The sequence below is a fragment of the Vogesella sp. EB genome (assembly GCF_001037925.1).
Taxonomy (GTDB): domain Bacteria; phylum Pseudomonadota; class Gammaproteobacteria; order Burkholderiales; family Chromobacteriaceae; genus Vogesella; species Vogesella indigofera.
In genome coordinates this window covers 1-57,671 of sequence record NZ_LFDT01000020.1, presented here as the reverse complement: position 1 = coordinate 57,671, position 57,671 = coordinate 1, and the positions used below count along the sequence as shown (strand labels likewise).

Sequence of the window (57,671 nt, the reverse complement as noted above, 5' to 3'; positions counted from 1 at the left end):
TTGGGAAGTGCGCGGTCGCGTTCCAGCCATTCGGTTAGTTGCGCCTGAAAGGCGCCGAGTTGGGGTTGGGCTTGTTTCTGGCGCAGGTAGACCGGTGCATCCTTGGCCTTGATGTATTTCTTGACGGTATTGCGGGAGAGGTTGAGCGAGCGGGCAATCGCACTGATGCTCTCGCCGCCGACTAGATGACGACGGCGGATCTTGCCAATGGTTTCCATGAAAAGCACTCCAGGTTGACCTCCGCCCAAAGGGCAGAGTGTGACACCCCCGGGGTGGTCAAAATTCAACGCCGTTTACCCCGGGTAACCTGGTCACTTTTGCACGCTATTTAACACACTAGGTCGACGATCGACCTGGTGCGGCAGGCTGCTCTGTCTTCAAGAACTACTGGACGGCTGGCGCTGAATTTGAATTGAAAATGATCTACGCCCTACTTTAAAAAATCCTTCACCCCCAGAAATCTTTTGATTAAATACAAAATTACCATTTGATTCCCGCAGATAGCGTTCCGTCCCACACTGCTTACAATTAGTTCTAAAGCCTAAAGGTTTTTGGAATGCGAGCTTGACATTTTCATTACAGACCGGACATTTTTCAAAAGCACGTAGCATCAAATTACGCTGTTCCAGCCCAAAACTTAGCTGGGTTGCATTTTCTGCTATAAGCGCGTTTTTCAATTTATTTACCAACTCATCCGGAACAGCCTCCTGTAGCACCAGTGCATGTGCCTGATGGTCAACATGCACACCAGGTATACCGTCAGCCAAAGTCAAAACCTTTTCCGGTATTTTGGTGAGGGGCAGTCCGTAGGACAGAAGAGCCTTCCGGTAGAGCGCGTGATCAACAAGTTGCCCAAAGCGCTCCACGCAGTACATGTCAGATGGTGAAAGTAAAATCCAGCCCTGATGATAGCTAACCTGGTCAGGTGCCTGGCCACTGCCAGGCCAGGCGATGAACCTATTCTCAGGGCGTTGCTGCAGCGACTCAGGCAGCGATAGGCTGCTGAACCAAGGCACCACCGTCAGCAAGACTTCATCCACAGCGTGCTCACCAGTGGCCCGGCTTACCAACTGCCACTCCAATCCACTTTGTTGGAGTCGTATAGCCCTACCGGCCCACACATCCTCATTATTTCCATTCAGATAGGGAAGCAATGCATGCCGCAGTACAAGACCGGCATAGCGCGAATAAGCATCTGCCAAGTATTGATTATGCTTAAGCTGTTCTGCCGGAGAAGCTTTATTACTTAGCGCCGTCTTATTCAGCAGGTCCCACAGCGCAGCCACATGCCGATAATGAGGATCATGGCAAAGGATATTCGTCAGATGCAAGGAAACCGCTACCTGCGCTTGGCAGCTAACTAATAAATACAGGCCACTTTGCTTGAGACCCAGAACCGTCCTATGTAGACGCTGGAGCGTTTGAAGCGTTTGGGATAGCAGCTCCGACACCTTGGAGGTCGCATCCTGATCAAATGTCTTCCCCCACAGCCGGCAAATTTCGTGCGAAAGACGATAGTCAATATCTTCTGATTGGTAAAATTCCAGCGCCTGTGCCAAGGTTGTCTGCAAGCTCTCCAAAGTTGACAAACGATAGCGTAAGTAGCGCTCGATTTTATCCAGCAAGCGCGCATATACGCGGTTCTCGTATATGCCATAGTCATCATCACTAAAACGCGCAAGAACCTTTTTGGGAATCACACCACTCAGGGTTTGCCGCTGCCAGCACTCCGAGTGCGATGACAAATGCACCAGTGCCCCTTTTGCCAGTCGTCGCGCACGTGCGATATCAACAACTTCCTCTTCATAGTGCAGGTCACGGCGCGGTCGTTGCGATATGTGATGCAGGTGTCCTTGTTGCATCACATCCAGCAAACACGCTTCAAAGGGAAGAAGACGGCTCTGATCATCGATGATCGCGGCGGGCATCAACGGTGAAACTAACTCGGACTGCTGCATATCGGCGTCTATAGCCGCGACTGTTTTGGACAGTAACTCTGTACTGGCTGCCCGGGATGGCTGCGGCATAACAAACGCGTGAGCCCCACTACCCAGCAGACACCGGTCACTCCCATCACTGACCAGAACACCTGAAAAAGATGATGTATGACCATTAAAGACCACGCTGCTGGAAGCAAGCTGATAGCGCCCCGGCTCAATAGCCGTGGGTAGCTGATGACACTGCGCCCCTGTAAGTCTATCCAAGTACATTAGCTGCGGCCTTCCAATCGTCGAATATCGGCAGCCAATAACTCCAACGATTTTCCAGGCTCCCCAGCAAGGTTTGCCTTGATCCAGAAGGTCTCAAGGGCATCCTTCAGCCCTCTTACTGCATCAACACCTATATTGTAGCGGCCGGTAACCTTGCCCGAACGCATGACACGCGTAGACAGCAGATGATCCAGCGCCTCGCCAGTGGGGGCTCCGCTTGCCAGCATCACCGGGATGAAATCAAGCGCCTGCTTCTCAAAGCGGTTACCCCAGCCCAGCGCAAATTGACTAGCCAACTGTTCAGTGAAGGCATCCCCAGTCAAACTCTGCAACAATTCAACAACCTCTGCCTTTTTCTCTTTGCGGGCGCGGACAAATGCCTCGCGAAGGGAGCGATAGGAGTAGCTTGCCGGCGTCGTTTTTTTGATAGTGAAACGATGATCCTGCTTGGGCAGTGTCATTACATGAGCACGATCATAGGTCTTGTCAGCCAGCTCATTGGTGGTTTCGTCGTGGTTGGCCGTGCCAATGAACCAGACATTCTCTGGAACCAGAATCTTGCGCCCCTCTCGCAGCATGACAGGGGCATTTGACAGGGCCGTCTCGGACAAACTGATCAAGCGTTCATTCCGATTGTTCTTCTCCAACGCAGAGAGGAACTCGGCGAAATACTGCTCGGGGCGAGAAAGATTCATTTCATCCAGCAAGATGATGTTACAGGTATCCTGCCAACGCGGTGTCTGAGCCTGGTACAGCGCCTGTAAACAGTCCTTCTCATAAAAGCGCCGCTCGAAAGCGTTGTAATGCCCCAGTAGATCATCGCGATCTCGCCACCCGGCCTGCACCGCGATGTCAGTACAAAAGCCCCCCATTGCCTTGGCAAAAGCCTTAGCCAGACTGGTTTTGCCAGTGCCGCTAATACCTTGGAAGACATGTAGTTGGCTCATGGCCAGGCCACCAAGCAGTACACGAATATCTTCCAGTGGGTAAAACAGCTCTACATGCTTTTCAGCCCTGGCGATCCGGTGCTGTAGCTCCTCGGCAAACAGCTTGAGATCGGGCACTTCCTCCAGCTCCATGCTGGCTCGATACTGATGTTCCGAGTCCATAAGCGACATGGCCGGGAACGGCGTCTGGGTTTTCTGTGCATTGGTGAGCTGATCGATTCGGCTCTCAAGATCATCGATATGCACAGCCAGCGTATTTTTGTGCTGCTCCAGCACGCGCTTCTCGCGCGCCACAGCCTCCAGCTCAGTTGCGGCAACGCGCTTGAAGCTCTGTTCTCGCCGCAGCTCATTAAGTTCTGGCAGCAGCGTCGAAATATCGCGTTCCAGATCAGCCTTGCTACTGCGCAGATATTCAACTTCGTGCTGCAACTCAGCCGTGTCGGACTGATCCAGTTTGCGCTTAAGGTCTCGGTTTTCCTGCCGCAAGCGCTCAAGCTGCGCCAGAACCTCTGCAGCTGACTGCTCTCCCAGTTCTGTGCTCAGTTCCTGCAGCTCCACCAGTTGCTCTTTCAAGCCTGCAGATTTTTCCCAAGCCTTGTCACGCTGACGCTCCAAGCTGGCAATGGCTTGCTGATGACTCACGCGCTCGGCTTCCATTTCCGCAGCAATGCGCTGCTCCAGATCACGCTGCGCCAGCTTGATGTCATCCCATTCGCGGTCAAGCCTGCTACGCGCGCGATCAAGCTCCATTCTGCTCTGCGTTATTTCGTGCTCGCGCCGGTCCAACTGCTGAGTACGCTCAGCCTCCGCCTCAGTACAGTTGTGCTTTACCTCCGCCAGGCGCCTGGTGGTCTGCGTGAGTTCGCTTTCGAGCTGGCGTTTCTGTTCCTGCAACTGTTGCAGCTGGGCTTCATGCTGCTGAGCCAGTTGACGCTGACGATCCTCTAACTGGCGTAACGCCAGCTCGTTTTGCTCAACAAAACCCGCTTGCGCATTGGCTTCACGCAAGTTCAAAGAACGCTCACTGTCCAGCAGCGCTGACTTCTTGCTGGCAAACACTTGCTGCTCACTGGCCAGCTCAGCCTTGTCGCGCGCCAAAGTAGCGGCCGCTTGCTCAAGCGTCTGCTGTTGTTTCGTTACTGCTTGCTCCCGTTCTTCAACCGTTAAAGCAAAATTTCTCGCCTCGTCCCAATTTTCGGTAGCTTCTTCGAAAAGACGCTCCTTTAGCCGGACAAGTTCTTTGCACACATGGGCAAACTGCTCAATCCATCTGGCAAACTCAACGTCGCCGCCGGCGCGGAAGCGCTCACACACGCTCAGTAACCAAGCAGAATCAACCTGGATATCAAGCTTCATATCAAACGACTGGTAAACCTTGGAGGCATTCTCAAATGAAGCCGTCCAGACAGGGACATTTTTCTCCAGCGCGGAACGCTGCAATCCTGCTGCGACAGGTGCGGCTACGGGTATCTGCGGACTGCCATACTTGTTCGAATTCTTCTTCGCCATTACATCCATTCCTTAAAGTATGCAGTAAAGCCCAGCGCATACTGGATACTATCCAGCGCCACACGACTGGTGAGTTGAGTTGTTTCCCGCCCGGTAAAACGGCTTTGAGCGTGGCTGCTCTGATTACGCAGGTTCGCAAGCTCCATGAGTTTGTCCAATTGCAGTTCCCGATCACCCAGTAGCTTGAGCGGATGCTGCGGCGCTTTTAGCGTACCCATGGCAGCGGCAAACAGGAGTGCCTTGAGTGAGTCACTAGGCTTGGAGCAAGCCCGGATAACTTGATCGATCTTCTGCCTGGACAGCAGCCTGATGACATCCTCGGTAAACGCTGGCAGCTGTAATGCTGAGAGAATCTGCTGATTGTGCGTCGGGTCGAACCGTTGCTGTTTGGGTAGCTGCCCAACGTCAGCCGGGTACTTGCGAATCAGCCATTGCATGACAACCTCAAGCAGCTTTTGGCACTCCATCATCGCCGCATCCAACTCTTGGTCGCGGCTGTCGCCTTGCTGGAGTTTTTCTTGGCGCACCAGCAGTGCTACCAAATGGCGCTTGATATCTGGCTGACGCTCAACCCAGGGGAAAGCCATCAGTACTTGCAGCTCAGTCTGCTTATGCAATGCGTCCCGCCACTGCTCGAAAGTTTGATTATCGGCACGTGGCACCCCCACCAAGGGCTCAAGTCGCACCAGCAGCCTGGCATCCCCCTCAATAGCCTGAAGCAGTGTGTCCTGCAGCCACCAGGACTTTTCACGCAATTCAAATGGGTCCTTGGCCGACCACAGATCACTGCCATGGTCATCAGCAGTAAGCCAAACAAGAACCCTTGCCGATTGCGGTGCATCATCCAGTCGCTGCACCCCGTGCAGACTGATCTGCTTCGACTGCTGGCTACCATGCCCCAGCTGCTGGCTGGCGCGATAGTCTTCGCGATAATCCCGGTAGGCCAGTGTGAGGGACTCATGATCGAGTGGCTGCAGATCCAATTTCCCACTGGTTATCATGTACGGCCTGATGGTTTGACCGGTCTTCCTGTCCACCAGAAATTCCGGGAAGCGGGCCAGCGGATCCTGCGGCTCCAGTAGGTTTAGCTGAGGCACCAGGCGCGGCCAGAACTGCCCCGTCAAGGCGTCTTGCAGCAAATAGCCGGACTTCAGCTGGGCATCGTCTCTTTCCTCGTCATCCAGCAGGCGCTCCCCCTTAGCTGTCAGGCTCTGAGCATCTTCCAACAGCCAGCCATTACTCACTCCCTGGGCCAAAATCAGCTTGATCAGGTTCTGGTGCAGCCCTGTCAGTTCAGCGATTGCCTCAACCTGGACAGTGCGCGCACGAATCAAGCCCAGTACCGCACGCTGAAACAGATTCAACTGCGGTCGTCTGGCTTCAGGGTAAAGCACGCGATGCACCAGCACTGGCCAGAGTACCGGACATTTTTTGCCTCCCTGGAGAGAATCGAACCTGAGGTATAAACCGGTTTCAACGAATGCTGCCATGGACACCTCCACACATCTGGTAAAAGGCAGCCAATGCCGGTACAGCCTCTTTCGCTTCAGCGCAGCTAGCCAGTGCCGCATCCCCCACACAAATCAGCATTTGCCTTTGTCGACTCATGGCCACGTTCATTCGGTTTGGCAAGCGGAGGAATCCGAACTGGCGATTCAATTGTTTCTCACGATCTGTGTCAGTATTACCGCTCGCTTGCCTTGGTTTTACCTGCTCATAGGTACGGACGCAGGACAACAAGACCACATCAAACTCCTTGCCTTGGAAGGCGTCGACTGAACCCACACGCAGCCGCTCCTCCAGACTGACCGAGCCATCACCCCGCACCTTTCTGATCCATTTGAAATGCTCGTGCGGCTCATAGGTGCCGTTACGCTGCTCCATCAATGGCACACCGTCTATTCTGTGCTGAGCGAGCTTCTCCATGATCAAATCACGCTGCGCCGCATAAAAGGTGATGACACCTATTGAAAGGCCGTCACCGCCGGCCTGCATCAGCCTTACCACCTCTTCTGCAATGCGCTGCGCCTCACTATCGCGGATTCGGCTCGTCCCAGACTGAAGGCGCTGATCTTTACCCTGGGCAACAGGTACATCTATCCACTGGCAAACCCGGTCTCGATAGTGCGGCGCAAGTTTGCCCAGTGCGTTCAGCAAAGACTCAGAGAATGCAAAATCTTCCACTGTTCGGCCGGAGTGCACCTTGCCCATACCACCTTTCTCGTAGAACTGTTTGCTGACGAAACTGCCGAGGATAGGGTGCATGCGGAACTGGGTATCCAGCATCACGACCCGGGGATTGGTGTCCTGCCTCTCAAGGTCTTGCAATTTCAAGCGCATGCGTTCGAACAGGCTGGAGCGAAATGCAGTCAGCTGCCGCTCCGTCAGTTGATGCTCTTCCTGCAGTTGCCCTTCAATGTCAGGCTCAAGCATGTGCGGCAACTGCCGGTCGTCCCCCACCAGAATAATGCGCCGCTTGGCCATGGACATTGGCACAAACAGGTCCAGCGGATTGGCCCGTGCCGCCTCATCAATCACCACTGTATCGAACTCAATATCAGTGCTATCCAGCCCGGCTACTAACTTCAGACTGGCCATCTGCCGGCCAGCCGCTTGCTGGCAGGTTGCCCCCACCACCATGGAATACTCGTTGACCACCGCATGGGCCGCAGTGCGATCCATCGCCAGGCTATCGGCAAGCTGCTCCAGCACCCAGGCCACCCCCTGCTTGCGCTGGCGCAGTTTGCTCTCTAGATGCCTGTCGATTTCATCAAGCAGAGCCAGGCCTTCAGGGTCCGTCTGACGCTTCAATTCCGTAGGCCGGTAATCGGGCAAATACTGTTCGAGAAGTTGATCCTGGCATGCCGCAAGCGCTTGCAGCGTCGACTCTGTCGGCTGCGAGCTATCCGCGGCAGCTTGCAGCAATGCCATCAGCTCTGCACTGCAGCCTTGGCCATGACGCTTCAACCAGCTGAGCAAATCCCAGGCTCGATCGGCACCATCGTCAGCGAATGACCGAGCCTCAACGCGTAACGCGCGAATACGTTTCAAGGCCTCTGCATCCGGCCGGCTCCCGGCCGGGTTTGGCAGCTGCTTTTTTAGTTGCGCGATATAGTCTTCGAGCTGACTTTCCAGCTTGGGCGACAAGACTAGACCACTTTGCTCCAACGCTTGCAGACCATCCAGAATGCAACCGAATGCTTCCGCTTGTTGAACTGGTGATGCGCCAACAACTCGCGCCAGCGCCAGCTTGGTGGACAGCTCCCTGATACGTTCAAGCTCCGGGTACTTGTCGTACTCCTTGGCAATTTTTTCCTGCAAATGGGCCACGCGTTGCTCAAGCCAGGGGTCGATCAGTGACAGCTCATCGCCCGCCCCCCGCTTACCGCCGACGCGCGCGCCAGGCAAACCAAACACATCGCTTCTATCCAGCGCGTTATCTACTGCATCGTGCTGAAAGCTGCTGATCAGCACTTGCGCAGCAATTTTTCTTTCCTCTGCCTCCTCCGCCAGACGACGCTGCAAAGCAGCGATTACCTGCGTTTTGCCGGTACCGGGTGGGCCGATGATAATGGCCAGATCGGGTGTATTCAGCGCGGCATCCAGGGCCAGAATCTGCTTATCTGTTGGCTTCCCCCCCTTGAAAGCTTCCTGCGCATAAGGCGTCAGCCCTTTGATAGTCCGGCGCCGGGCAGAGGGCACCGCAACCCCTTCCAGCAGCCACTTCAATTGAGTCAAGCGCTTGCCCGAGTCAATGGACTGCTTGGCCGCAAGCCGTCGCTTGGCTACAGAGCGCTGGCCCGCCAGAGAAAGATAGAGCCAGCCTTCACCCTGTTTCGGGCGGACATCACGCCGACTTGAAGCAGTCCTGAACACGACACAGTCAGGCTCAAAAATGATGGTGCCACGCGGTATGCTCGCTGCCTTTTTCGACTCGTCAATGGCCAGCTCTTCCCCCCAGTCAGGCCGTTCGTCTCCCAGGTCGAACTGGGTGTCGCTTGGCAATCCAAGATTGCGCCATCGCTGACGAAACTCCCGATAGTCATCCTGTGATTTTGGCGTCAGACGCCAGATGTTTTCACGCCCCTCTTCCGCTCCCTCACATTGCACAAAACGCAGTGAGCGCAGGCTTTCCGCCCGCTGCAAAGCAGTCTGCCACTCCTTCTCGTTGTAGAGATTCCACAACTCCAAATAGCTGGCACTGTCACGCAACGTAGCGTCCAGCAACGCCTGCTGACTGGCGCTGTTGAGGGTTGCCGCAACGGAGGCGTCACGGAACGCAAACTGACCTATCAGCAAGGAGAAAGTACCGTCGCGACGCGAATGGCGAGTAAGGCGCTTGATAAGCAGTCCGCGGTCCTGCCGTTGCTCCACATCAGCGCGCCAACCTTTGCCCAGCAATTGAAAGCCTCCTTGTGAGGCGCTATTGCTGAAGCGTGCGACAGTGAGCCAGTCGCCCTCGGCCAACCCACGCACCAGAAACTGCGCCGACAACCATTGGCAGGCACGTTCGATGCTGTTATCGGAAATTTCCTGCTTGCCGTAGAGATCATCGGCAAGCAGCTCGTCGACCCCCAGTTCAAGATTCATAGCGGACACTTCGACCGGTGCGCAGTACTGCACCAGCAGTTTGCTACCTTGTTTACTGGTCAGCAGCCAGCGGCTCTGATCGCGCAGTACCAAACGACTAAAAAGTCCATGGTCGGCTGCTGTGCAGTTGACCCGGACACGCGAGTCCCCCTGAGTCGCCAGCCATTCATCCTGATAGCTCTGGAGAAAGATCGCCTGCCCGGCCATGAAACCATCGATAGGCTCATCGCTAGCGAGTGCCAGCACATCCTCGGACAGCATGGGAAAGTCTTTAAGTTCCATACTTCATCACCACCTGAACTGCCAAATGACATGGGCCTCATCCAGCTCTCCGATATGGATCCGGTAAGGCTCCTCATGCTGCCCTCGCAGACTTTCCTTGAGACCCTGATAACGCTCCAGTAGCTTTTTTGCCCCCCCTCGCTGCAGATGCAGTTTGCCCTGCGGTAACGGGTGGATACCAAGCCCCTGCTCGGTATACTCAATGCGGACATGGTCGGCAGGCCAACGGTCATAACTGAACGAGGGCATCAGGCGCTTGAGCTCCAGCTTGCCTCCAGGTTGTAACCAAACCTTGCGGCCGGTTGCCATCAGCGTATCCGGCTCCATAGCCTGGCCATCACCCTGCTGCGGCCAATCAATAAACTCCTCGAACAACACCAACCGCTGATCAGCAGGTTCGTCACAGAAAAAGCATGACACCTCATTCACAGAGGCAAGCTCGGCAGACAGCAGCGTACTGCAACCGCAATTGGCGCAGTCGCAAATGCGCTCATCAATTTCCGTCAATGCCTCCAGCCACTCCGCCATGCTTGGCCGTTCACAAGCGTGGTAGCGGCCTTGCTCAAAACAACGACTGAACAAGGCAGGCAGCCTGCTGTGCTCAATCAACTGGATAGGCAGGTTGGCAAAACACTGATTGGCATCATCCTGCTGGTCATAAATCCAGGGATGTTCACCACGCAGCGCCGCCTCCTCTTCCTCGGGCTCGCCATCAGAGACCAACTCGCCCTTGAAGGGGTGGTTATGGGTCAACAACAGATAGGCGATGACGGCAAAACTCCAGCAGTCGGTCAGGCTGGACAGCAACGCTTCACCGCGCACCACCTCGGGCGCACCATAATCCGCCGTGTGCAAGGTCAAGCCGCTATGTGCTTCCAGACTGATATTGTCGCAATCGATAAGCCAGGTTTCCGCATGGGCAGGGTCATCCGAGACAAAGATATTGCTTGGCGACAGGTCGCCATACAGCATGCCGCGTGCGTGTAACTGGTTCAGCGTTCTTGCCAACTGGCTTAAAATCCGGATACGGCGCCGCAATCCACCCTGGCGTAGATAATCGGCAAGCATCTCACCCTCGGCCTGAATGAAACTCTCCAGCAGGCTTTGCAAGGGCACCAGGCCATCCATCAGCTCCATCACATAGCCACAACGCGGCTCCGCCAGCAGCACCAGCGGTCTGGCCAGTTTCAGGTCACTCAAATCTTGCCGAATAAGCCAGGCAATATGGCGCGGCCAGCGTTGGCGGGCTTGTTCATCTTTGTTGGTAAAGCCTTTGATCAGCACCAGCGGATACTGGGTCTGGTAGACGATACCCTGCCCGCCCCGGCTCATTTCTGCCCCCAGCTCATAAACCGAGCCTTTGCTGTCCTGTACCACGCGCTTTTGCTGCGTTGTCGTCGTTGCAGTCATCTGCCTCAATCCGTTCTGAAAATTCCAGCGATGGTCTTATCATCCCCATGGCATGGCGTAGACCAGCCATGCAGCTCCGTTGTCAGCCACTGACGCATGCGACGTCTGCTGCAGCGCAATTGACGCCGGTAAATGGCATCGAAGAATGACGCCAACTGTTCCGCAACCAGGTCATCCGAAATGCCGTCTGTCATCAGCAACACACCATCGCCAGGCAGGCTCAACACAAGCTCGGTGCAACAGTATCCCCGTAGATCAGCTTGCGCCAGGGTCGTGGTCTGGTTGCCAAAACCTTGGCGTTGAGCTGTCAGCACTTTGAACTCCCCCTGACTTCTGACGAGTAACAGGCCATCACCAACCTGACCAGCCACACCTCGCCCGGAGGCATCTACCCAGGCCCACAGACAGGTCGTTTCGTAGGCCCGGTAACGATCACCAAAATGTGCCAGCCAGGCATCACGCAAGACCTGCGCAACCTCGCCATGAAGCAAGTCTTGCCGCTGCCGGGCCAGCTGCCTGATGAGTTGGACGACTTTCTGCGAACCTATATGGCTACGCGGCCGACTTCCCAAACCATCTGCGACAGCGATGCACCAACCGCCGCGGACCCCACTGACGCAAAGTGCATCCTGGTTGGGCACACCATCCTGCTGATGCGCGGGGCCTCGCACCGAAGCCCCAGCGGCCAACAGGCGCATCAGAACTCCCAGTCTTGGTCATCACCGCCGGTGATCTGCAACGGTGTGGGTTGATTAGGCGTCGCCGACTGGCTGCGCGCACTGACGCTCATTGTCACCGCACGGAAGAAACGGTGAATATCACGGGCATTCTCGGCACGAAACAGCGGTGCTTCAGGATCGTTGGCGAAGTCGCTAAGCATTGAGACATCCGCATCAGCACCGATGCCCATGGCAAAACGCGTGGCCTTGGAAGAACGCTCGCCATTTAACAAACGAGCAAATGGCGCTTGCCAGTCATCAGTGGGATAACCATCGGACACCAACACGATGACCGGCCTGTAAGCGCGGGAAGGAATGCAATCCTTGTCCTCAATCATCCCGCTAGCCAGCGACAAAGCATCACCCAGCGGGGTCATGCCGTCTGCCACCAGCGGTGTAAAGCCTTGTAGTTGATGGGCAGGGGTCAACGGCAGGTTCAACGCCGACTGGCTACCACCAAAGGTGATCACACTGACCTGAATCTCCGCACGTAAGCGGCTCTCGCTGGCAAAGCTGGTAATCATGTCCTTGAGTCCCTTGTTAAGGGCCTCGATCTTGCCTTCTACCGACATGCTGCCGCTGGTATCAGCCAGCACTATAATCGGCAGCGGGCGGGCGGTTTGCTCCTGAAATTTTTTGAGTTGAACCATCGTTCTTTCCTTTATATAAGCACAGGCACAAATAATAGCAATATGTAATTTACATAAAATAATATCAGACATCAGATATACGCATAACCAAACAATTCCATCAAATATCTAAAACTTTATGCAATGGCCACAAACAACTACCTGCATTGACCGCATGCCTTGCTGGTGACCCAACGACAGCGTTGTACCCTTGCCCCCAAACACTGGGTCTGACTGACGCGTCAAAGCAGCGATATACCGCTGAAAACGGATATGCTCGGCTTGGATACTGAAAGCACCTGGAATCACTGATGCATCGCCTGCCTACGCTTGCGTGAACGTATGGAGCGCAAGTCATGGTTGCGATAGGTGGTAAGGACTGAGCCGTCTGGCTGTACCAGCACGTGTATGCCTTCGGCAGCGCGAAGATTGATGCCGCGCGCAGCAAAGAAATCCACCTCGAGGCGGCCTACTACCCGAAAACGGAGGCCATGCGCATTGATCACCCGGCCATAGCGCAGCACCTGCTCTACCAATGCGGGAGCAATGCCACGCTGCTGCATACGCTGCCAGGCATGTGGTACCAGAGGATAATCAGCAAGGGCTTGCGGTGATGCGGCAATCATGGCGCAGCTCCTGGTTGGGGATACCCAGCTAGAGCCAGAAGCGTGCCAGCAAACCATGCATGCCAAACATCAAGTTTTATCAATAAAATCATATACTTATCAACACATCTCGAATTGGAGCGGGCTTACAACCCACGCAAGAAGATAAAAAAATCTGTCCTTGATAAATTTATTTACAAACTGCAACAACCTGCTGCCCAAAAAAACACTGCCCCTTTCAAAATCAAGAAGCAGTGTCTTGGCAATGCAACAAAGCCCCTTCTGCGGAAAGATCCAGCCAAGTATGTCTGGGCAAGAACTTATCTCCCCTCGGCCTAACTCTTGCTAAAGGCATCCACGATGCGCACCGGATTGTCTTCACTGCAACTCGTACTCCTCGCCACGGCGCAAGCCGGACGACTCCAGCACCCGCTCCAGAACCAGCTCGCCCCAAGTGCCCTGTGTCTTGTTACTACCCTTCAATGCCTGGGTCAGATTGACGGCATCGGCGCTGATTTGCTGATTCAATGCGGCCAACCTTTCCACCTCTTTCTGCAAGGTCAGGCGCTCCTTGCTTTCCTTGTCGTACGTTTGCTCGACACGCACCTGGAACTCGGTGATACGCTCGCGCAGTGGCTCGAGCAACGCACCGATCGATGTCTTGTTCTGCTCGGCAAAGCGGGCACTCTTCTCTTCCAGGATCTGGTTGGCCAGCACACGGAATTGGTCTGACAACTGCTCACGCGCTTGCTGCAACAGTGCCAGCTTTTCGGCAGCCTGCTCCCGCTCCGCGTCCAGCCGTGATTGCAGCTCTGCCTTTTCGGCACGCAGGTTGGCTACCGTAACTTCAGCCGATTGGCTACGCCGACGCCAGTCGGCCAGCTCGGTTTGCGAGTCTTTGTACTGCTGCATCACGGCAGACAAAGCGGCATCAAGCTGAGCAATACGCGTCTTTTGATCAGCCGACTCAAGGTGAAAGTCATGAATCTGCCGCCAGGTTTCGGTAAGTTGCCGTTTGAGGTCCGGCACAAGGCTGATCTGCTGATCCAGCTCGGTACACTGGCGCGCCAATTCCAGCGTGCTTTGCTGCAACGCGGATTGTGTCTCTTCGAAACGCGTCTGCAACGCCGCATGCTCGCCCTGTACGCGCAAAGCCTCCTGCTGCTGTACATGCAGTTGCACCTCCAGTCGAGCAATCAGCTCGGCCTGCTGCTGACGTGAGCGTAAAATTTGCCAGGCTACCATCAGGGACAACATTGCCCCCGCCAATACAACAAACAGTACGATTTGATCCATCAGTCATGACTCTCCGGAAACAGGGTGAAGTTCATCAAGCAGCACGGATAGCTGCGGCATACCAGCCCAGCAGTTCGTCCAGAGCGACAAGACCTTCCACCCGCACACGGGTCTGGGCATCTTTCAGGTCCACCCCCTTGGTCGGCTGACGGGTAGAGCTGCCGCGATAGGGCCTGTCCAGCACTTCGCAACGTGTTGACAACCCCGCCGGCAGACTCACCGGCTCCAGGATCAGCTCGATAGTTTTGTGATCAAAACGGCCGTTAAGCAGATCACCCACCCGTAACCCGAACACACGGCCTGCGACCGTGCGGAAGTACTGCACCTTAGTGCGCAGCGGTTGATCAAGGGCGGTCAGGCCAAAGCGCGGGCACAAGGTATAGCGGACATGATCAAGAGCGAGTTGTGCTTGCATGTGATAGATGGCTCCGTAGAAGAGTTAGTGATGCATGGCGTGCTTGCGCTTGCAGGGGCGAATGGCGCGCAAGTTATGATTGCGGTACGTAGTCAGTACCGACCCGTCGGCCTGTACCAGCACGTGCACCCCTTCGGCGGCACGCAGGTTAATGCCGCGGGAGGCAAAGAAATCGACCTCCTTGCGGCCGATTACCCGAAACTGGAGGCCACGCGCATAGATCACCCGGCCATAGCGCAGCACCTGCTCTACCAACTCCGGGGGGATGCCGCGCTGCTGCATGCGTTGCCAGGCATGCGGGACAAGAGGGTGATTAGCAAGGGCATGCGGTGATGAGATAATCATGGCGAGGCTCCTGTTTGTCGGGTATGCCAGAACAAGAGCCAGAAGCGTGCCTGCACGGGCACGCAATGACATGACAAAATTAATGCTTATTTATCAATAAGATAAAGATTTACCACACTACTGCAAAGTAGCGTCACACCAGGGATTGGTAAATTTTATTATTTTAAATAATAAAATTTATATACTAGGCTTGCGTAGCACAAAGAAAAACACCGCCTCTCTTGCGAGTAAAGCGGTGTCCGCAAGGGAAAGTTGGCTGCAACGGATAGACGGTGCGACCACCCTTTGGATGAGGTAAACGTGGGATGTGCAGGCTTAACCCAAGCATGATATTGCGATAGCAAGAGCTTTAACAGAATTCAGATAAAACCAGCTCTTTTGATCCCGCTTCAAGGCCGAATTCCGACGACCACTGACATCTCCACATCGCAGTTCATCCAAGGGTTCATGTAGCGATAACCCATACGGGTTGCTGTGGGAGAGGTCGTCAGGGTGGCGTTCCAGAAAGCACATGATGGGAGATCGTAACCGGGATCCAGCAGACATATGAAATCATCGCTATAGCCGATAGCCAGCGTCCAATGATTCAAGCCGTCGTTCTTACGGCCCCTCACATCGACAATAGCCGGATAACCATTATCAATACACTGCCGGATGACTTTGCTCAATTCCTTGCCGGTACCTATATAGAGATCACCCTGCACGCCGTTATATGCCTTGATGATTTTCAACAAATCATCAGAACTTGTACCGTTGATGACCAAAGGGTCCAACGCCTTGATCTCTTTCCAGAACTTGCCAATCTGCGTCCGATAATCTGGGTTCGCCCAAGCGCCCAGGTTCCCGCGATCAGTCTTAGCCAATACCAGCAAAGCCATGGCGAGACAGTACGGGCCACATGCCCCATCCATATCCCCCTGTCGCAGATGCACCAGGTCACTCAGCGTATTACGCAAATTACCTTCTTGATCCAGATACAACCCGTCAATCAGCTTGATTTTCAATTCAGGCACCTACATTCAAATGAACTTTAATAAAACTCGGCAAAAAGGGATGGATACATACAGCAGACAGTGCGACACAACCTTGGGTGCTGTAAACGTTGGGCTGGGCAGGCTTAGCGCAGCCTACCGTGCTAGGCACACGCCGCCACGCCGCTACCTTAGGCCGGAATAGTCAATGCAGATTTAACCACATCTCAATTTTGCCCGCATGTCATCGATCAAGTTTGCAGCTTGGGCCAGCAGCCTCTGCATGCCAGCAGGCCGTCGGTAAGCCCCACTGGGCGTGGTAAAAGTTGGCCGCAGCGGCTTGCAGCCAACCTTGGTGCGGTCAACCATCAGGTAGCATCGCTCAGACTCGGCTACGCTGCGCCGGCGGTTTCACCCTGCAGCGCTGCGGCAGCGCATGCCTATAACATAATGCAAAACGGCGTTTGCTGGTAATCCGTCAGCCATGCTGGCGGAAAGTCGGGAAACACATCCCCCAGCTCAAGACTGGCCGCATCGATCAAGCGTGCCACTCGTCTTCCCGGCGCACCAGCCACCTCGACAAACCTGCTCTTCGAAATCCACGCAATCAACCGGCAATGCCCGATCTCTCACGATGTCAACAACTTGTATGTCCACACCACAAGGCTGCCAGCCAGCATTCATAGCAACGTCAGTATGCAGAATCGTCGGTCCAGATCGTGGCGGAGGTCGGCACCGTTGTTCGCCCGGCTTACGCCAGTAGCCTCAAGAATTCGATATGCGCACGTGCCCACTCCAGTGGGCGGCATGACTGCAGAGGTGCAGGTGCCATGCAGCGGGTAAGGTAGGTTCAGACATGACAAAAGCTCTGGTTCGGTTTCCTGAGTTGCGGCCAACTCTGAGCGATATTTCGGCGAAGGTCTTGCCATCCAGTGCGTCGCCCGGCAGGGGTTGATGTGCCGCCCTTGGCTTGTGCACAACATGCGCCAGGATTCAGATGACAAGGTTAGCCGCCCCTGCGGCAACTGCAGCCAGGGATTAATCCGTCTCCCACGTGAGGACGTCCTGGTGCTTCTGATCCACCTGCACCGGCTTCAGATTTTTGATGGTCTTGCTACTACCGTCCATGTAGTCGATCCGCAGCGACACCAGCTTTGGCCACTCCACCGTGTCGGTAAACCACAAGTGCTCGAAGGTATAGCTACCGAAATCTTGCGGCTTGATCGGGCCGATGCCCCTTACCCGCTTGATGGCGCTGCCGGCAAAACGGTCACGTACGGGGTCATCCACGGCATTCATACCGATCAGCTCGACACGAATGTACTTGATGGTCTTTTTGGTAGGGTTGTACACCTCCAGCTTGAAGCCGGTGGCCTCGGTGTACTCGCTCTCGTCGTAGACCGAAAAATCCAGCACGCTGATGCCATGCCTGGCCGGGGCATCGTAAGCCTTCAACGCCTGCCCCTCTGCCACATGACGGTACGCGTCCCCCTCTTCTTCCAGCGCACTGAAGTCCAACTTGGCCAGAATCTGGTCGTCCAGTTCCGGCAGTCTGCTCCGGTTCTCTCCGGTCATGAACACTGCACTGTTCTCGACAAAGAAACGCTGCTTACCGTAATAGGCCACCAGATAGTCTTTGGCCTCGCCATAGGCCGGCTGGCAACGATAGTGGCCAGCCACCACCACTGCCATGCGCTCGAACAGCATCTTGCCGTTACCGCCACGGCACGCCTCCATCGTGCGGTAGGCGTAGCTACTCTGCAGCAATATGCCAAGAGGTGAGTCAGCCTCCTCGCTTGCCATGGCGATGGACGGAAGCAGCAAAAAAGGCAAACAACATGTACGTAAGGCACGCGACAGCAAAGACAAATGACTCATGGCGGATAAACGGAAATGGTTAGACGGAGAGGGCTGCGACCAACGTTGGCCGCATCGAAACATCAGGCAGGTTCAACACTGCGCAGAATGCTGGCAAACGGCTGCGGCTGCAGCGTGGTGGCCAGTTGCTGCAATTGCAGCAGCACATGGCCACGCAAGGGCTGCACGCCGTTGGCCCCCTGATAATTGCCTTTCACCGCCGCCGGAAAGTGGCGGCGCATCCATGCCGACACCGGCTCGCGGTTGAGCGTGGCGTCGCGTTCGGCAAACCACACGCTGGCCGGATGCTGCGGGTCGTAATACACCACTGACGCCGCATCCGGTTTCGGCAGCGGCCGCACCGGCCTGTCCACCAGGCATACCCTGCCCAGCAGCTCCAGCTCGCCTTTGTGGCCAAGAGGCGTTTTGACCAGCCAGAGGTTGTCAGCGGGCGTGGCCGCCAGCTCGGCCAGCACGCCCTGTTCGGAACGCAGCCAGCCGATCTTGTTGGTCAGAATGTCCTGCTCGACATCCTTCCAGTAATACAGAATATCCATGGTTTTTTTCAGTAGTGAAAGGTTGGCTGTAGGGGGCAGCCAAGGTAGAAAATTAATGAAAAATTTTTGCATGCAGGGGCGACATGCTAGCCGTGCAACCGGATGGCCATCCTCAGCGTTGCGCCCAACCTTGGGGGCGCGGTAACGGTTCAACTGGGCAGACCAAATCCGACCTACCCCCGCCAGGTGCCGATCAACTCGCCATCGGCATATTCACTCCACAACTCGACACGGATGCGCTCTTCCAACAGAGTGACTTCGTCCATTGGCGTAGCATCACCCACCGCCATGTCCAGCCCAACCCCAAAAAAGAGACCGCCCAGCTGGCTCAACACATAACGATTATGCATCCGCCCCTTGGCATGCCCCCAAAGCTTTACCTGCATTCCACGATGTAATCGCTGCGGCAGAAATCTGTTTGCCCCATTGAGTAAATGATCACGGGTCCCATCTAACATGAGCCCCGCTACAAAAATGTCGATGCATGCATTCTCAGGCAAGCACTCGATAAATCGCGCCAATGGTTCGCGATAACGCAGGTTATTCAAATCAAAGTGCGGGTCGACAAGCTTCACGTGCTTGGCCACGCGCAGTAATGGACGGCATACTCTAGCCATTTCTTCAGCAGTACGTGCAATGCGCTCCTGCCTTTGATTCTGAAGACTGGGGTGCCCCGCATCCCATGCATCCAGATGAACAGCTTGCCCAATTTCCTCGGGACTCTTGGTTAGTACCCAGTCAAAGGGTTGTCGCTGGTGCTCCGCTTTCACGATATCCAGCCAATCACCCGTCCCCGCAGGTCGAGCCAGCGAGATAAGGGCATTTTTGGGCAAATGCTTGATTTTCTCCAAAATCTTCGTAAGCTCAGTTTTTCCATGATGCTCTTGCTGCGCAGCCTCATAAACGAGCTTTTTCCACTTGGCAGGAAACTCGGATATCACACGCCCTTCGCTGATTCCGAACTTTTCTATCACGTACTGAAATCTGAGTGCGCTTTCAACAATCGCTGCAGGCTCAACGGCAAATTCCTTGATCATCAGAACAGCTCCTCGCCGCGTTCCTCGAAAAAGCCGCGTGGCCATGGGGTATCAAAATCCCCCTGTTCGTTAATCGGCAACGCATGTGCCGTCACGGAGCCTGCAGTTTTCTCCAGATACACCACCATCACGTCATCCGGCGTGACGGCATGCATGCCGTCCGGCAGCTCGTTCTCTGCTGTTTCACGGATACGCCGCAGCAGCCGCAAAATCAAATGCTCACTATGCGTTTCGATCAGGAACGACAGGCCATTATTCAATGCGCCATCGAGCAGCAGATCGCCAATGCCCACCTGCACAGAAGGATGCACGTGCAGCTCGGGTTGCTCGATGCAAACCAAACTCGCCTGCGGATCACATGCCGCCACCACAACCGGCAGCACTTGCGAGATACCCACTCCAACGTCCTGCGGCTGATGGCGCAGACCCGCTTGGTCAGCCAGAAAAATACGCCGAGTTTCAGGGCCTCTTGCCGATGCTACGCCGTCGACCAGCTCCATCTGCTGCAACGTTGCTCGCTGCAAGCCATAACCGGTTGCCAATTTGTCTGGCTGCGACATCCAGCGGCTGCAGTCTTCAACCAGACTGGCCGGCCCAGATATCAATCGCTCCCAAGCGGCCATGCCATCGGACCAGGCGCTCTCGCGCGGCGTCAAAGATACTGAAAAACCGCGCGGAGGAATGCGCCGCAAAGGCCCGATATAGCGCAACTGGCGCAATTGGTCACGCAGCAGCATGGCCGGCCCGATGGTTAGCCAAGACATAAATGCAGTAAATTCCCGCGCGATATAAATCCCTGCCGCACCATCTGCCTGCGGAATCGGGATGGACAGCATCCGGTCAAGCTTGGGCAACGCCCCTAGCAACTGTGAATCACCAAGCCATGCACGCAGACCGCTTGCCGGCCGTTGAATCCCGTACCCTTCCATCAGGCCGATCAAGTCGTGCCAGACGCTAGCCAATCCTGCGGTATCCGATGCAGTGCCCAAGGCTTCGTCAACAGAAAATGCATCCCCCAGCAAATCCGCCAGAAGGTCCTCATCCACAACCCCGGCTTCGGCCATGAAGATCGGATTAAGCGGATTGATGCTCATCGAGGCATCACGTCCATCACCACTGGCCAGGATCCTGGCGCACCACTCACCATTAGCAGAAACGGTGTACTGGCTGACAAAGGCAGCCGAGCGCATTTCGCTCCAGGAGACCTCAAGCCTCAGCGACACCTCGGTAACGCGGTTGCGAATATCCTGCAAGGCACTGTAAAACTCCCATACATCCCCCTCATCGGACTGCCAATCCTCGAAGGAGTCAGGCACCAGCTCCGGCACGGGCTCATCGCCCAGCTGCATGCCGATTTCGATCTCGATGCTTTTGCTGGCATCACGACCATTGACCAGATTAAGAAAGCCCCCCAAATCAACCGCATCGCCACCTTGCAAGGTGCGATCGGCATTCAGGTTGCTGCGCTCCAGGATTTCCCGCACATACTGCATCGCCTGCAGGATGCTGCTCTTACCCGCGCTATTGGCGCCAAACAGCAGTGTGACGGGTTTGATGTCGATGCGCACCTCATCAGAAAACCCCTTGAAGTTACGAAGCGCGATGGATTTGATGAGAGAAGGCATTCACTTTTTCCTGTTTCAATTTTCTTTGCAATCTTGAACGCCACAGGCCGGATGCGCCGCCAGAGTCATGCCAGACGGCATTTGGATGCCAGACTACGGGTAATGCGTGTTCAGACGGCATCAGCTTGGGTTCAGATTACAGGGTTGGCCGGAATCAATAGCGAGGCTTTGCGGCCAACCTTGGGGCGCAGTGAACGTTGGGCTGCGCAGGCTTAGCCAAATTTTCCGGGCTAAATATTCATATATTTTTCCGAGCAAGAAGATATCAGCACAGTTCCTGATTCTGTCGCGACACTTAATGATTTTTTCAGCGACTGAATTTTTAAGAAAAAATCATTAAATCGCTTTTGCAGTGGCAATGGTGGCTTGAATACAGGAATGCCATTGCAAATGGTTTTATTCATGTAAGGCAGCGTTGTACTGGAGGCCATACTTTGCATATATGGTTTTTGAAATGAAAGCGCATACATTAAGAATGAGTTAATCACATCTTGTGAGCACAAAAAGGCATGCAGCTGTTGATTTATAACCATATCGCTATCCGAGATCGACAAAACTCCAAGATCACCAACGCATGTCATCAGAACAGCTCCAGAAGGTACTGTTTTTGCCTTCACCCCTGAAATTTCATCATCATCCAATCCTAGCCTGTCAATTGAATTCGCGGTAAGCCCCAAATGAATAAGATCTTTTGTTGTTACCCAAGGTGTCATACCGGTAAATGATTTTGGCTTGTCGCGCCCAGGAACAATACAAGTTGTTACATCGCCAACACTACAAACTTCCCAGCCCTTCGGGTTGGTGACGGGGTCGCCGAACATTTCCAGGAAGGTGGCGCGGAGGAAGTTGTCGGCGAGGGCGGTGGCTTGGGCGCGTTTGCGGCGCAGGCTGTCGGCCTTGTCGAGGATGGCGGCGATGCGTTTTTGTTCTTCGAGGGGAACTTTAGGAACTGTAATGTTCGTCAGCCCTTGACGTGTTATTTGTGGTTGCGCTGAACCACTGATGACGTCTTCAAAGCCCCTTTTTTGGAGAAAGTAATACAAAAATGGCAAATGTATTTTTTCTTCATCTAGCTCATCAAGAGCCATGGCATTACCATTTATATAGCAACGCCCTTCTGAAATATTCAAATTACCGCAGGTAGCTCCACGGCAGGTAATCATTATCGTTGGCTTTTCATGAGTAAATTCGTCATGTTTACCAATAATTCCATTAGCCCCATACACCGGGTAGCCATTACCAGACATTTCCGAACCTGAAATAGTTGGCCATTGCTTGGGACGGCAAATGTCTAATAAGTTGTAGTAAGCACTCATCCCAGCATCCCCTCCAGTTCCTGCAGCTCACGCTGGATGTCGGCTTCAAGCGCCATCAGCCGCTTGAGGATTTCGCGCGGGTGCTCAAACTGTTCAGCCTCGTACACCTGCTGCTTGTAGCGGTTGATCGACAGGTCGTAGTTCTGCGCGACCAGATCGGCTTTGGGCACGCCGAAGGCTTGCTGGGTGCGATCACTGAAATCACCGTCGCGGTCGCACCAGCGCCGGTATTGCGCGAGGATGTCGGGGATGTCGTTGTCCTTGATCGGCTGACGCTTGTCGTCCAGCGAGTAGCCATCGGCGTGCATGTCGTAGAAGAACATCTCGTCGGTGCTACCGCCCTTGCTGAAAATAATGATGGCGGTCGAGACGCCGGCGTAGGGTTTGAACACGCCGCTGGGCAGCGAAATGACGGCTTCGAGCTGGTTGTCTTCGATCAGATGCTTGCGCAGTTGCACGTGCGCTTTGGATGAGCCAAACAGCACGCCGTCGGGCACGATGGTGGCGGAGCGCCCGCCGGTTTTCAGCATGCGCAGAATCAGGCCGATAAACAGCAGCTCGGTTTTTTTGGTTTTCACCACGCGCAGAATGTCGGGCGACACGTCCTGTTCGTCCAGGCTGCCCTTGAATGGCGGGTTGGCCAGAATCAGGTCGAAACTGTTTTTGGCGGCTTGCGGGCGCTTTTCAGCAAAGCCCTGGCTGAGCGTGTCCTGATAGTGGATATCCGGCGCGGCGACGCCGTGCATGATCAGGTTCATGCTGGCAATGCGCAGCATGGTGGCGTCGAAATCGAAGCCGTGGAACATATCGTGGTCGATGTGCTGGCGGTAGTCGCCCAGCAGGTCGCCGGAGTACAAGGTGGCGGTCTCGGTGTCGCCCTTGTCGTTCGTGAAGGTTTCGACGTGTTTGCCGGCTTCACTGGTATGGCTGCGCAGCAGGTAGTCGTAGCTTTCCACCAGAAAGCCGCCGGTACCACAGGCCGGGTCGCAGATGCGGTCGGAGGGCTGCGGCTGCATCAGTTCCACCATCAGGCGGATGATGTGGCGCGGGGTGCGGAACTGGCCGTTAATGCCGGCGGTGGTGAGCTTGCCGAGCAGGTATTCGTACAGATCGCCCTTGGTGTCGCCCTGCTCCAGCGGCAGGTTGTGCACCGCCTCGACCGCTTTGGCGAGCAAGTTGGGCTTCTGGATCATCAGCTGCGCGTCTTTCATGAAATCGGCGAACAGGCTGGCCTCGTTACCCGAACGCTCGGCCATGGCACGGAAGTGGCGGAACACGCGGTCGCGCACATGCGGCAGCATCTGCTCGGCACCAAAGTGACGCCAGGTTTCCCAACGGCAATCCTTCTCGTCGTCGTGAAAGCGGCGGTTGAACGGCTTGCCAGTCAATTGCTTGCGGCGCTCGTCCTTACGCTCTTCCATGTCCAGCAGGCGCGCGTACATCAGGAAGGTGATCTGCTCGATAACGGTGAGCGGATTGGTGATACCGCCGGTCCAGAAGTCGGTCCAGAGGCTGTCGATCTTGTTTTTGAGTTCGCCGGTGATCATGCTGCTGCTCCCAGGTATTCGAGACGGAAATGGCGTTCGCCCAGCTGCACCAGACGGGCTTGGTGGCCTGCTTCGGCGCGCTGAGACTTGAGCCAGGCGGCAAACGACTTGCGGGGGCTCAGACGAGTCAAACTATTGATGCGAATATCGGTGTGGTAGTCGATGCCACCAGCCTCGATAAGCACGGTAGACACGGCTTTGGCATCGCTGCTGCGGTCTTCGGCAATGGTGTCGGCCGGAAAAACTGCTTTGAATTCAGTCGAAAAGTAAATCCGCCCGTTACGGATGGTGGCGGCGATAAGTTCGATCGGGATAACGGTCATTATTCTTTACTGTGGTGATTTATACGTTGTACGGCATGATGGCTACGGACTTGCCAGGCAGCGGCTCGCCAAAGCTGCGGATGATACCGGCCAGCTCGTCAAACTGCTCTTCGCGCGGAAAAATACCGCCCATGCCTTCGCCGTGAATGCTGGTATACGGGGCCTCGAACAGCGATTCCAGCCGGATGCTGCCGGACTTGCAGATCTGGTCCTTGAGCATGCCCAGAAAACGCAGTTGCTGGCTGTCGAGCCGGTGCTTACCGGCAAAGGCGGCAAAGCGGGCCTCAACCGCTTTGGCATCCATGCCGACAATGGCGCGCAGGATATCGGCCAGCGGTGCGGCGGTATCGGCGTAAAACTCGCGCAGCACTTGCAGATCGACTCCCGGGTTGCGGGTATGCAGCAGACTGTTGAGCTGGTCCAGCTCGGCATCGCTCACCGGCTGGCCATCGCGGATTTTCTGCAGCACGGGGCTGCTGTCGAACAGCGGGCGCAAGGCGGCTTCGACACTCTGGCGGTAGATGGTGGCATCCACTGAACGAATATTGGTCTTGCGCAGCTCGACCTGGTATTCGCTGGCGTCTTCGGCAATGTCGATAAAGGCCGGACCGGGGCCGGGGGTGGTCTGCGGGCGCTCGGCCAGATGCATGAGATCGCGCAGCGCCAGGCGGCTGGCCTCCAGCATGGTAAAGTCGGGCTGATCCCAGTAGGCATCGCTCTTGATGGCCTTGAGCTCGGCCGCTTTGGCCCGCACGGCATTGAGGTTGGGCGGCAGGCGTTCCAGCCAGGCGAGGATGTCGGCACGGCACGGATTGGGCTGTTGCGGCTTGCTGACGGCAGCCAGCTGGGCATCGGCCAGCAGGATATCCCAGCGCAGGGCGTCGCCTTCGCCGCGCTTGTCGAGCGCGTTAAGTAGCGGCGCAATGGTATCGGCCAGCATTTGCGCGGTGGCCGGGGAAAAGGTATCCACGTTGGCCGCATCACGGGCTTGTTGCACGGCTTGCCAGTTGTCGCGCACGGCAATGGTCAGGTCGTCCAGCTCGCGGGCATCGGCCAGCAGCAGGTCACGCGCCATGGCGAATGCGGCCGGCTCGTGGCTGCGCAGGGCCGCCTGCGCCAGTGCCAGCCGGGCTTCGTAACGGCGCTGCGCCAGCGATTTTGGCACTTTCGGCTCGGCCTCTTCCGGCTCCATTTCGTGGTAGGCGAAGTTGTTCCAGTGGTCGAAGATCAGGAATTCTTTTTTGTCCTGACCCTGGCCAAACAGGTTAGTGCACAGGCGCGTGCCACGGCCGATCATCTGCCAGAACTTGACCTTGGATTTCACCGGTTTGGCAAACACGAGGTTGACGACTTCGGGCACGTCGATGCCGGTGTCGAGCATGTCCACCGAAATGGCAATGCGCAGCGCGTTGTTCTTGCAGTTGTCGCTACCCTTGAAGTCATCGATCAGCTGCTCGGCACGGGGCTCGTCGGAGTGGATCACCGCGCAGAATTTGCCGGCAAACTGCGGATACAGCTCGTCGAACAACTCGGCCAGCAGGCGGGCGTGGCGGATGTTGCGGGCAAAGATGATGGTTTTGCCCGGCAGCTGGCCATCCGCATCGCGGATGCCGTTGTCCATCAGGTTGCGAAGGATCACCCGGTTGGTGTCCTTGTTGTACACCGCCTGGTCGATGTCCTCGCCGTCGAATTCCAGTTCGTTGGGGTCGATACCCTGCTCTTCCAGCTGGGCAATCTGCTCGTCGCTCAGGTCGTGGCCCTTGATGCCCTCTCGCATGAATTTGGTGGTGTGGGTGACCACCTTGAATGGCACCAGGTTGCCATCACGCACAGCGTCTTCCAGCGTGTAATTGGCAGTGGGCGTTTTGTAATCGCAACCAAACAGGCGGCAGGTGCTGCGGCTGACCATCTCTACCGGCGTGGCGGTGAGGCCAACCTGCAAGGCATCAAAGTAGCTGAAGATATCGCCGTACTGGTTGTAGATGGAGCGATGCGATTCGTCGGCAATAATCAGATCGAAGAAGCCGACGTCGAAGTCTTCGTACTGGTTGATCAGGCCCTGATAGATGCCGATGTAGATGCGGGCATCCTGCTTGCCCACTTCGTTTTGCTGGCCGAACACATAGATGGGTTCTTTCAGGTAGTCGTTGAACACCTTCTTGGCCTGCTTGCGCAGCTCTTTGCGATCGCACAAAAACAGGATGCGCTTGGCCCAGCGCGCTTCGATCATCAGCTTGGACAGGGCAATGGCAACACGGGTCTTGCCGGTGCCGGTGGCCTGCACGATCAGCACCTTGCGATGCTTGCTGGCAAAGCGTTCTTTCACGCGGGTAAGCGTTTCGATCTGGTACAGACGACCTGCAATATTGCCATCTGGCTGTACGTGCAGCAGATCCAGCCGGCTTTGCCGCTGGAAGCCGATACGATATTGCAGGGTGTCTTTGCTGTAGAAGCCGTACACCTTGCGCGGCGGGTAGCCCATCGCATCGTCCCACACCCAGATGTCGTGGCCATTGGTAAAGAAGATCATCGGCCGCTGGCCGTGCATCTTCTCGAGACCATCGGCGTAATCCTTGGCCTGCGCCTGCCCTTCGCGCGCATCCCTGGTAGTACGCTTGGCTTCGATCACCGCCAGCGGCTTGCCGTTGTCGTCCCACAGTACATAGTCGGCATAGCCAATGCCGGACGGGGTGGCCTGATACTGCACCTCGACTTCGACGCCCACTGCGGCGCTGCCCTGCCCGGCGGCCGGTACTTTCCAGCCGGCCAGCGCCAGGTCGCGGTCGATCAGGTACTGGCGGGTTTTATCCTCGGAGAAGCGCAGCTGTTCCACGGCATGGGTGGTAGCGCGGGCAACTGCCGACAGTTCGGCAGCAGGTGCCGGCTGGTTGGCCGCATTGATGGCATCGCGCATGGTTTTCTCGGCCGCACGCAGCGATTCCAGCTCGGTCAGCATGGCCTTGATCTTTTCTTCCTTAGCCGCGTTTTCTTCGGCCAGACGCTTTTTTTCGCGCTTGATAGCCGCTTTGGAATCCACGCCCTCGACAGGCGGCTCGCGAAACGCGGCGAAATCGTCGGCTTTACCGCCAACAATTGCCACATGCAGCCAGCGCGCTACCTGCCAGGCCTCATGCAGGGCGCGGTTGGCATCCATGGGGCGAATCTCTTCGCCATGGGCCGCGCTGTTGCCCAGCTTGCGCAACAGGTGAAATTTGTCGAGCACCAGTTTGTCGGCCAGCATGGTGAAACTGGCATTGTTCAACAGGTCGATGAACTTGGACTGCGGGGCCTGTGGCAAGCGCATGCGGGTGTAAATGTGATCCACGATCCGCTCGGCAAAGCTGCGCAATTTGACCAGCGCACTTTCCGGGTCGCCATGCAGATAATGTTCGGCATGCGCCGCCAGATTGGCCAGCTCGGGGTAGCTGGCTCGCAGGGGCTCAAAATTGATCGAGGGCAACTCTTGCATCCACATGTCTGGCATCTCGCTGAACGGGTAGCCGAATCTTTGCGAGAAGCGTGCCAGCCTCCATTAGTTAGTCGTTCGTAGCCGTCTGGCGGCCCAGTTTGTCGATCCAGTTGTTCAGCGTCTGGTAGTTATTCAGGCCAAGCAAGACGGCGGCATCTTTCTTTTTGCCGTGTGCCTGCGTCATGGCCTGCCGGATGTAATGTGCCTTGACCTCATCCAGAACCTTTTCAATTTCAAAGCCTTGGCCAATACCACGCTCCAGGATATCGCTCGACTGCCGAGGCATCCGGAGAATGTTGTCCATGATGTCGTGCTCGTCCAGCAACCCTTGCCGAGCCCAGATGCTGGCACGCAGCAAGGTGTGGTACAGCTCTCTCACATTGCCTGGCCAGTCATGCGATAACAGAATTTTTATGGCGCTTTCAGAAATTTCCTTCTGCTGCCATTCCGGAGAGTGGGCACTGTCTTGATTGATCATCGCCATGAAATGGGAAACCAGCGGCGGAATGTCCTCTCGCCGTTCACGCAGGGCAGGCAGGCGGATAATGCCAACCGCCAGGCGGTGGAATAAATCTTCCCTGAAGCGACCCGACTGTACGTCGGCCATCAGGTCACGATGGGTGGCCGCAATGATACGGACATCCACTTTAACCGGATCGGATGCCCCCAACGGGGTTACCTCTCCTTGCTGAATTGCGCGCAACAGCCGCACCTGGGCATCCAGCGGCAGATCCCCGATTTCATCCAGAAACAGGGTGCCCCCCGATGCCTCACGAAAATGCCCGGTACGATCCCTATCGGCACCGGTGAAGGCGCCTTTCCGGTGACCAAACAACTCGGAGTTCACCAGCTCTTTCGGAATGGCGCCGCAATTGACCGCCACATACTTGCCGGCTCGCCCGCTGGCGCGGTGAATGGCTTCGGCAAACAGTTCTTTGCCAGTCCCCGTTTCCCCAAGTACGAGAACAGGCACATTGTGAACCGCCACTTGATGGGCGCGTTGAATCTGCTCCCGCATCATCGGGTTGGTATGCACGATGCCTGCAAACTCCTTGGCTACTCCTTCCGGCTTGGCCAACAGCCTACCCACGCGCTCGTCGGTGCGCTGCAAATACTCGGGCAGAAAATCACCCGCCAGGTCAAAGCTGATATCGACTTCTTTGACCCCATTGTGTTGTTTGGCAGTTTGAATCAGGCGTGCCGGGAAGCGGCTCTTGGCTAGCAAGACCCAGATCGTCGCCATGGCTGGCGTGCCCGGACTGAGGTGGAATGTCGGGGAGACCGACTCGGCAGGTAATCGGAGTTGCTGCAACTCGGCCGTGATCTGCCGGTAAATGTCGACATGGTCGATCGGGCTGAGCAACTCAATCTCCTGCAACTCGACACGCGGATGTCCGGTGACGGACTCCAGCCATTTGCAGTAATCATTGCTGCGGTCGTACCCGTAGTTGGTCAACAAATGGACACGGTCGTAGTGCTCAGCCTTGACCGCGGTGGCGATCGGTCCCCACTCGCCAGTCAGACGCCCTTCTGACACTTGATGGTCAGTTTCGCCAATCCATGAAATAAGCCATTTTTCCATGGACGTATCATATCCAATTTGGGAGATTTAATGCTCGAGATGAGCACCGATCTTGATCGTCGCATCGGCCATCCGCCACCTCCCTACATCAGAATGGACGGGCAGGTATCATGTGTTCGTGCCAAACTAGGACTGCCCCACTTGGGCCAACAGCGGAAGTCCGCGTTCAGAGCCCAAGGGAAAAAAGTTCCCAGGAGCACGTCTGCGTGCATGTATCTTGAGCACGAGGAGTACGACCCGTCAGCACAATCGCTTCATGGCCGATCTGCCCCTGTTGAGTCTGGCTCTTTGACGCACAAGGCTGGCGCCCAGAATCACGGTTGACACGTCTGAAATTTATGAATTCGGTATTGCAATCGCAGTAAAGATGTAATACGATTTTCAAAACCGAGCTGTCGGTATAACAGCCTTCCAACCGTGATATCTAATCTGCAGCATAATGGTTACTTTGCAGCAACCATAGCATTCTGCGTATCTCGTGCCCCTGGCACAGAGAAGACCCTAGAGTAGCTCGCTACCTCTTAAACGTGCCATCGGTACGTCTTCCGATTTCTGCCATGTGATGTTCGGTTTTACAACCATCATGTCATAGCGGCAGGTCTTGCATTGATTCACTCACCGCAATGTAATGAATTCTCGCCTGTGCAATTGAATAGCTATTCAGCTATTACTTGTGCGGCGTTGCTATTCACTGTCTTGCAATCCATTCCGGCGCCTCACCGGCAGCGAGCCAGAGGGTTGCTGCCGTATGCCGAGTTTGATAAGGCCGGCGACGCTCCAGACCAAGTGAGGCCAACAGGGGGTACCACACTCGCTTGGTCACATTGTTGTGCTCAATGGGCATTCCCTGCAGGTTGCAAAATACGTACTCGGACATAGCGCCCGTTGCCTTGTACTGATTCACCAGTGCCTCATACACTGGCTGGCTCATTGCAATATCGCGTTGTGATGCATCGGTCTTAGTGTAGTCATCCTCCCCATACACGATTGTTTCCCGGATCAGAATTTGTCGACGCTCAAAGTCGACATACTTCCATTTCAGCCCGTCTATTTCACCGGTACGCATACCGGTGAAAAAACGAACGATGTAGTAATTGCGAAAATCGGGCCGAACCGAATCGACGATCAGCTTCACCTCTTGCAGCGTGAGTGGCTGGACATCAGACTTCGGCACCTTCAACGGTTTGATGCGCACGTAGGGCGTGGTAAAGTCATAACGGTCGGCGGCTTCCTCAAATACCCTGCGCAACGGATCCATGATCTTGTTGATGCGGTTGGCAGATAGCGTTGTGTTCCCATTCCGGCCGGATACTTTGGCGAGTGATGACCGGAATTTGAGCAGATCAGCCCGAGTGACAGCCCCGACCCTGATACTTCCAAATGTGGGCAGATAGTATTTATCGATATTCCCGCGGATGGTTACCTGGTACGAACGTCGCCAACCAATACTGTTCTCGCCCAGCCATTCTTCGATGAAGTCCACAAAGAGCGGGGTTCGATCTCCTGCAGAAACCACCTCGGGCTTGGCCGACTTAGACTTCACGGCAACACCACCCTCGCCGCTGAATCGTGCCAACAGTTTGCTCTCAGGGAAGTATTTACCGTAATCGAAGCGTCCAAGCTTGATTTCCAGCTCAATCTTGGCCAGCAGCTTTTCCATCCGGCTCAGGTTGGTGGCTGTCGGATTAAGTCGCGTTTGCTCCCTACACCTCACTCCCTGATAGTGAAAGTCAAGATATAACTTCCCTGTCTCCTTACGTTCTCTGACTTGGCCCACGTCATACCTCCTGATCAGCAGTTGGCATGGCAATCGTGTCTGAAGCCTGCGCCAGCATGTCTGACTAGATGTTCTCCCAAATGAAGAGCATCTTGCGGCGACCGAATGGGCGAACGTAGTGCCTCCCCTCAAGCAAGCATGTATCTACGAGTTGATTACGGATTGTGCGAGCGTTGTACTGGAGTCGCTCAGCCAGTTGCATAGTAGTAAGATACGTGTGCGACATGATCCTATCCTTTGAACTAAAAGTTAATCAAATGCTAAAAAGTATTAGCATTTGATAGCAATTTAGCTCACTCGAAAGATCAATGCAAGTATCTTTTGATAATTATTTTTAGCTTTTGGTGGTTTATATGATCAGATTCCGCGTCAAAGAACTCATGGCCGAGAAAGAGTTCAAGGAGGGTAGACGCATCACGATCGCAGAGGTGGCAGAAGCATGCGGCATAAACAGAATGACATTGTCAAAAATTGCAGGGCAACGCGGCTATAGTACGGTCACTGAAAATCTTGATCGCCTCTGTCGTTACTTTGGCTGCAAGATCAGTGATCTGGCCGTGTACATTCCTGATAATGTCACAGAGGCTGACAAGCCTGAAACCTAGCCCAGACAAGGCTTTCAGCGATTCCATCTGTGACAGTAAGCACTGTCACAGACTCAAAAACGACGTGAAAACAAACGGATTTATCGGCCTATAACGACATCTAACAGACCGTGGTCCAGTTGGTCATTGGCAAAGCAGCCCCCTGTATACGAACATCTGCCCAAAGGTCAAAATCTCATCGCTTCTGTCACAAGAACCAGGGAAGATTTGGCACAAAAATGTCACAAAGCCGATTTGTGACACTTTGAGACGCCTGGAAATCACAAAGCCCCTGATTCAATTTTTCAATTGAATCAGGGGCTTATATGTGGTTGCGGGAGCAGGATTTGAACCTACGACCTTCGGGTTATGAGCCCGACGAGCTACCAGACTGCTCCATCCCGCGACTGAATACTGCAAGTATAGATTGTGCTATGAAAAACAAGTGGCGAACTGCCATTTATATTTCTCAACGCAAAACAGTTTAGTCGCCAAACTGTTTTATGAATTCTGGTTGCGGGAGCAGGATTTGAACCTACGACCTTCGGGTTATGAGCCCGACGAGCTACCAGACTGCTCCATCCCGCGACTGAGAAAGAGATAGTACCGCGTATATTGCGGTGCGTCAAGCAAAAAGACAAAAGCCCTGCAAGGCAGGGCTTTGATTGTGACACCACGCAATGTCAGGCGGCGGTCTGTACGTAGGCGTTGCCCGGGTAGACCACGCTTTCCAGACCGGCGGAAGTGCGCATCGTCACTTCGTAGCGTCGGCCCAGCGGCTTGACATTGATCACTTCAAAGCGGATTTCTTCACCGCTGTCGGTTGTTTCCAGGATGCTATGGCCTGGCTCAAGTTGGTTGATTCTCATGATTTTTCCTTTTTGTCATTCTTTTTCTGACGATTATCCGGCTTACTGAAACAACATAAGCTCACGCTACGATAACGTGTTTATGTTGCTATTGACTATAGGTAGTTTCACGGAGTTCCCGTAGCACTGATCGCAGCTTAAGCAGCAATTATGAAAATCTGATGAATCGCCGCCATGAAAAATGCCCCGTCGGCGACGGGGCATTGGCAGCACTGGCAAACAGGCAAGGCGATCAGCCGATGCGCATGCCCGGTTCGGCGCCGTCGTCGGCATCCAGCAGGAACAGGCCGGAGTTGTCCTCTGGGCCGGAGGCGCACACGATCATGCCCTGCGACACGCCGAAGCGCATCTTGCGCTCGGCCAGGTTGGCGACCACGATCACCTTGCGGCCAACCAGCGCTTCCGGCTGCTGATAGGCGCTACGGATGCCGGAGAAGATGTTGCGCTGCTCGAAGCCGAGGTCGACGGTGAACTGCAACAGCTTGTCGGAGCCGTCGACAAAGTTGCAGGCCAGTACCTTGCCGACGCGCAGGTCCAGCTTGGCGAAGTCGTCGATCTTGATGGTGTCGGCCAGTGGCTCGTAGTTGGCCGCGGCGGCCGGTGCTTGTGTTTCCATGCTTTGCTTGTTGGCCTCGATGAGTTTTTCCACCAGCAGCGGGTCGATGCGCTGCATCAGGTGCTGGTACGGTTTGATGGTGTGGCCCAGCAGCAGCTGGTCGGCGTCCGCCCACTGCAGCGGCGCCACGTCGAGGAAGGCTTCCACGCCTTCGGCCAGCTTCGGCAGCACCGGCTTCAGGTAGATGGTCAGCAGGCGGAAGGCGTTGATCAGCACGCTGCACACTTCGTGCAGGCGCGCATCCTGTCCTTCCTGCTTGGCCAGTTCCCACGGCTTGTTGGCGTCGACGTAGCCGTTGACGATGTCGGCAATCGCCATCACCTCGCGCAGCGCCTTGGCGTACTCGCGGGCCTCATAGGCGGCGGCGATGTTCTCCGCTTCACCGGCGATGTTGCCGAGCAGACGGGTTTCGTCTTCGAGCTTGGCCGCCAGCTGGCCACCGAAGCGCTTGCTGATGAAGCCAGCGGCGCGGCTGGCGATGTTGACGAACTTGCCGACCACGTCCGAGTTCACGCGCGCGACGAAGTCATTGAGGTTGAGGTCGATGTCCTCGATGCGGCCGTTGAGCTTGCCGGCGATGTAGTAGCGCATCCATTCCGGATTCAGGCCGCAGTCGAGGTAGGATTTGGCGGTGATGAAGGTGCCGCGCGACTTGGACATCTTGTGGCCGTCCACGGTCAGGAAGCCGTGCGCGAACACGCCGCTCGGCGCGCGGTAGCCGGCGTATTTCAGCATCGCCGGCCAGAACAGCGCGTGGAAGTAGAGGATGTCCTTGCCGATGAAGTGGTACATCTCGGTCTTGCTGTCCGGCTTGAACCACGCGTCGAAATCGATGCCGGTGCGATCGCACAGGTTCTTGAAGCTGGCCATGTAGCCGATCGGCGCGTCCAGCCACACGTAGAAGTACTTGCCCGGCGCGCCGGGGATCTCGAAACCGAAGTACGGCGCATCGCGGCTGATGTCCCAGTCCTGCAGCCCGCCTTCGATCCACTCGTTCATCTTGTTCAGCGATTCGGCCTGCAGGTGGGCCTGGCTGCCGCCGTCACCGCGCAGGCTGCTGCCGCCGGTCCAGTCCTTGAGGAAGTCGGTGCACTCGCCGAGGCGGAAGAAGTAGTGCTCGGATGTCTTCAGCACCGGCTTGGCGCCGGATACCGCCGAGTACGGGTTCTTCAGTTCGGTCGGGCTGTAGGTGGCGCCGCACTTCTCGCAGTTGTCGCCGTACTGGTCGGCCGCGCCGCACTTCGGGCATTCGCCCTTCACGAAGCGGTCCGGCAGGAACATGTTCTTTTCCGGGTCAAACAGCTGCTCGATGGTGCGGCTGGCGATCTTGTCGTTGGCCTTCAGCGCCAGGTAAACCTGCTCGGAGAACGCCTTGTTTTCCGGGCTGTTGGTGCTGTAGTAGTTGTCGTAGCCGATGTGGAAGCCGCTGAAATCGGCCAGATGCTCGGTGTTCACGCGCTCGATCAGCTGCTCCGGGGTGATGCCCTGCTTTTCCGCAGCCAGCATGATCGGGGTACCGTGGGTGTCGTCGGCACAGACGTAGTAGCACTCGTGGCCACGCATCTTCTGGAAGCGCACCCAGACATCGGTCTGGATGTGTTCAACCATGTGACCCAAGTGGATGGCGCCGTTGGCGTACGGCAGTGCGCTGGTAACCAGAATCTGGCGTTTAGTCATGAAATGCATCCCGATAAGCAATACGAAACCGTCGATTATAACGACAAAGGTTGGCCGCAACAGCGTTGCGGCCAACCTTTATAAACCCTGCGCCCGAAACATCAGGCTGCCTGCGCCACCGACACCGCGCGCAGCTTCATCGCGTGGCGGACGCGCGGCCGCGCCACCAGCACGAACAGCAGCGAGGTCAGCAGCGACATCAGCGCGAAGCCGATCATGCCGCCGGCGATATAGGCGTGGCGGAACAGCTCGATGCCGAGCGCGTAGCCGGCCATCGACAGCATGCTCATCGCCGCCGACACCGTGCCCTTGCTCACCGTGCTGGCCATCAGCGCGAAGCGGTACAGCACCGCAAACGACAGCCCCTCGCCGAAGGCCATCAGGCTCATGCCGGCCACCATATAGATGTGCGGCACGCTGCTGAACTGGATGCCGCCCAGCATCAGCGCCAGGCCACCAACGATGGGCCACATGCCCAGCAGCACCGAGCGCCCCAGCGCCAGGCGCTCGGTGAGCAGCACCAGCGCGAAGTTGCCGGCGATCAGGCCGCCAAACACCGGCAGCTGCCACAGGCCGTATTCGACGGTGCTCATGCCGAGGTCTTCCACCAGCAGCACCGGCGACAGCGCGATCCAGCCCATCAGCGGCATCGCCAGCAGCGGGATGCACAGCAGCGACAGCACGAAGCGGCGGTCGGCGAGCAGCGCCAGGTAATCCGCGCCCATGCGGCGCAAGGGTGCGCGCGTGCGGCCAACGTTGACCGTTTCCGGCATCTTCCACCACAGCCCGACCAGCGCCAGCAGCGACACGCCGGCGATGAACAGGAAGCAGCTGCGCCACGGCGCGAACTCGATCAACGCGGCGCCGGCCAGCGGGCCGACCATCGGCGCGATCAGCGCCACGTTGGCCATCAGCGCGGTGACCTTGACCGCGGTCTTCTCCTCGAACGCCTCCTGCACCGCGGCGTAGCCGACGGCATTGATGAAGCACAGCCCGACGCCCTGCAGCACGCGCAGCGCCATGAAGGCCTCGATCGAGGTCACCAGATAGGTGGCGAGGCAGGCGACGATGAAATAGACCACCCCGCCCAGCAGCACCGGCCGGCGACCGATGCGGTCGGACAGCGGCCCGGTCAGCCACGGCATCAGCGCGCCGCCGAGCAGGAAGGCGGTCATCGCCATCGGCACCCACTCGATGCCGACGCCGAACTCCTGCACCACGCGCAGCATCGCCGGCTGCGCCATGTCGTTGGCGATATAGACCGCAAATTCAAACAGCACCAGCGCCAGCGGGAACAGCATCCGCGCCGGGGTCAAACGGGAAATCTTGGTGAATTCAGACAAAACGTAACCTCGGGAAAACCACAGCGGAGCAGTCTGCCACCCCGTGCCGGTTCAGAAAAAAGGCGTCGATTCTACGCCGAATCAGGCACTTGCACCAGCAAATCCGTCCACACCATCACCATGACAAAAAAGTAAGCGCCACACTGCGGCCAAGGTTGGCCGCAGCCACGCCCGACAGCGGCATGCACGACGCCGCCGCAGCGCTTATCATGGCGGCTGCGGCCAAAACGGCGGGCAAGCCTGTTCGCCCGCGGCAAACCCGATTAAAATAGTCGGCTATTCATCCCGCTCAAGATCACCATCATGCTTTCCCGACTCGGCAAATTGTTTGGCGTCCATGGCGACGCCGCTTCCCGGACTACTGACATGGCCCTGACCGACACCGACATTCTCGATGCCATCGCCGACCTGATCGACGAAGACACTCACAAGCCCTACCGCAAAGGCGTCAGCGTGCAGCAAAACGATGCCGCCCACCTCAACGTGCGCGTGGCCCTGCCCTACCCGGCCAAAAGCCGCTTCGCCGCCATCGCCGAGCTGTTCCGCGAACGGCTGGCGCCGCTGGCCGGCGAGCGCAAGCTGAGCATCGACGTGGTCAGCGAGATCACCAGCCACTCGGTACAGCGCGGCGTGCCGCTGCTGCCGGGGGTGAAGAACATCATCGCGGTGTCCTCCGGCAAGGGCGGCGTCGGCAAGTCCACCACTGCGGCCAACCTGGCGCTGGCGCTGGCGGCGGAAGGCGCGTCGGTCGGCATTCTGGATGCCGATATCTACGGCCCGTCGCAGCCGCTGATGATGGGCCTGCAGGGTCAGAAGCCGGAGGTGATCGAGGGCAAGCTGGTGCCGTTGCCGGCGCACGGCGTGCAGACGATGTCGATCGGCTACCTGGTGGACGAGGATCAGGCGATGGTGTGGCGCGGCCCGATGGTGAGCCAGGCGCTGCAGCAGCTGCTGAACGACACGCTGTGGAACGAGCTGGACTATCTGGTGATCGACATGCCGCCGGGCACCGGCGACATCCAGCTGACGCTGTCGCAGAAGGTGCCGGTCACCGGCGCCATCATCGTCACCACGCCGCAGGACATCGCGCTCTTGGATGCGAAGAAGGGGCTGAAGATGTTCGAGAAGGTCGGCGTGCCCATCCTCGGCATCGTCGAGAACATGGCGATGCACGTGTGCAGCAACTGCGGCCACGAAGAACACATCTTCGGCCACGGCGGCGCCGACAAGATGAGTGCGCAGTACGGCGTCGACGTGCTCGGCTCGCTGCCGCTGGATCTCTCCATCCGCCTGGCCACCGACGACGGCTGCCCGACGGTGGCGGCAGCGCCGGACAGCGCGCTGGCGGCACGCTACCAGCAGATCGCGCGCAAGGTGGCGGTCAAGGTCGGCGACAAGGCACGCGACTTCTCTGGTAAATTCCCGAAAATCGTCATCCAGAACAGTTAATCCCTCATGATCGGCATGTTTGATTCCGGCCTAGGCGGCCTTTCGGTGTGGCGCGAGCTCACCGCCCAGCTTCCCGACGAACCGGTGATCTACCTTGCCGATCAGGGCTACTGTCCTTACGGCGGGCGCAGCGACGACGAGCTGATCGCCCGCGCCGAGCTGATCGCCGACTACCTGCTGGCACAGGGCGCCACCCTGCTGCTGATCGCCTGCAACACCGCCACCAGCGCCGCGGCGCGCCATCTGCGGCTGAAGTATCCGGCGCTGCCCATCGTCGGCATGGAGCCGGCGATCAAGCCGGCGGCACTGTCGACGCAGAGCGGCAAGATCGGCGTGCTGGCAACGCAGGCCACGCTGCGCGGCGAGAAATTCCGCCAGCTGGCGGCGCAGCTGCACGATCACGCCGAGATCTACAGCCAGGCCGGCACCGGCTTTGTCGAGCTGGTGGAAAGCGGCGAGCTGGACAGCGACAACGCCCGGCGCACCGTCGCCGCGGCGCTGGCGCCGCTACTGGCGCACAACGTCGACCACGTGGTGCTCGGCTGCACCCACTACCCGTTCCTGGCGCCGCTGATCCGCGAGCAGCTGCCTCAGCACATCGACATCATCGACCCCACCGACGCCGTGGTGCGCCAGACGCTGCGCCTGCTGCAGCAACACCACTGCCGCAGCGGTCCGCAGACGCCGCCGCACTACCGCTTCGTCACCACCGGCGACGATCACAGCATGCAACAATTCCTGCAGCAGATCCTGCAGCGCGACGACCGCGTCGAGGCACTGCAGCCGGCCTGAGAGCCTGTGCACGATCTCGCGCGCTCACGCGAGACAAGGCGAAATGACTCAGGAAGCGGCGTTTATCCAGATATAAACAAGCATGCCGAAGCCGCCGCCAGCACCGCACGCCCCATCGAGATCAAGTCGCAGCAGAGCGTGAACAGGTTCTGAGACTGCGGCCAACGTTGGCCGCAGCGCAGCACGCACCAATAGCGCACATCAGTCCGCACCAAATCAAGGCAACCACCCTCCTCCGCACCAGTGCTCAGCGCAAGGCATCGTCATGACGCCTTGATGCACAAGGCTGGCGCCCGCTGGCACCATTTTTGCAAGAAAGCGCCCCAATCACAGGCATTCGTATCCGCAGCCCGCCATGCTGCACCACGGATACGCACCATTGGAGCGCAAGCATGACGGCAACAAGTGCAAACGACGTATTGTTCTTACTGATCGGGGCCATTCTGGTGCTGGCGATGCACGCCGGCTTCGCCTTCCTGGAGCTGGGCACCGTGCGCAAGAAAAACCAGGTCAACGCGCTGGTCAAGATCCTCACCGACTTCGCCATCTCGGCGCTGGCCTACTTCTTTGTCGGCTACGGCGTCGCCTACGGCGTGCACTTCTTCAGCGACGTCAGCCACATCAGCCAGGCCAACGGCTATGAACTGGTGAAGTTCTTCTTCCTGCTGACCTTTGCCGCCGCCATCCCCGCCATCGTCTCCGGCGGCATCGCCGAGCGGGCGCGCCTGCACCCGCAATCGGCGGCCACCTTCCTGCTGGTCGGACTGGTGTATCCGTTTTTCGAGGGCATCGTCTGGAACGGCCACTTCGGCATCCAGGACTGGCTTGCGGCCAACTTCGGCGCGCCCTTCCACGACTTTGCCGGTTCGGTGGTGGTGCACGCCGTCGGCGGCTGGATCGCGCTGGCGGCGGTGCTGCTGCTCGGCGCCCGTCGCGGCCGCTATACCAAGGAAGGCCGCGTCAGCGCCCACCCGCCCTCGTCCATCCCTTTCCTCGCGCTGGGCGCCTGGATCCTGATCGTCGGCTGGTTCGGCTTCAACGTGATGAGCGCGCAGAAGGTCGGCGGCATCTCCGGGCTGGTGGCGGTCAACTCGCTGATGGCGATGGTGGGCGGCACGCTGACCGCGATGTGGGCCGGCCGCGACGACCCCGGCTTCATCCATAACGGCCCGCTGGCCGGACTGGTGGCGGTGTGCGCCGGCTCCGACGTGATGCACCCGCTGGGCGCGCTGGTCACCGGCGGTGTCGCCGGCGCCATGTTCGTCTACCTGTTCACCCTCACGCAAAACCGCTGGAAGATCGACGACGTACTCGGCGTGTGGCCGCTGCACGGCCTGTGCGGCGCCTGGGGCGGCATCGCCGCCGGCCTGTTCGGCCAGCACTGGCTGGGCGGCGCCGGCGGCGTCAGCCTGGCCTCGCAGCTGATCGGCACCGCAGCCGGCGTCAGCATCGGCTTTGGCGGCGGCTATCTGGTCTACGGCGTACTGAAGAAGGTGGTCGGCATCCGCTTAAGCGACGAGGAAGAATTCAACGGCGCCGACCTGTCCATCCACAACATCACCGCCACCCCGGAGCGGGAGAGCAACTGGTAGGCGACGCGGAAAGACCGGGGCGGTTTGTGCCGTCCAGGCCGCTGGATGAGAAACAAAGAGAGGCTCCATTTCGGAGCCTCTTTTCGTGGCCAGTCCGAGCGAGCATGGCCGGGCGGCAGCGGCGGGTCGCCCCGACCGGCCTAGAGCAGGTCGATGTCCGTGATCGGCAACTTGTTCGTCACCTTCATTTCCCGCAACGAGATATTGCTACGGATGCTCAACACGCCCGGCAACTTCCTCAGCACTTTCTCGACAAAACGGCTGTAGTCATCGAGATCCCGGGCGACGACCTGCAACAGGAAGTCGGCCTCACCGGTCGTGTTGTGGCAGGCGAGCACATTGGGGCAGGCCTGGATGATCCGCTCGAACGCGGCCGTAACTTCTTCGCTGTGCTGCGTACAAACGATCTGCACAAAGGCCATCACGCCGATCCCGAGCTTGCGCCGGTTCAGTATCGCCTTATAGCCCTCGATGACGCCCGTCTCTTCCAGCCGCTTCTGGCGCCGCCAGCAGGAGGCCTCGCTCAGGGCCAGCTGCTCGGCAAGGCGGGCATTGGACAGCCGGCCATCCTGTTGCAACCGGTCGGCAATGGCAATGTCCACTTTATCGAGTGCGGCCATGGCGAAACAACCTTTCAATACGTTTTCAGCGGCGAAATACTATTTCATATTTTTGCTTATCCCAATAGCAAATAGAAAGGTAAATTCACGGCGATGCCTCACAATGAAGGAACACTTCAACGCAGGAGCCAACCATGAAAGCCGTTGTCTACGAATCGTTTTCCGCCCCGCCGCAACTGACGACCGTTCCCGACCCGACGCCGGAATCCGGCGGCGTGGTCATCAAGGTCATGGCGACCGGCGTTTGTCGCAGCGACTGGCATGGCTGGGTCGGCCATGATCCGGACATCCGCCTGCCGCACGTCCCGGGGCACGAGTTCTCGGGCGTCGTGGAGGCGGTCGGCAAGCAGGTAACGAAGTGGCGGGTGGGCGACCGGGTGACCGTTCCGTTTGTGGCAGGGTGCGGCCATTGCCCAGAGTGCCACTCCGGCAACCACCAGGTCTGCGACCACCAGTTCCAGCCGGGTTTCACCCACTGGGGATCATTTGCCGAGTATGTGTCGATTCACCAGGCGGACATCAATCTGGTGTCCTTGCCGGAAACGCTGGATTTCACCACCGCGGCCAGCCTGGGCTGCCGCTTCGTCACCTCGTTCCGCGCGGTGGTGGATCAGGGCAAGACCTCGGCCGGCCAGTGGGTGGCGGTGCATGGCTGCGGCGGCGTCGGCCTGTCGGCCATCATGATCGCCCATGCCATTGGCGCGAATGTGATCGCCATCGATATCTCGGACGACAAGCTCGACCTCGCCCGAGCGCTCGGTGCGGTGGCCACCGTCAACGCCGCCAAAGTGACCAACGTGGTCGAAGCCGTGCAGGAAATCACCCGCGGCGGCGCGCACGTGTCGCTGGACGCACTCGGACACCCGGTCACCTGCTTCAATTCGGTCAGCAACCTGCGCAAACGCGGCAAGCATGTGCAGGTCGGCCTGATGCTGGGCGAGCACAGCACCCCGGCCATTCCGATGAGCAAGGTCATCGCACACGAGCTTGAAATCCTGGGCAGTCATGGCATACAGGCACACCGCTATGACGCGATGTTCGCGATGATGAAGTCGGGCAAGCTGGCGCCGGAAAAGCTCATCGGCCGGACGATCAACCTTGAACAGTCGATCGATGTGCTGATGAATATGGACAAATTCGAAGTGGCCGGCGTCACCGTCGTCACCGAGTTCTGAGATGGGCGTGAGGCTTCGACGCGAAGCGTGTTCGTGTGACAAGCCCAATTTCGAGGTCCCGACGCGCGCCCTCTCAAGTGGCCACACTGAGTCCCTTGTGCTGATGGTGGCCATTATTGAGCACTACGAATTCATCTGAAGTTCTGCCAAAGCAGCCAATGAGTAGCCAGACTCACAATGGCAGGTTTGCACAGGAGCCCTGTCCCGCTCCTGTTGCTACTTGATTGCCAGTACCTCGGATTCGTGAGACTGCCAACCACCACCCAGTGCCTTGAAGGCTGCGACCGCTGCGCGTGCCGATTCCGTTTGCGCCTGTGCTTGCGCGTCGGCGGTACGGAGCAAGCTTTCATCGGCTTGCAGCACCTCGATCAGGCTGACGACACCCTTTTGATAGGCGGCAAACGAGGCCGACCGGGCGCGTCCGAGCGAGTCCACACCCCGGGCAAGCGCTACAGCCTGTTCTTCGCGTTTGACCAGGGCCGAGAAGGCGTTTTCCACGTCCTCGGTCGCCCGTAGTACGGCAAGCCGATACGCGGCCAACCTTTCTGCTTCCTGGCCTTTGGCCTGGTCAATCTGCGCGTTGATGCGAGCAAAATCGAACAGGCGCCAGCGCAGCCCCAGCACCCCGGCGGCCTGGCTGGCACCGCTAGTGAACAGATTGCCGGCGGACACGGCCGTCGCGCTGCCGATCAGTCCGCTCAGCGAGAGCTTCGGGTAATACTCGGCAAGGGCAACGCCGATACGGGCATTCGATGCCGCCAATCGGCGCTCGGCCACGATCAGGTCAGGCCGGCGCCGGAGCAACTCGCCCGGCGATCCGGTGGCGGCAATGCGTGGGGAGAGAGGGATGGCACCGACTTCGGCCAGCTCGGCACGATGCGTACCAGGTGACGAGCCCAGCATCACATCCAGTGCGTTCATCGCCGCGTCCAGCCCCGTTTCGAGCACTGGCACGGAGGACTGGACCTGGGCAAGCACCCCTTCGGCTTGGTTCACCTGCAGTTCGGCCGCCAAGCCCTTGCCATACAGCAGCCGGATGATCTTGAGCAGCGCCTGCTGTTTCTGTACCTGTCGTCGGGCGACATCCAGACGGGTTTGCAATCCGCGGATGCTGATATAGATGTCGGCGGTCTGGGCTGCCACCGCCAGCCGCGTGGCCGTGGCGCCGGCTTCAGACGCCTGATACTCGGACAGCGCCGCTTCTCGTCCACGGCGCAAGCCACCGAACAGGTCCAGTTCCCAGCTGGCCCCGAGATTGGCCTCGTAGGCATTGCCATAACGGTCGAATCCGGGTGCAGAATTCAAGATTTGCCCCAGAGGCGTTTCAACGGATTGGTATGCCCTGGCGGCCTGGCCGCTGACATTGCCGGCAGGCAGCAAGGCGGCATGGGTCGCCCCCAGACCCGCCCGCGCCTGAACGACGCGAGCGGATGCCTGCGCGAGATCGAGATTCTGTTCCAGCGCCAGCATCACGTATCGACTCAGTTGCGGATCGCCGAAACCCTCCCACCATACGGCCAGGTCGGCACGGGTGGACGCATGGCGCTGTTCCACCGTGGCCGCGCCCAGATACCGTTCAGGCATCGGCATGTTGGGGCGGACATAATCGGGACCGACGGCACAGCCGGTCAACAGACTGGCGGCGATGAGCAAGGCAAGTGGGTGTTTAGCTAGCACGGACAGGCTCCGAATTAGAATGAACTATAGTGACCATAATACATATTGGTCACTTATTGTCAATTTTTGAGCAGGTCTGTAAGCTACAACCCATGAAGAATACACACGCCTCCCCCGTTGCAGCCCGCGGCCCGGCCGACCACGACGTACGTGATCAAATCGTTGCCGCTGCCACCGAGCACTTCAGCCGCTATGGCTACGAGAAAACCACAGTATCGGATCTCGCCAAGGCCATCGGCTTTTCCAAGGCCTATATCTACAAGTTCTTCGAGTCCAAGCAGGCCATCGGCGAGATGATCTGTGCCAACTGTCTGCGCGAGATCGAGAACGATGTCAGAGCAGCGGTAGACGCTGCGGAACACCCGCCAGAGAAACTGCGGCGGATGTTTAAAACCATTGTAGAGGCTAGCCTGCGGCTGTTTTTCCAGGACCGTAAGCTCTATGAAATCGCTGCCTCGGCCGCCGGTGAACGCTGGCAGGCGACGGTCGCCTATGAGGAGCGTATTCGGAACTTGCTGCAGGAAATCGTGCAGCAAGGGCGACTGAGCGGGGATTTTGAGCGCAAGACGCCGCTCGATGAAACCACCAAAGCGATTTACCTGGTGATGCGCCCTTATCTGCACCCGCTGCTATTGCAGTACAACTTCGACAACACCGAGGAGGCACCCGCGCAACTTTCCAGCCTGGTGCTGCGCAGCTTGTCACCATGATGATGCGACCCGTTAGTGACTATTGACTAAATTGGTCACAAGAACAATACTGAAAGTCCCGATTACTTCGTCAAAGGGACTTTCATGCTTCAGCATCGCCTTGCCCTCTCTACAGTCATTTGTGCTTTGCCGTTTGCCCTGGTCGCTTGCGGCGAAAAAGCACAGACCGACCCCCGCACCAGCACACCGCTGGTGCGTGCCGCCATCGTCCAAGGGTTAAGCCCTGAGTCACGTTCCTTCACCGGCACCATCGCCGCCCGGATACAGAGCGATCTCGGCTTCCGCGTCTCCGGCAAGGTACTGGCGCGCCTGGTGGACGCCGGGCAAACCGTTAAACGCGGCCAAGCGCTACTGCGGATAGACCCGGCTGATCTCAAGTTGGCCGCACAGGCACAGCTGGAGGCGGTTGCCGCGGCACGCGCGCGGGCGCAGCAGACGGCGCAGGACGAGGCCCGCTACCGTGACCTGCGTGGCACCGGTGCGATTTCTGCTTCCGCCTACGACCAGGTCAAGGCGGCGGCGGATGCCGCCAAAGCCCAGCTGAGCGCGGCCGAAGCACAGGCCGACGTGGCCCGTAATGCAAGCCGCTATGCGGAGCTGGTGGCGGATGGCGATGGCGTGGTGATGGAAACGCTGGCCGAGCCCGGCCAAGTTGTGGGCGCTGGACAGATCGTGGTGCGGCTGGCCCACGCCGGGCGCCGCGAGGCGGTGATCCAGTTGCCGGAAACCCTGCGCCCTGCGGTCGGTTCCAGCGGGCAAGCCACGCTGTTCGGCAAGGAAGACGTGAGCGTTCCGGCCAGACTTCGCCAGCTTTCCGATGCCGCAGACCGACTCACCCGCACCTTCGAAGCACACTACGTACTGGAGGGCGAATTGGCCGACGCCCCGCTGGGTGCCACGGTGACCATCCGGATTCCGGATGGCCAGGCCGCAGTGAATGGCGGCATGCAGGTGCCAATCGGCGCGCTGTTCGACGCGGGCAAGGGGCCGGGGGTATGGCTGATCGATGGCAAGCCGGCCAAGGTATCCTGGCGGCCGGTCACCGTCCTGCACCTGGGTGACGATAGCGCGCGCATCGCCGGCCAGATCAGGCAAGGCGACCGGATCGTCGCGCTCGGTGCGCATCTGCTGCGCGAGGGCGGGCAGGTTCGCGTGGCTGAGCAAGCCGTCGCCATGGCAAGCGAAGGAGTCCAGCCGTGAGCGAAGGCCGTTTCAACCTGTCGGCGCTCGCGGTACGCGAACGCGCCATCACGCTGTTCCTGATCATCCTGATCTCGCTGGGCGGGGTGATGTCCTTCTTCAAGCTGGGGCGGGCCGAGGATCCCTCCTTCACGATCAAGGTGATGACCATCGTCACCGCCTGGCCCGGCGCAACCGCGCAGGAGATGCAAGACCAGGTGGCGGAGAAGATCGAGAAGCGCCTGCAGGAGCTGCGCTGGTATGACCGTAGCGAGACCTACACCCGCCCGGGACTGGCTTTCACCACGCTGACCTTGCTGGACAGCACCCCGCCGTCGGAGGTGAAAGACGAGTTCTACCAGGCCCGCAAAAAGGTCGGCGACGAAGTACGCAATCTGCCGCCCGGCGTGATCGGGCCATTTCTCAACGACGAGTACGCCGATGTGACCTTCGCCTTGTATGCACTCAAGGCCAGGGGCGTGCCGCAGCGCGAGCTCGTTCGCGACGCGGAAACGCTACGCCAGCGTCTGCTGCACGTGCCGGGCGTGAAGAAGGTCAACATCGTTGGCGAGCAGTCGGAGCGCATCTACGTCGAGTTTTCGCACGAGCGTCTGGCCACGCTGGGCGTCAGCCCGCAGGACATTTTCGCCGCCCTCAATAGCCAGAATGCACTGACGCCGGCCGGCGCGGTGGAAACCAGGGGGCCGGAGGTGTTCATCCGCCTGGACGGCGCCTTTGACCAGCTGCAGAAAATCCGCGACACACCGGTGGTGGCGCAAGGCCGCACGCTGAAGCTGTCGGACATCGCCACGGTCAAGCGCGGCTACGAAGACCCGGCGACGTTCATGATCCGTAACGGCGGCCAACCTGCGCTGTTGCTGGGCGTCATCATGCGCGACGGCTGGAACGGGCTGGATCTGGGCAAGGCGCTGGATAGCGAAGTCGGCGCGATCAACGCCGAGCAAGCGCTGGGCATGAGCCTGAGCAAGGTGACCGACCAGGCCGTCAACATCAGCTCGGCGGTCGATGAGTTCATGGTCAAGTTCTTCGCCGCGGTGCTGGTGGTGATGCTGGTCAGCTTCGTGAGCATGGGCTGGCGTGTCGGGGTCGTGGTTGCCGCGGCCGTACCGCTGACGCTGGCCGTCGTGTTTGCGGTGATGCTGGCGACCGGCAAGAACTTCGACCGCATCACGCTGGGGTCGCTGATCCTGGCGCTGGGTCTGCTGGTGGACGACGCCATCATCGCCATCGAGATGATGGTGGTGAAAATGGAAGAAGGCTACAGCCGCATCAAAGCTTCAGCCTACGCCTGGAGTCATACCGCGGCGCCCATGTTGTCGGGCACGCTGGTGACGGCAGTCGGCTTCATGCCCAATGGTTTCGCCCGATCCTCGGCGGGTGAGTACACCAGCAATATGTTCTGGATCGTTGGCATCGCGCTGATCGCGTCGTGGGTGGTCGCGGTGGTGTTCACGCCGTATCTCGGGGTCAAGCTGTTGCCCGACTTCAAGCAGGTGGCAGGCGGCCACGATGCGATCTACGACACGCCACGCTACAACCGCTTTCGCCAACTGCTGGGGCGCGTCATTGCCCGCAAGTGGATCGTCGCCGGCTCGGTGATCGGCCTTTTCGTGGTGTCGGTACTCGGCATGGCGGTGGTCAAGAAACAGTTCTTCCCGATCTCCGACCGGCCTGAAGTGTTGGTCGAGGTGCAGATGCCCTATGGCACGTCGATCACCCAGACCAGCGCCGCGGCCGGGAAGGTGGAAGCCTGGCTGGCCAAGCAAGAGGAAGCCAGGATCGTCACCGCCTACATCGGCCAGGGTGCGCCGCGCTTCTATTTCTCGATGGGCCCGGAATTGCCTGATCCGTCGTTTGCGAAAATCGTGGTGCGCACGGACAACCAGAACGAGCGCGAGGCGTTGAAACACCGGCTGCGGCAGGCCATCGCCGATGGTTTGGCCTCCGAGGCGCGCTTGCGCGTCACCCAGCTCGTGTTTGGCCCCTATTCGCCCTTCCCGGTGGCCTACCGGGTCAGCGGCCCTGACCCGGATGTGTTGCGCAAAGTGGCGGCCGAGGTGCAGCAGGTCATGGACGCCAGCCCGCTGATGCGCACGGTCAACACGGATTGGGGGGTACGCGTGCCCACGCTGCACTTCACCTTGCAGCAGGACCGCTTGCAGGCGGTGGGCCTGAGCTCCAGCGCCGTGGCGCAACAACTGCAATTCCTGCTGACCGGGGTACCCGTCACCGCGGTGCGCGAGGACATTCGCACGGTGCAGGTTGTCGCACGTTCGGCCGGGAATGTCCGGCTCGACCCGGCCAGGATCGGCGATTTCACGCTGGCCGGCGCCAACGGGCAGCGCATCCCGCTGTCGCAGGTAGGCAAGGTCGAGGTGCGCATGGAAGAGCCAATCATGCGCCGACGCGACCGCATGCCGACCATCACGGTGCGGGGCGACATCGCCGAGGGCCTGCAGCCGCCGGACGTGTCCACGGCCATGACCCGGCAACTCCAGCCCATCATGGCAAAACTGCCGGCGGGCTACCGCATCGTGGAGGCCGGCGCCATCGAAGAATCGGGCAAGGCAACGGTCGCCATGCTGCCGATCTTCCCCATCATGCTGGCCATCACCCTGCTCATCATCATCCTGCAGGTGCGCTCCATCGCGGGCATGGTGATGGTGTTCCTGACCAGTCCGCTGGGACTGATCGGCGTGGTGCCGACGCTGCTCTTGTTCCAGCAGCCCTTCGGCATCAATGCGCTGGTCGGCCTGATTGCATTGTCGGGCATCCTGATGCGCAACACGCTGATCTTGATCGGACAGATACGCGAAAACGAACAGGCCGGGCTGGACCCATACCGTGCGCTGGTCGAAGCGACCGTGCAGCGCGCGCGTCCGGTGATCCTGACCGCACTGGCGGCGATCCTGGCCTTCATCCCGCTGACGCATTCGGTGTTCTGGGGAACGCTGGCCTACACGCTGATTGGCGGCACCTTTGCCGGGACGATCCTGACGCTCGTGTTCCTGCCGGCCATGTATTCCATCTGGTTCAAGATCAGGCCAAGCCCGTCGCAAAGCTGACCCCCCAATCCAAATCACCTACACAAGAAGGAACTGCCATGCCGAATTCCAAAGTTGTCGTCGTTACCGGCGTGTCGTCGGGTATCGGGCGTGCCGCCGCCATGCAATTTGCCAAACAGGGCTGCCGCGTATTCGGCACGGTGCGCAATACGGCCAAAGCGCAAGCCATACCCGGCGTTGCCCTCATCGAGATGGATATCCGTGACGACACGTCAATTCAACGGGGCATCCAGACCATCATCGATCAAGCCAAGCGCATCGACGTGCTGGTCAACAGCGCGGGCATGACCCTGCTGGGTGCGGCGGAAGAAACGTCGATTGCCGAAGCCCAGACGCTGTTCGACACCAACCTGTTCGGCCTCTTGCGCACGATCAAGGCCGTGTTGCCGCACATGCGCGAGCAGCGTTCCGGTCGCATCGTCAACGTCAGCTCGGTGCTGGGTTTTCTGCCCGCACCGTACATGGCGCTCTATTCGGCCTCCAAGCATGCCGTTGAAGGACTGTCCGAAACCCTGGATCACGAGGTGCGCCAGTTCGGCATCCGTGTGGCGCTGGTCGAACCTTCCTTTACCAAGACCAATCTCGACCTCAATGCGCCGCAGACCGCTTCCAGAATCTCCGACTACGACAAGGAGCTCGGCGTCGTTTCCCAGGCAATCCTGAACAATGTCCAAAAAGCGCCCGAGCCCGATGGCGTGGCCGCCACGATTGTTGATGCCGCCTTGGGCGCCTGGAAGATGCGCCATACGCCCAAAGGTGAGGCGTCTCTGCTGGCCAGGCTGCGCCGCTTCATGCCTGCCGGCCCGGTCGAGAAAGGCCTGCGGAAAACGTTTGGGCTGGCCTGAATCGATCCCGCCCCTCTAACAGTGGCACGCACCTCAATGAGCCTGGCGCCGAGGGAGCGAGCACACTAAATGACCGGAAGAGCCTTATGACAGATTCAGACAGAAAGTCCAGCATGTCCTCGCGCGCCAGCATGGAACAGGCTTTGTCCAGCATGCCCCCCAGCACCGCCTCACCATGGCCGGTGTTCTGGGTGGCCAGTGTGGCGGTGTTTCTTGTCTCTATGGACGGCACCATGCTGTTCGCCGCCTTCAGCGCCTTGCGGGCCGGTTTCCCGCTGGCTACTGCGGCAGACCTCTCGTGGGTGCTCAATGCCTACACCGTGGCCTATGCTGCGATGCTAATCCCATCCGGCGGACTGGCCGACAAGCACGGGCACAAGCAGGTATTTCTCGTTGGTGTTGCGCTGTTTCTGGCGGCTTCTGTGGCCTGTGGTTTGGCGGTCAGCGTAGAGGGACTGGTCGCAGCCAGAGTTCTGCAGGCCATTGGGGCTGCATTGCTGACGCCGGCATCGCTCTCGCTCGTGCTGGCGGCGTTCCCGACAAACAAACGTGCTGTGGCGGTCAGCCTATGGGGAGCGGTCGGTGGTCTGGCGGCAGCGGTGGGCCCCAGCCTGGGCGCGTTCGTGATTGCGTCGCTCGGGTGGCAATGGGCGTTCTACCTGAATGTGCCGTTGGGCATTCTTGCCATCTGGCGCGGCGCAACACTGCTGACGGAGGCGAAGCAGTCAACCCCAGGGCGCCCGCTAGACCTGGCGGGGATGGGCTTGCTGATCGTCGGTATCGGTGCATTGGCGTTGTCCATTGTGCAAGCGGAGTCGCCAGCCTGGTCACGCCATGAGCTGCTGGCTGCTGCGGGCATCGGGTTGGCGTGCGTCGTCGGATTTGTCGCCTGGGCTCGGTCTATCACCGCGCCACTGGTGGACCTGGGCTTGTTCCGCAACGCCACATACCGTTACGTCAATCTCGCAACGTTGAGCTTCGGCATCGCGTTCTCGATGATGTTTTTCGCCTTCTTTTTTTACATGAAGTCGATCTGGCACTATTCGTTGCCGCTGGCTGGTCTGGCGATGGCGCCCGGACCGCTGCTGGTGATTCCGGTAGCCGCTGTGTCGGGCCGAATCGCGAGCCGGCATGGTCACCGACCTTTGCTGGTTGTGGGAGGCCTGATCTACGCGGCCAGCGCACTGTGGTTTTTGCTGGTGCCCGGCACCGAGCCCGCGTATCTGACCGACTGGCTGCCGGGCATGCTGTTGAGTGGCCTTGGCGTGGGCATGGTGTTGCCGTCGCTGTCGGGGGCGGCGGTCAGCCACCTACCCTCCGGCCATTACGCCGTAGGTGCTGCCATCAACCAGGCGATACGGCAAGTTGGTTCAGTCATGGGTGTCGCCCTCACCGTCCTACTGCTCGGGAGCCCCGGTTTACAACGTGCTGACTTTAATACCGTCTACTTGTGCCATATGAGCTTGGCACTGCTGACCGCAGCCCTGTGCCTCCCCGTGAACACTTCGTCCGTAGCCATCGTAAAAGCGCATGCCTCAGACTGTGCCTGATTGCGAAAGGCATAGAGTAGATGGCGATTCTGTTGTCACGCCTGCACGAATGCGCCGCAGCTTCCCGAGCCTATCGCTCCTGGCTTGGGGGACTTGCCCATCCAACGACGGAGTTCGCCGTACGATTCATGGCGACGACTTCGGCATGGTTGGGACAGGATCCCAGCTTGCCGAAAAGCGCTGGCATCTGATCGCGCTTCCTGGCCATAGCAGGTGGGGTTCAGGCAAAACAAAGCCCTCCCAACGGAGGGAGGGCCTTGTTTGTGAGGAGCGGGGAGGTATCAGTGCTGATGCCCGTGCTCGCCATGTACATGCTGGTGGGCAATTTCCTCTGCGCTTGCCTCACGCACGTCCACTACCGTGATGGCGAAGCGCAGGGTTTTACCGCACAGTGGGTGGTTGCCGTCCAGCAATACGGTTGGGCCTTTGATCTTGGTGACGAAGTAGTAGCGCGGCTCGCCATCCGGGCCGATGCGCTGGATCTGGCCGCCGACCTTGACGCCGGGCGGGAAGTCGGCCTTGGGCATGGTGGTTACCAAGGCTTCGTCGCGCTCGCCGAAGGTGTCTTCAGTTGCGAGTTCCAGCGTGGTTTGAAAGCCTGCTTCCTGACCTTCCAGTGCGGCTTCCAGTTTGGGAAACAGGTTGTCGTAATCACCGTGCAGGTAGGAGACCGGATTCTTGCCATCGTCGTAAACCAGACCCTGGCTGTCTGTAACTTTCATGCGCAGGGTGACGGCGGTGTTTTGGGTGATTTTCATGGCGGGCAATGGCTAATAAATTGAGGCGGAAAGGGTCGCAGTTCGGCGGGGGCGTGTCAACTGGCGGGCGAGTCACCTCACTCGCGCCCGATATGCGCCGGATATCCGCTTGCAGTTGCCCCAGCTCCGTGGAGACATCGTTAGTTTGTCATCGAATGTCTGTTTGCTAGCGGCAATCGGCCACGCCATGCCTGGGGACTGGATGGCCGTTTTGGTGGGCAACCTGCCCCGCTGCCACGTACCTGGCCACAGGTCGTTCACCTCGGCAGCCGTTCAAGTGACTGCCCCCTGCCAGGCCCCCCTTGCGCAGTTGGCTTTGTAGTCGCGCACGCCGCAGGTGGATGGCGGCAGATAGCGCTGCGGCATGACGACCGCGGCGTGGGCTTGCGGGCGAGGCCAGGCGGTAGCCCTCGCAATGCGGCGTATCCGACCTAGAATGTAAAGATGAAGCGTTGTTAATTCACCCTTGGTTCAAGGGCGCGCCTGGATGCATGGCTGTGCCACACAGTGTGTTTTTTTCATTGCGCGCTCCGTACGGAGCCGTCTTTGTCTGGCAACAGGTGGTTGTCGCAGCGGCATGGCTCCCGACACGGCGGAGCACGGCCCTGCTGGCAGCCTGATGGGCGCCGAAACCGGTATGGCCGGCGCCTTCACGCGGACTGGTTGCTCTCGCCTTCGTTTGTTCCAGCTCCATTCAGTGCCCACGATCTCGTCTTCGTCGGCAAGCCTCGGTCACAACAGTCGTCGCCGCGATGGCTGTTTATCCTACTGGAGAACCGAAATGCGCTATCTCCTGCTTGCTTTATCCATGCTGCTGTTCCCGGCGCTGCCTAGCCACGCCCAGCTCAGTATCGGCATTGGCATCGAACTGCCCGGCATCAGCCTGGGCATCAACCTGCCGGCGTATCCGGCCATGGTCAGGGTGCCGGGCTATCCGGTTTACTACGCCCCCCGCCTCAACTTCAATTTCTTCTTCTACGACGGGCTGTACTGGGCCTACGAGGACGACCGCTGGTATGCCAGCGACTGGTACAATGGGCCGTGGTGGGAGGTAGAGCCGGAATACATGCCGCTGTTCGTGTTGCGGGTGCCGATCCGCTACTATCGCCGGCCGCCGATGTACTTCCGTTACTGGCGTGCCGACCGCGCGCCGCGCTGGGACGAACACTGGGGACGCGACTGGAGCGAGCGCCATCGTGACTGGGATCGCTGGGATCAGCGCTCCGCACCCGCCCCGGCACCCTTGCCGCACTATCAGCGGCAATATTCGGAAAGAAACTATCCGCGCTCGTCCGAACAGCTGCGCGAGATCCGCTCGCGGAATTACCGCTATCAGCCACGCGAAGAGGTAACGCAGCAGCATTTCCAGCAGCGAGGCAAGCCGAGCCAGCCGCGAATGGAGCAGCAACAGCGACCCGACGTGCGGCAGTCACCAGGCCGCCAGCCTGCACCGGATGTGCAACGGCAACCCGCGCCGAACCAGCCGCGGATGGAGCAGCAACAACGACCCGACGTGCGGCAGTCACCAGGCCGCCAGCCTGCACCGGATGTGCAACGGCAACCCGCGCCGAACCAGCCGCGGATGGAGCAGCAACAACGCCCCGACGTGCGGCAAGCACCAGGCCGCCAGCCACAACAGGACGCGCCACGGCAGTCCGCTCCGGGCCAACCCCGGATCGAACAGCCGCAACAGCGACCCGACATGCAGCGGCAACCGCAGGGCAACCCGAACCGCTCCCGCACCGAGCAGCGGCAACAGGACTCGGAAACCAGACAGTCGCCACAGCAACGGCAGCCATCCAGAGGCAGGCCGCCAACCGAGGAAGAGCTGCTACTTGAACAGCAGCAGCAACGCGGCCGCGACCGGCACAACTGAGCCGCGCCGGCCGCCGGCCGATCCCGCCAAGCAAACCGCCGCCCTCGCGGCGGTTTTGCTGTGTCCTCCCTGTGCGCTGCGGCCAACCTTTGCGCCCTGCGTCGCAGCATCTCGGGGGCTCGGGCGGACGCAGCCTGGTCTCCCGACATCCCCCGCTGGCTCGCCACCACCGCCACAGCGCCATCGCATCCCCCCGGCCAGCCGGGGTGCGGGGGATGTTCAAACCCCGTCGACCTTGTCAAGATAAGCGCTTCGCCATCAAGCCGAGGTCGCCATGAGTCTGCAATCCGTCCGTGAGTTTTTTGCCGCCCGCCTGCCGGATATCGCCATCATCGAGCTGGAAACCAGCACCGCCACCGTGGCGCTGGCCGCCGAGGCGCATGGGGTCGAGCCGGGACGCATCGCCAAGACGCTGGCGTTCCGCCTGGGCGATGGCCGGGTGGTCTTGCTGGTGGCGCGCGGCGATGCCCGCATCGACAACCGCAAATTCAAGGAAGCCTTCGGCAAGGGCCGCATGCTGCCGTCCGACGAGGTGGAAGCGCTGACCGGGCACCCGGTCGGCGGCGTGTGCCCGTTCGGCCTCGCCACCGACTTGCCGGTGTATCTGGACAGCTCGTTGCAGGCCTTCGACGAGGTCTTGCCCGCCGCCGGTGACGTGCACACCGCGGTGCGCATCAGCCTGGCGCAGCTGGTCGCCGTGGTCGACGGCCACTGGGTGGACGTGTGCCAGCCGCAGGAAACCGTCGCTGCCTGACACGATCCGCTGCGACTGATATCAACGGGGTGATGCCGCGTTCAAAACGGTGGCGGCATGCTTGTTACATCGGGATAAACGCCGCTGCCTCAGCCGGTTTCGCCTTGTCCCGCGTGAGCGTGCCAGATCGTGAAACCGTTCTGAGCGCCAACAACAACACGGCCCTGAATGGGGCCGTGTCGCTTGCTACGGTCCGGCTGGTACGACATCAGGCGGGTTGCAGCCGGCTGGCCAGCGGTATCGCGAACGCCGTGTCACGTGCCGGCGCACTGGCAGCAGGCAGCGAGAAGAAATCGATGGCGGCCTTCAGCTCGTGCGCCATCTGCTCCAGCTGACCGGCCGATGCTGCCGTTTGTGCCGCGGCACTGCACGTCTCTTCCGACATCTGCGCCACCTGCTCGACATTGCCGGCGATGCCGCTGCCGGCCGCCTGTTGCTGCACCAGCGCCACCGAGATCTCGGCAATGGCGTGGTTGATGCGGCCAACGTTATCGCCGATACCGGCCACCGCGCCCTGCGCCTGCTGGCTCTGCTGCAGGCCGTCCTCCATCTGTCCGACCGTGCCGTGTATGCCAGCCACCACCCGCTGGCTGTTGTCCAGCATCTCGCCGATGATGCTGCTGATCTCGGCGGTAGATTGCGCGGTACGCTCCGACAGCTTGCGCACCTCGTCGGCGACCACGGCAAAGCCGCGGCCCTGCTCGCCGGCACGGGCGGCCTCGATCGCCGCATTCAGCGCCAGCAGATTGGTCTGCTCCGCCACGTCACGGATCACCTGCACCACATTGGCAATCTGCTGCGACTTGTTGCCGAGCAGGTCCGCCTGGCGGCTGGCGTCGCGCGCCTGCTGCGCCACCTGGTGGATGGTGTGCACGGTGCGCTCGATGATGCCCTGCCCCTGTTGCGCCAGGCTGCCGGACGCCTGCGCGTCGGTGGCGACATCGCGGGCATTGTCGCTGACCGACGCGATGCTCACCGACAGCTGCTCCACCGCGGCGGACATCGACGCCGCGGAACGGGTCTGTTCCTCGGCGCTGACCGCGACCTGCTCCGAGGCAGCCGCCAGTTCGGACGCATTCACCGTCAGCCGCGCCACGATGCCGTCCAGGTTGCGCACCAGCGCGATCAGCGCCTGCTGCATCTGCGCCATCGAGGCGACGATGCTGTGGCGGTCACCACTGCGCACCGGCAGCTGCAGGCTGAGGTCGCCGTTGGCAATGCGTCCGGCCAGCGCCACCACGTCGTTCGGCTCGCCGCCCAGTTGCGACAGCAGGCGGCGGATGATGGTGTAGCCCAGCGCCGCGCCCAGCACCATGCCCAGCAGCATCAGCGCCAGCGACACCCGCGCGCAGAAGGCGGCGTCGGCCTCGGCCGCGGCGTATTCCTGCGCCGCCACCTTCAGCTGCAGGTCGATCAGCGCGGAGATGCGCCCCGATACCGGGTCCAGCCCCGGATACAGCTGAACATCATTAAATGTCTGCAACGCCGCGTTATCGCCGGCCACCACCAGTTCGCGCAGCCGGTCGACGGTATGGTCGGCCGCCTGCATGCTGCGCTCCGCCTGCTGCGCCAGCTGCAGCTCGTTCGCGGTCAGCTCGGTGGCGCGGTAGGCCTGCCACTGCTGGCGAATCTGCGTGCGCGCCTGATCCAGATTGGCGAGGAAACCGTCGCGGTTCAGCGCGCCGGCACGGACCTTGTGCGCGGCATCGACAATGCTGACCGCGTAGCCGTCCGCCACCAGCTTCAGCTGCTGCAGCGGTACCACGCGATCGTTATAGGTGCTTGAAAAGTCGGCAAGAATCTTGGACTGGGTATACATGCCGTAGCCGCCAAGGAAAGCGGCGATGGCGAGCAGGACGATGACCAGAAAACTGAGACGCTGGCCGATGGTGGGATTGCGCAGCATGGGGGTGGCTCCGGTGGGGTTGAGCGCGGCACCAGGGGTAATCCTGATGACATCACTGTTGATATCTAGTGCCAACCCGGCCCCAGTGCAATGCGATCTTTTCGCACCCAGTATTTTTACTTAGTTGCAAAAGACATAGCATATAAGCAATTTTATGACAAAATCCGCATGATGCGGCGCACAAAACCCAAGCCCGGTCGTGGCAAAAGCCGCCAGAACGGCATTGATGCCAATCCTGCTCAATTAAAGCCAGAATAGAATCAAGCTGTCACGGCGAAAAAGCTGTAACACCATGTCGCAATTGAATAAAAAAAAGCCTGCTCGCAAGCAGGCTTTATATTTCATGCCGATGACAATCAGGCGTAGTTTTCCGGGAACAGCTCGCGCTCCACCGACTCAATCAGGATGTGGATCACCTTGATGTGCAGCTCCTGCACGCGGTCGGCGTACTGGCCGCCGGGGGTGCAGACGTCGATGTCGGCCAGCTCGCCGATCACCGAACCGGGGCGGCCGGTCAGTGCCACCACGGTGACGCCCAGCGCTTTCGCCGCGTTCACCGCGGCGAGGATGTTCTTGCTGCTGCCGCTGGTGCTGATCGCCAGCAGCACGTCGCCCTGCCCGGCGTGCGCCTCCAGATAGCGCGAGAAGATCGCCTCGTAGCCGTAATCGTTGCCGACGCAGCTGATGTGGCTGGGGTCGCTGATCGACGCCGCCGGCAGCGCACGGCGGTCATTGCGGTAGCGACCGGACAGCTCCTCGGCAAAGTGCATCGCGTCGCACATCGAGCCACCGTTGCCGCAGCTGAACACCCGTTTGCCCTGGCGGAAGGCGTTCACCAGCGCATCACCGGCATCGCCGATAGCAGCCAGCGCCGCCGGATTGGCCAGCAGCGCGTCCAGCGCGCTACGGGCTTGGTGGAGGGTGTCGAGAATATGCGGCTTCATGGTGCGTTCTTTCTGCAATTATCCGGAAACAGGCGTGGCAGTTTACACCAAAAGCCGCGCCCGGCACCTGTTCCGCCTCAAGCCCGGCGCCGGCCGCGTGCCGCTGCCTGACGCCGCAAAGCGCTACCAGCGCAGCAGCGCCGCGCGATCGACGCCCACCGCCAGATGGCCGCCGCGCTGCGGATACGGCTGCGTGGCCAGCTCGCGCGCCGACAGCGACAGCACCCAGTCGCCACCGTCGCCGGCCACCACCACGCGGCAGCCCTCCACCCGCGGCTCGACCAATTTCACCGAGCGCAACGGCTGGCCGTCGCCGAGCAGGAAGGCCGCCGGCGGGATGGCGTGATCGGCGGCGACGTTGTCGAAGCCGACGAAGCGCGCCACCCAGGCGCTGGCCGGACGCGCCAGCACCTCGCCCGGGGTGCCAACCTGGATCAGTCGTCCGTGCTGCAAGATGGCGACGCGGTCGGCCAGCGCGAACGCCTCGTGGCGGTCGTGCGTCACCAGCAGCGTCGGCACCGCCATCGCGGACAGCCGCTGGCGCAGGTCGTCGATCAGTTGCTGCTTGAGGTGGGTGTCGAGGCTGGAAAACGGTTCGTCGAGCAGGAACAGCGCCGGCTCGCCGATCAGCGCCCGCGCCAGCGCCACCCG

The 57,671-nt window shown here is 59.0% G+C and carries 43 protein-coding genes, 2 tRNA genes and 1 pseudogene (1 of these 46 running past the window's edge); 12 read left to right on the top strand and 34 right to left on the bottom strand.

Features of this window, described 5'->3' with window-relative positions; translation table 11 throughout:
* The 23 genes from ACG97_RS11955 to ACG97_RS11850 all read right to left on the bottom strand — a co-directional run.
* Positions 1-218, bottom strand: the beginning of a protein-coding gene (locus tag ACG97_RS11955) for a helix-turn-helix domain-containing protein (protein WP_047967592.1). The gene continues 226 nt to the left of window position 1, outside the view; 218 of the gene's 444 nt are visible here — the first part of the coding sequence; it begins with the start codon at positions 216-218; the stop codon falls past the left edge of the window.
* A 159-nt stretch (positions 219-377) separates the two neighbouring features.
* On the bottom strand, positions 378-2,204 hold the full coding sequence (locus ACG97_RS17345) for a hypothetical protein (RefSeq protein ID WP_202902769.1): 1,827 nt from the start codon (positions 2,202-2,204) through the stop codon (positions 378-380).
* A 5-nt stretch (positions 2,205-2,209) separates the two neighbouring features.
* Positions 2,210-4,666, bottom strand: coding sequence for an AAA family ATPase (locus ACG97_RS11945; protein WP_047967590.1), 2,457 nt, complete (start codon positions 4,664-4,666; stop codon positions 2,210-2,212).
* Entirely contained in the window at positions 4,666-6,156 is a 1,491-nt protein-coding gene (locus tag ACG97_RS11940) for a hypothetical protein (RefSeq protein WP_047967589.1), read from the bottom strand. Before ACG97_RS11940 ends, ACG97_RS11945 begins: the two co-directional genes overlap by 1 nt.
* Positions 6,140-9,538, bottom strand: coding sequence for a DEAD/DEAH box helicase (locus tag ACG97_RS11935; RefSeq protein ID WP_047967588.1), 3,399 nt, complete (start codon positions 9,536-9,538; stop codon positions 6,140-6,142). Before ACG97_RS11935 ends, ACG97_RS11940 begins: the two co-directional genes overlap by 17 nt.
* 6 nt (positions 9,539-9,544) lie before the next feature.
* On the bottom strand, positions 9,545-10,948 hold the full coding sequence (locus ACG97_RS11930) for a serine/threonine-protein kinase (protein ID WP_047967587.1): 1,404 nt from the start codon (positions 10,946-10,948) through the stop codon (positions 9,545-9,547).
* Between the two features lie 5 nt (positions 10,949-10,953).
* A complete protein-coding gene (locus ACG97_RS11925) occupies positions 10,954-11,646 on the bottom strand; it encodes a PP2C family serine/threonine-protein phosphatase (protein WP_047967586.1) in 693 nt (230 codons plus the stop codon).
* Positions 11,646-12,389, bottom strand: coding sequence for a VWA domain-containing protein (locus ACG97_RS11920; protein WP_202902768.1), 744 nt, complete (start codon positions 12,387-12,389; stop codon positions 11,646-11,648). The genes ACG97_RS11925 and ACG97_RS11920 overlap by 1 nt, the downstream gene beginning before the upstream one ends.
* 212 nt (positions 12,390-12,601) lie before the next feature.
* On the bottom strand, positions 12,602-12,922 hold the full coding sequence (locus ACG97_RS17340; RefSeq protein ID WP_082133772.1) for a DUF4258 domain-containing protein: 321 nt from the start codon (positions 12,920-12,922) through the stop codon (positions 12,602-12,604).
* 357 nt (positions 12,923-13,279) lie between these two features.
* On the bottom strand, positions 13,280-14,197 hold the full coding sequence (gene rmuC, locus ACG97_RS18060) for a DNA recombination protein RmuC (protein WP_047967599.1): 918 nt from the start codon (positions 14,195-14,197) through the stop codon (positions 13,280-13,282).
* Positions 14,198-14,231: 34 nt separating this feature from the next.
* Entirely contained in the window at positions 14,232-14,612 is a 381-nt protein-coding gene (locus ACG97_RS11905; protein WP_047967583.1) for a hypothetical protein, read from the bottom strand.
* 24 nt (positions 14,613-14,636) lie between these two features.
* The gene (locus tag ACG97_RS11900; RefSeq protein WP_047967582.1) at positions 14,637-14,957 is read right to left on the bottom strand and encodes a DUF4258 domain-containing protein; all 321 of its coding nucleotides are present in this window, start codon (positions 14,955-14,957) and stop codon (positions 14,637-14,639) included.
* Between the two features lie 389 nt (positions 14,958-15,346).
* A complete protein-coding gene (locus ACG97_RS11895; RefSeq protein ID WP_047967581.1) occupies positions 15,347-15,961 on the bottom strand; it encodes a hypothetical protein in 615 nt (204 codons plus the stop codon).
* Positions 15,962-16,966: 1,005 nt separating this feature from the next.
* The gene (locus tag ACG97_RS11890) at positions 16,967-17,806 is read right to left on the bottom strand and encodes a hypothetical protein (RefSeq protein WP_156168031.1); all 840 of its coding nucleotides are present in this window, start codon (positions 17,804-17,806) and stop codon (positions 16,967-16,969) included.
* Between the two features lie 62 nt (positions 17,807-17,868).
* Positions 17,869-18,342 carry a hypothetical protein gene (locus tag ACG97_RS11885; RefSeq protein WP_047967579.1) on the bottom strand — a complete coding sequence of 158 codons (474 nt, stop codon included), beginning with the start codon at positions 18,340-18,342 and terminating at the stop codon, positions 17,869-17,871.
* Between the two features lie 173 nt (positions 18,343-18,515).
* Positions 18,516-19,379: a hypothetical protein gene (locus ACG97_RS11880; protein ID WP_047967578.1), complete on the bottom strand. Its 864-nt coding sequence runs from the start codon at positions 19,377-19,379 to the stop codon at positions 18,516-18,518.
* Positions 19,379-21,004, bottom strand: coding sequence for a DUF3696 domain-containing protein (locus ACG97_RS11875; protein WP_047967577.1), 1,626 nt, complete (start codon positions 21,002-21,004; stop codon positions 19,379-19,381). Before ACG97_RS11875 ends, ACG97_RS11880 begins: the two co-directional genes overlap by 1 nt.
* Positions 21,005-21,234: 230 nt before the next feature.
* The gene (locus ACG97_RS17330; protein WP_082133771.1) at positions 21,235-22,320 is read right to left on the bottom strand and encodes a restriction endonuclease subunit S; all 1,086 of its coding nucleotides are present in this window, start codon (positions 22,318-22,320) and stop codon (positions 21,235-21,237) included.
* Positions 22,317-23,867, bottom strand: a complete 1,551-nt coding sequence (locus ACG97_RS11870) for a class I SAM-dependent DNA methyltransferase (RefSeq protein ID WP_047967576.1) — start codon at positions 23,865-23,867, stop codon at positions 22,317-22,319. The genes ACG97_RS17330 and ACG97_RS11870 overlap by 4 nt, the downstream gene beginning before the upstream one ends.
* On the bottom strand, positions 23,864-24,190 hold the full coding sequence (locus ACG97_RS11865) for a hypothetical protein (protein WP_047967575.1): 327 nt from the start codon (positions 24,188-24,190) through the stop codon (positions 23,864-23,866). Before ACG97_RS11865 ends, ACG97_RS11870 begins: the two co-directional genes overlap by 4 nt.
* Before the next feature lie 19 nt (positions 24,191-24,209).
* Positions 24,210-27,659 (bottom strand): DEAD/DEAH box helicase family protein, encoded by a 3,450-nt coding sequence (locus ACG97_RS11860; RefSeq protein ID WP_047967598.1) that lies wholly within the window; start codon positions 27,657-27,659, stop codon positions 24,210-24,212.
* 67 nt (positions 27,660-27,726) lie between these two features.
* A complete protein-coding gene (locus ACG97_RS11855; RefSeq protein WP_047967574.1) occupies positions 27,727-29,241 on the bottom strand; it encodes a sigma-54-dependent Fis family transcriptional regulator in 1,515 nt (504 codons plus the stop codon).
* Positions 29,242-29,929: 688 nt separating this feature from the next.
* On the bottom strand, positions 29,930-31,018 hold the full coding sequence (locus tag ACG97_RS11850; RefSeq protein ID WP_047967597.1) for an Arm DNA-binding domain-containing protein: 1,089 nt from the start codon (positions 31,016-31,018) through the stop codon (positions 29,930-29,932).
* A gap of 353 nt (positions 31,019-31,371) precedes the next feature.
* On the opposite strand from ACG97_RS11850, the gene ACG97_RS11845 reads away from it, so the two are divergent.
* Positions 31,372-31,623, top strand: coding sequence for a helix-turn-helix transcriptional regulator (locus ACG97_RS11845; RefSeq protein WP_047967573.1), 252 nt, complete (start codon positions 31,372-31,374; stop codon positions 31,621-31,623).
* 308 nt (positions 31,624-31,931) lie between these two features.
* Here ACG97_RS11845 and ACG97_RS11840 read toward each other — a convergent pair.
* The 5 genes from ACG97_RS11840 to ACG97_RS11820 all read right to left on the bottom strand — a co-directional run bounded on the left by ACG97_RS11840 (position 31,932) and on the right by ACG97_RS11820 (position 36,107).
* Positions 31,932-32,008, bottom strand: a tRNA-Met gene (locus ACG97_RS11840).
* A 105-nt stretch (positions 32,009-32,113) separates the two neighbouring features.
* Positions 32,114-32,190 (bottom strand) — tRNA-Met (locus ACG97_RS11835).
* 95 nt (positions 32,191-32,285) lie between these two features.
* On the bottom strand, positions 32,286-32,471 hold the full coding sequence (locus tag ACG97_RS11830) for a hypothetical protein (RefSeq protein WP_047967572.1): 186 nt from the start codon (positions 32,469-32,471) through the stop codon (positions 32,286-32,288).
* Between the two features lie 232 nt (positions 32,472-32,703).
* Positions 32,704-34,764 carry a methionine--tRNA ligase gene (gene metG, locus ACG97_RS11825; protein ID WP_047967596.1) on the bottom strand — a complete coding sequence of 687 codons (2,061 nt, stop codon included), beginning with the start codon at positions 34,762-34,764 and terminating at the stop codon, positions 32,704-32,706.
* A gap of 101 nt (positions 34,765-34,865) precedes the next feature.
* Positions 34,866-36,107 carry an MFS transporter gene (locus tag ACG97_RS11820; RefSeq protein WP_082133769.1) on the bottom strand — a complete coding sequence of 414 codons (1,242 nt, stop codon included), beginning with the start codon at positions 36,105-36,107 and terminating at the stop codon, positions 34,866-34,868.
* 366 nt (positions 36,108-36,473) lie between these two features.
* Here ACG97_RS11820 and apbC point away from each other — a divergent pair, with 366 nt between their 5' ends.
* The 3 genes from apbC (at position 36,474) to ACG97_RS11805 (ending at position 39,940) form a co-directional block, all read left to right on the top strand.
* On the top strand, positions 36,474-37,556 hold the full coding sequence (gene apbC / locus ACG97_RS11815; protein WP_047967570.1) for an iron-sulfur cluster carrier protein ApbC: 1,083 nt from the start codon (positions 36,474-36,476) through the stop codon (positions 37,554-37,556).
* A 15-nt stretch (positions 37,557-37,571) separates the two neighbouring features.
* Positions 37,572-38,348 carry a glutamate racemase gene (gene murI, locus ACG97_RS11810; RefSeq protein WP_238377326.1) on the top strand — a complete coding sequence of 259 codons (777 nt, stop codon included), beginning with the start codon at positions 37,572-37,574 and terminating at the stop codon, positions 38,346-38,348.
* Positions 38,349-38,740: 392 nt separating this feature from the next.
* Complete coding sequence (locus ACG97_RS11805) at positions 38,741-39,940, top strand: ammonium transporter (RefSeq protein WP_047967568.1); 1,200 nt, start codon at positions 38,741-38,743, stop codon at positions 39,938-39,940.
* A 140-nt stretch (positions 39,941-40,080) separates the two neighbouring features.
* On the opposite strand, the gene ACG97_RS11800 is transcribed toward ACG97_RS11805, so the two are convergent.
* Positions 40,081-40,560 (bottom strand): Lrp/AsnC family transcriptional regulator, encoded by a 480-nt coding sequence (locus ACG97_RS11800; RefSeq protein WP_047967567.1) that lies wholly within the window; start codon positions 40,558-40,560, stop codon positions 40,081-40,083.
* A 134-nt stretch (positions 40,561-40,694) separates the two neighbouring features.
* On the opposite strand from ACG97_RS11800, the gene ACG97_RS11795 reads away from it, so the two are divergent.
* Positions 40,695-41,735 carry a zinc-dependent alcohol dehydrogenase family protein gene (locus ACG97_RS11795; RefSeq protein WP_047967566.1) on the top strand — a complete coding sequence of 347 codons (1,041 nt, stop codon included), beginning with the start codon at positions 40,695-40,697 and terminating at the stop codon, positions 41,733-41,735.
* A gap of 216 nt (positions 41,736-41,951) precedes the next feature.
* On the opposite strand, the gene ACG97_RS11790 is transcribed toward ACG97_RS11795, so the two are convergent.
* Positions 41,952-43,412 carry an efflux transporter outer membrane subunit gene (locus tag ACG97_RS11790; RefSeq protein WP_047967565.1) on the bottom strand — a complete coding sequence of 487 codons (1,461 nt, stop codon included), beginning with the start codon at positions 43,410-43,412 and terminating at the stop codon, positions 41,952-41,954.
* 92 nt (positions 43,413-43,504) lie between these two features.
* Here ACG97_RS11790 and ACG97_RS11785 point away from each other — a divergent pair, with 92 nt between their 5' ends.
* The 5 genes from ACG97_RS11785 (at position 43,505) to ACG97_RS11765 (ending at position 50,782) form a co-directional block, all read left to right on the top strand.
* Positions 43,505-44,122 (top strand): TetR/AcrR family transcriptional regulator, encoded by a 618-nt coding sequence (locus ACG97_RS11785; protein WP_047967564.1) that lies wholly within the window; start codon positions 43,505-43,507, stop codon positions 44,120-44,122.
* Positions 44,123-44,206: 84 nt separating this feature from the next.
* Positions 44,207-45,322, top strand: coding sequence for an efflux RND transporter periplasmic adaptor subunit (locus ACG97_RS11780; RefSeq protein ID WP_047967563.1), 1,116 nt, complete (start codon positions 44,207-44,209; stop codon positions 45,320-45,322).
* Positions 45,319-48,387 carry an efflux RND transporter permease subunit gene (locus tag ACG97_RS11775; RefSeq protein ID WP_047967562.1) on the top strand — a complete coding sequence of 1,023 codons (3,069 nt, stop codon included), beginning with the start codon at positions 45,319-45,321 and terminating at the stop codon, positions 48,385-48,387. Before ACG97_RS11780 ends, ACG97_RS11775 begins: the two co-directional genes overlap by 4 nt.
* Positions 48,388-48,425: 38 nt before the next feature.
* Entirely contained in the window at positions 48,426-49,232 is an 807-nt protein-coding gene (locus ACG97_RS11770; protein WP_047967561.1) for an oxidoreductase, read from the top strand.
* Between the two features lie 86 nt (positions 49,233-49,318).
* On the top strand, positions 49,319-50,782 hold the full coding sequence (locus ACG97_RS11765) for an MFS transporter (protein WP_047967560.1): 1,464 nt from the start codon (positions 49,319-49,321) through the stop codon (positions 50,780-50,782).
* A 281-nt stretch (positions 50,783-51,063) separates the two neighbouring features.
* Here the strand turns inward: ACG97_RS11765 and ACG97_RS11760 are convergent, their stop codons facing one another.
* A complete protein-coding gene (locus ACG97_RS11760; protein WP_047967559.1) occupies positions 51,064-51,540 on the bottom strand; it encodes a peptidylprolyl isomerase in 477 nt (158 codons plus the stop codon).
* 781 nt (positions 51,541-52,321) lie between these two features.
* Here ACG97_RS11760 and ACG97_RS17325 point away from each other — a divergent pair.
* Entirely contained in the window at positions 52,322-53,416 is a 1,095-nt protein-coding gene (locus tag ACG97_RS17325) for a hypothetical protein (RefSeq protein ID WP_202902766.1), read from the top strand.
* Between the two features lie 274 nt (positions 53,417-53,690).
* Positions 53,691-54,170 (top strand): YbaK/EbsC family protein, encoded by a 480-nt coding sequence (locus ACG97_RS11750; protein WP_047967558.1) that lies wholly within the window; start codon positions 53,691-53,693, stop codon positions 54,168-54,170.
* A gap of 208 nt (positions 54,171-54,378) precedes the next feature.
* On the opposite strand, the gene ACG97_RS11745 is transcribed toward ACG97_RS11750, so the two are convergent.
* From ACG97_RS11745 to ACG97_RS17780, 3 genes and pseudogenes are all read right to left on the bottom strand, one after another.
* A complete protein-coding gene (locus ACG97_RS11745; RefSeq protein WP_053068161.1) occupies positions 54,379-56,076 on the bottom strand; it encodes a methyl-accepting chemotaxis protein in 1,698 nt (565 codons plus the stop codon).
* A gap of 356 nt (positions 56,077-56,432) precedes the next feature.
* Positions 56,433-57,020, bottom strand: a complete 588-nt coding sequence (locus ACG97_RS11740) for an SIS domain-containing protein (protein WP_047967593.1) — start codon at positions 57,018-57,020, stop codon at positions 56,433-56,435.
* Positions 57,021-57,143: 123 nt separating this feature from the next.
* Positions 57,144-57,671 (bottom strand): annotated as a pseudogene (locus ACG97_RS17780) (ABC transporter ATP-binding protein); the annotation flags it as partial.

Excerpts from the sequence above, each read along its gene's own strand:
- ACG97_RS11945 (WP_047967590.1), bottom strand. The coding sequence starts at position 4,666 with ATGGCGAAGAAGAATTCGAACAAGTATGGCAGTCCGCAGATACCCGTA.
- ACG97_RS11940 (WP_047967589.1), bottom strand. The coding sequence starts at position 6,156 with ATGGCAGCATTCGTTGAAACCGGTTTATACCTCAGGTTCGATTCTCTC.
- ACG97_RS11935 (WP_047967588.1), bottom strand. The coding sequence starts at position 9,538 with ATGGAACTTAAAGACTTTCCCATGCTGTCCGAGGATGTGCTGGCACTC.
- ACG97_RS11930 (WP_047967587.1), bottom strand. The coding sequence starts at position 10,948 with ATGACTGCAACGACGACAACGCAGCAAAAGCGCGTGGTACAGGACAGC.
- ACG97_RS11925 (WP_047967586.1), bottom strand. The coding sequence starts at position 11,646 with ATGCGCCTGTTGGCCGCTGGGGCTTCGGTGCGAGGCCCCGCGCATCAG.
- ACG97_RS11920 (WP_202902768.1), bottom strand. The coding sequence starts at position 12,389 with ATGTCTGATATTATTTTATGTAAATTACATATTGCTATTATTTGTGCC.
- ACG97_RS17340 (WP_082133772.1), bottom strand. The coding sequence starts at position 12,922 with ATGATTGCCGCATCACCGCAAGCCCTTGCTGATTATCCTCTGGTACCA.
- rmuC (WP_047967599.1), bottom strand. The coding sequence starts at position 14,197 with ATGGATCAAATCGTACTGTTTGTTGTATTGGCGGGGGCAATGTTGTCC.
- ACG97_RS11905 (WP_047967583.1), bottom strand. The coding sequence starts at position 14,612 with ATGCAAGCACAACTCGCTCTTGATCATGTCCGCTATACCTTGTGCCCG.
- ACG97_RS11900 (WP_047967582.1), bottom strand. The coding sequence starts at position 14,957 with ATGATTATCTCATCACCGCATGCCCTTGCTAATCACCCTCTTGTCCCG.
- ACG97_RS11890 (WP_156168031.1), bottom strand. The coding sequence starts at position 17,806 with ATGAGTCATTTGTCTTTGCTGTCGCGTGCCTTACGTACATGTTGTTTG.
- ACG97_RS11885 (WP_047967579.1), bottom strand. The coding sequence starts at position 18,342 with ATGGATATTCTGTATTACTGGAAGGATGTCGAGCAGGACATTCTGACC.
- ACG97_RS11880 (WP_047967578.1), bottom strand. The coding sequence starts at position 19,379 with ATGATCAAGGAATTTGCCGTTGAGCCTGCAGCGATTGTTGAAAGCGCA.
- ACG97_RS11875 (WP_047967577.1), bottom strand. The coding sequence starts at position 21,004 with ATGCCTTCTCTCATCAAATCCATCGCGCTTCGTAACTTCAAGGGGTTT.
- ACG97_RS17330 (WP_082133771.1), bottom strand. The coding sequence starts at position 22,320 with ATGAGTGCTTACTACAACTTATTAGACATTTGCCGTCCCAAGCAATGG.
- ACG97_RS11870 (WP_047967576.1), bottom strand. The coding sequence starts at position 23,867 with ATGATCACCGGCGAACTCAAAAACAAGATCGACAGCCTCTGGACCGAC.
- ACG97_RS11865 (WP_047967575.1), bottom strand. The coding sequence starts at position 24,190 with ATGACCGTTATCCCGATCGAACTTATCGCCGCCACCATCCGTAACGGG.
- ACG97_RS11860 (WP_047967598.1), bottom strand. The coding sequence starts at position 27,659 with ATGCAAGAGTTGCCCTCGATCAATTTTGAGCCCCTGCGAGCCAGCTAC.
- ACG97_RS11855 (WP_047967574.1), bottom strand. The coding sequence starts at position 29,241 with ATGGAAAAATGGCTTATTTCATGGATTGGCGAAACTGACCATCAAGTG.
- ACG97_RS11845 (WP_047967573.1), top strand. The coding sequence starts at position 31,372 with ATGATCAGATTCCGCGTCAAAGAACTCATGGCCGAGAAAGAGTTCAAG.
- ACG97_RS11830 (WP_047967572.1), bottom strand. The coding sequence starts at position 32,471 with ATGAGAATCAACCAACTTGAGCCAGGCCATAGCATCCTGGAAACAACC.
- metG (WP_047967596.1), bottom strand. The coding sequence starts at position 34,764 with ATGACTAAACGCCAGATTCTGGTTACCAGCGCACTGCCGTACGCCAAC.
- apbC (WP_047967570.1), top strand. The coding sequence starts at position 36,474 with ATGGCCCTGACCGACACCGACATTCTCGATGCCATCGCCGACCTGATC.
- murI (WP_238377326.1), top strand. The coding sequence starts at position 37,572 with ATGTTTGATTCCGGCCTAGGCGGCCTTTCGGTGTGGCGCGAGCTCACC.
- ACG97_RS11805 (WP_047967568.1), top strand. The coding sequence starts at position 38,741 with ATGACGGCAACAAGTGCAAACGACGTATTGTTCTTACTGATCGGGGCC.
- ACG97_RS11800 (WP_047967567.1), bottom strand. The coding sequence starts at position 40,560 with ATGGCCGCACTCGATAAAGTGGACATTGCCATTGCCGACCGGTTGCAA.
- ACG97_RS11795 (WP_047967566.1), top strand. The coding sequence starts at position 40,695 with ATGAAAGCCGTTGTCTACGAATCGTTTTCCGCCCCGCCGCAACTGACG.
- ACG97_RS11785 (WP_047967564.1), top strand. The coding sequence starts at position 43,505 with ATGAAGAATACACACGCCTCCCCCGTTGCAGCCCGCGGCCCGGCCGAC.
- ACG97_RS11780 (WP_047967563.1), top strand. The coding sequence starts at position 44,207 with ATGCTTCAGCATCGCCTTGCCCTCTCTACAGTCATTTGTGCTTTGCCG.
- ACG97_RS11770 (WP_047967561.1), top strand. The coding sequence starts at position 48,426 with ATGCCGAATTCCAAAGTTGTCGTCGTTACCGGCGTGTCGTCGGGTATC.
- ACG97_RS11765 (WP_047967560.1), top strand. The coding sequence starts at position 49,319 with ATGACAGATTCAGACAGAAAGTCCAGCATGTCCTCGCGCGCCAGCATG.
- ACG97_RS11760 (WP_047967559.1), bottom strand. The coding sequence starts at position 51,540 with ATGAAAATCACCCAAAACACCGCCGTCACCCTGCGCATGAAAGTTACA.
- ACG97_RS17325 (WP_202902766.1), top strand. The coding sequence starts at position 52,322 with ATGCGCTATCTCCTGCTTGCTTTATCCATGCTGCTGTTCCCGGCGCTG.
- ACG97_RS11750 (WP_047967558.1), top strand. The coding sequence starts at position 53,691 with ATGAGTCTGCAATCCGTCCGTGAGTTTTTTGCCGCCCGCCTGCCGGAT.
- ACG97_RS11745 (WP_053068161.1), bottom strand. The coding sequence starts at position 56,076 with ATGCTGCGCAATCCCACCATCGGCCAGCGTCTCAGTTTTCTGGTCATC.
- ACG97_RS11740 (WP_047967593.1), bottom strand. The coding sequence starts at position 57,020 with ATGAAGCCGCATATTCTCGACACCCTCCACCAAGCCCGTAGCGCGCTG.